Origin of the sequence: Paraburkholderia sp. J69-1, assembly GCF_905220255.1 — a bacterium.
Classification (GTDB): domain Bacteria; phylum Pseudomonadota; class Gammaproteobacteria; order Burkholderiales; family Burkholderiaceae; genus Paraburkholderia.
Genome location: NZ_CAJMZG010000001.1, coordinates 111278 through 167018, shown reverse-complemented (window position 1 = coordinate 167018; position 55741 = coordinate 111278). Strand labels below are relative to the sequence as shown.

Sequence of the window (55741 nt, the reverse complement as noted above, 5' to 3'; positions counted from 1 at the left end):
ACGCGGGCCTTCCCGTTACCGAAGTGGCCGACTACACCGGCTTCCCGGAAATGCTCGATGGGCGCGTGAAGACGCTGCACCCGAAGGTTCACGGCGGCATCCTCGCTCGCCGCGACCTGCCGGAACACATGGCAGCGCTCGAAAAGCACGACATCCCGACGATCGATCTGCTGGTCGTGAACCTCTACCCGTTCGTCCAGACGATCTCGAAGGAAGAGTGCTCGCTGGAAGACGCGATCGAGAACATCGACATCGGCGGCCCGACGATGCTGCGCTCGGCGGCAAAGAACCATCGTGACGTGACGGTCGTGGTCGACCCGACCGACTACGCGAAGGTGCTCGAAGAGATGCGCGCGAACGGCAACAACGTCGGCTACGCAACGAACTTCCGCCTGGCCACCAAGGTGTTCGCGCACACCGCGCAGTACGACGGCGCGATCACGAACTACCTGACGAGCCTGACCGAAGCGCTGGAGCACAAGTCGCGCAACGCCTTCCCGGCCACGCTGAACCTCGCGTTCGACAAGGTTCAGGATCTGCGTTACGGCGAAAACCCGCACCAGAGCGCCGCGTTCTACCGCGATCTGGCTTCGCCGGCCGGCGCGCTCGCGAACTACTCGCAGCTCCAGGGCAAGGAACTCTCGTACAACAACATCGCTGACTCCGACGCGGCGTGGGAATGCGTCAAGACCTTCGACGTGCCGGCCTGCGTGATCGTCAAGCACGCGAACCCGTGCGGCGTGGCAGTCGGCGCAGACGCGCTCGAAGCGTATTCGAAGGCGTTCCAGACCGATCCGACCTCGGCGTTCGGCGGCATCATCGCGTTCAACCGCGAAGTCGACGAAGCAGCGGCACAAGCCGTGTCGAAGCAGTTCGTCGAAGTGCTGATCGCGCCGTCGTTCTCGGACGCAGCCAAGGCCGTGTTCGCCGCGAAGCAGAACGTGCGTCTGCTCGAAATCGCGCTGGGCGAAGGCCACAACGCGTTCGACCTGAAGCGCGTGGGCGGCGGTCTGCTGGTGCAATCGCTCGACTCGAAGAACGTGCAGCCGCACGAACTGCGCGTCGTCACCAAGCGTCACCCCACCCCGAAGGAAATGGACGATCTGCTGTTCGCATGGCGCGTCGCGAAGTTCGTGAAGTCGAACGCCATCGTGTTCTGCGCGAACGGTATGACGATGGGCGTGGGCGCGGGCCAGATGAGCCGCGTGGATTCGGCGCGCATCGCCAGCATCAAGGCTGAGAACGCGGGCCTCAAGCTCGCGGGTTCGGCGGTGGCGTCGGATGCGTTCTTCCCGTTCCGTGACGGCCTCGACGTGGTGGTCAACGCAGGCGCAACCTGCGTGATCCAGCCGGGCGGCTCGATGCGCGACGACGAAGTGATCGCCGCCGCCGACGAGCACAACATCGCCATGGTGATGACGGGCATCCGCCACTTCCGTCACTGATCGATAGCCGATCGGCACGCTATAACGCTGTCAAAGCCCGCTGGACTTCACGGTCCAGCGGGCTTTTTCTTGGTGCTTGCGCGGCGCTTCATGGCTCGCGAGATCGTCATCGTTCGTTGTACCATCCCAAACACACTCGTTTTTCCCCGTATTTCATGAGAATTCTCGGCATCGACCCCGGCTTGCGCGTGACCGGCTTCGGCGTGATCGAACGTCACGGCCATCAGCTCACGTATGTCGCAAGCGGCGTCATCCGTACCGCCGATGCCGATCTGCCCACGCGTCTGGGCACCATCTTCGAAGGCATCAGCACGCTGGTCCGCCAGCACGCGCCCGATCAGGCCGCGATCGAAAAGGTCTTCGTCAACGTCAATCCGCAATCGACGCTGCTGCTCGGCCAGGCGCGCGGCGCGGCCATCTGCGGGCTGGTGTCCGGCGGCGTGCCGGTCGCCGAATACACGGCACTGCAACTGAAGCAGGCGGTGGTGGGCTACGGCCGCGCGACCAAAGAGCAGATGCAGCAGATGGTCGTGCGCCTGTTGTGCCTCACCGGCATGCCCGGCACCGACGCCGCCGACGCGCTCGGCATGGCGATCTGTCACGCGCACAGCGGCGACACGCTCGCGACGCTCGGCGGCATTGCACCCACGCTCGCGAAAAAGGGCGTACGCGTGCGGCGCGGGCGCCTGATCGGCTGATTACGCCTTTCGGCCGATTAGCCGTTCGGCAGCTTTGCGGCCCGGCATGCTGCGCTACACTCTCCGCTTTCTCCTATCGTTGAATCCGCCATGATCGGTCGCATTGCCGGCGTATTGCTGGAAAAGAACCCGCCGCACCTGCTTATCGACTGCAACGGCGTCGGCTACGAAGTCGATGTGCCGATGAGCACGTTCTACAACCTGCCCGGCTGCGGCGAACGCGTCGTGCTGCTCACGCAGATGATCGTGCGCGAAGATGCGCATCTGCTGTTCGGCTTCGCCACCATCGAGGAACGCGCGACGTTCCGCGAACTGCTCAAGATCACCGGCATCGGCGCGCGCATGGCGCTGGCGATTCTTTCGGGCATGAGCGTGAACGATCTTGCCCAGGCGATTTCCATGCAGGATTCGGCGCGGCTCACGCGCGTGCCGGGCATCGGCAAGAAGACGGCCGAGCGCCTGCTGCTCGAACTCAAGGGCAAGCTGGGCGCCGATCTGGGTGCGATGGCGGCGGCGGCTTCGCCTTCTGATCACGCGAACGACATTCTCAACGCGCTGCTCGCACTCGGTTATTCGGAAAAAGAAGCGCTGGCCGCGATCAAGAACGTGCCGGCCGGCACCGGTGTTTCCGACGGCATCAAGGCCGCGCTGAAGGCGCTTTCGAAGGGTTGATCGCAAGACGCCGGCGGTCAGGCGAGCGGCACGCGCGAAGTAATCGCGCGACGTGACCACGGGCGATGCGCGCGGCGCGTAACACCGCCGCCCAACACCGCGCGCACGGTCCTTCCGCCCACATCTGGCTGTTAGTTGCGAAGCGGCGGAAACGCCCGGATCCCTCCGGGAAACGCCGCTGCCACGCCTCAAACGCGGCGTTCCGCTCGCCAGGCGCGCGGTACAATCGCTGCATGATCGAAACCGACAAACTCGCCGCGAATCGCGCATCGGGCGCTGGCGCCGACCGCGTGATTGCGCCCACGCCCGTCTCCTCCGGCGAAGAAGCGTTCGAGCGCGCGCTGCGGCCGCGCCAGCTCGACGAATACGTCGGCCAGGAAAAAGTCCGCGGCCAGCTCGAGATTTTCATCGAAGCCGCCAAGCGCCGCTCCGAACCGCTCGACCACGTGCTGCTGTTCGGGCCGCCGGGTCTGGGCAAGACCACGCTCGCGCACATCATCGCGCGCGAAATGGGGGTCAGTCTGCGCCAGACCTCCGGTCCCGTGCTCGAACGCGCGGGCGACCTTGCCGCGCTGCTCACCAATCTCGAAGCCAACGACGTGCTGTTCATCGACGAAATCCACCGGCTCTCGCCGGTCGTCGAGGAGATTTTGTACCCGGCGCTCGAGGATTATCAGATCGACATCATGATCGGCGAAGGGCCGGCCGCGCGCAGCGTGAAGCTCGACCTGCAGCCGTTCACGCTGGTTGGCGCGACCACGCGCGCGGGCATGCTGACGAACCCGCTGCGCGACCGTTTCGGCATCGTGTCGCGACTGGAGTTTTATAACGCGGGCGAACTTTCGCGCATCGTGCAGCGCTCCGCCGCGCTGCTGGGCGCACAGATCGACCCGCAGGGCGCGCTCGAAATCGCACGCCGTTCGCGCGGCACGCCGCGTATCGCCAACCGTCTGCTGCGCCGCGTGCGCGATTACGCCGAGGTAAAAGCCGACGGCAATATCACCGCCCAGGTCGCCGATGCGGCGCTGCGCATGCTCGACGTCGATCCGGTCGGCTTCGACCTGATGGACCGCAAGCTGCTCGAAGCGATCCTGTACAAGTTCGACGGCGGCCCGGTGGGCGTCGATAACCTTGCCGCCGCAATCGGCGAAGAACGTGACACCATCGAAGACGTGCTGGAGCCGTATCTGATCCAGCAAGGCTTCCTGCAGCGCACGCCGCGCGGCCGCGTGGCCACGCAGATGACCTACCGCCACTTCGGCCTCACCGTTCCCGACGACGCCTCCAAAGGCGGCGACTGGGACCCGAACGAAGCGTAAGCCGCCGGGCTGCTTCCATGTCCGATCACGCCGGCCGCCGCCACGACGCTCCCGAGCCGAAAGGTTTCGCCGGCCAGCTCGCGCAGCGCCTGCGCATGGCGCTCGCCGAGAGCATCACGCACCTGACCACGGGCAGCGGCCCGAAGCTCGACTACTCGAATCCGCCGGGCGACCCCGGCCTGTTCGGCCCCGATTCGATCTGCTGGAAGGTCCACGCCGATTTCGCCGGGATGATGGCGGGCGGTATCAGCGCGCTGCTGCTTCAGGCGCTTCATCCGCTGGCACTGGCGGGCGTGTGGGATCACTCCACGTTTCGCACCGACATTCTCGGGCGCCTGCGCCGCACGGCCACCTTCATCGCGGGCACGACCTACGGCAGCCGCGCCGACGCCCTCAAGCTGATCGAGCGCGTAAAAACCATCCATGACAGCGTGACGGGCACCGCGCCCGATGGCCGGCCTTATCGCGCAAGCGACCCGGCGCTGCTCACCTGGGTTCATGTCGCCGAGGTATCGAGCTTTCTTGCGGCGTATCTGCGCTACGTGAATCCGGCGCTGCCGGGCGCCTTGCAGGATCAGTATTACGCCGAAGTCGCGACCATCGCCGAATTGCTCGGCGCCACCCACGTGCCGCATTCGCGTGCGGAAATTGCCGCGTATCTCGAAGCGATGCAAGCCGAACTGGTCGCCAGCGAGCGCACGCGCGAAGTCGTGCGCGTGCTGATGGAAGCGCCCGCGCCGCGCCCGGCCATGCGGCCCGCAGGCGCGCTGATGCGCCAGGCAGGCATCGACCTGCTGCCGCCGTTCGCGCAGACGCTGCTCGGCTTCGACCGCTATGCGCTCGCGCGTCGCACCGTCGTGCAGCCGGGCATGCGTGCGGTCGCGCCAGTGCTGCGCTGGGCGCTCGTGAACGGCGTATCGAAACGCGCGCGCCGCCGCGCCGCCATGCCGCCCGCCTCCTGAACGCCGTGCGATGAAAAACGGCCAGCCCGCTCACGCGGACTGACCGTTGTGTGCGCAACGTTCGTGCGATTTTACATCTTCACCACGTCGAGCAGCGTCTTCTTGCCTGCCTGGTAGTTGTAGAGCGAGATCACGCCATGCTTGAGATCGCCCTTCGAATCGAACACTGTTTCGCCGATCACGCCCTTGTAGTCGGTGCTCGGGATTTCCGCGAGGATCTTCGCGTGGTCGGTCGAGTTCGCGCGCTTCATCGCATCGACGACGATATACACCGCGTCATACGTGAACGGCGCATCGAATTCGATCGCGTGGCCAAAGCGCTTCTGATATTTCGCCGAGAACGCCGCGCCGCCGTCCATGCGCTCGAGCGCCATGCCGGCCTGCGAACAGACGATGTTGTCCGCCGCTGCGCCCGCGAGTTGCGCGAGGCTTTCCGTGCAGACGCCGTCGCCCGACAGCACCTTCGCGCGCAGGCCGAGCTGCTTGGCCTGCTTCGCGAACGGGCCGCCCGTGGCGTCCATGCCGCCGTACATGATCGCGTCCGGATTCTCGCCCTTGATCTTGGTGAGAATCGCGCGGAAATCGACGGCCTTGTCGTTGGTCGCATCGTGCGAAACCACGTTCAGACCGAGCGATTTCGCGGTCTTCTCGAACTCGTTCGCGAGACCCTGGCCGTAGGCCGTCGAATCGTCGACCACGGCCACCCGCTTCACTTTCAGGTTCGTTGCCGCATAGTTCGCGAGCGCCGGACCTTGCTGCGCATCGGTCGCGACGACGCGGAACGTGGTCTTGAAGTTCTGCTGCGTGTACGACGGATTCGTCGACGACGGCGAAATCTGCACGATGCCCGCATCGCTATAGATCTTCGAAGCCGGAATCGAGGCGCCCGAGTTCAGATGGCCGATCACCGCCACGACCTTATCGTCGACCAGCTTTTGCGCAACCTGGGTGGCCTGGCGCGGGTCGGCGGCGTCGTCCTGGGCGTCGAGCACGAGCGTGACCTTCTGCCCGCCGATGGTCAGGCCTTTGGCGTTGATCTCTTCGACCGCGAGGCGCGCGCCGTTTTCGTTGTCCTTGCCGAGGTGGGCCGAACCGCCCGTGAGCGGACCGACGTGACCGATCTTGACGACCTGGTCGGCGGACGCATTGGCGCACATCGCGCCGAACGCCAGCACAGCGGCGCTCACCGGCAACAGCTTGTGAAGCTTGAACGTCATTGCAAATCTCCTGCGTTTTTCTGGAACCCGTTCTGGGAACTGCGTTTCGTATGCAACCCAAGGCTTCGCCGCACCGCAAGCGCGTGGTGCGCGCGCGTCCCTCTTCAACGCACGGCCGGCACACGCAGACGTCGAGAGTCGCTGCGAGGCCCCACCGGCGCGGCAAAGCGCAAAGGTCCGATGAATGGTAGCAGGCACATCCGCGTTACGGTTGGCGGTCGTTGCGCACGCAACGCTCTGGAAAAACAGCAGGAAGGAGACTTGACGCGCGCGCCGCTTCCGGCTGGGAACGCGGCGCGCGGAAATAGAGGGTGTGGGAATTACAGCGGGCTGCGACGCTTGATGCTGTCGTCGTCGCTTTTGGCGGGCAGATGCGAGACATCGCCCCACGCAACGACACGCGCTTTCAGGCCCGCACTATCGCGCTCGACATCGACCACGTTCACGCTCGTGTTGAGCAACGGCCATGCGCGCGGCGCTTCGAGTTCGATCCCATTGGCGAATCGATAAATACAGTCGAGCACGCCGCCGTGCGCCACGCATGCAATGCGCCCTTCAGGATGCTTCGCGAGAATGGGCTCCAGCGCGTGCAGCACGCGGTGATACAGCTCGCGCTGCGACTCGCCCTCGGGCGGCGCAAAGCCGGGATCGCGCGTTTGCCAGTGCGCGTATTCATCGGGGAAACGCTCGGCGATCTGATCGCTGTCATGGCCCTGGAACGCACCGTAGTTGCGCTCGCGCAGGCCTTCGGTGAGTTGCACCGTGAGGCCGAACGCCTGCGCAACGGGCTGCGCAGTTTGTTGCGCGCGCATCAGATCGCTCGACCAGACTGCATCGAGCCGCGCACCTTCCTGCGCTTCGCGCGCGAACCGTGCGCCCAGCAATACCGCCTGATCGACGCCGCTCGTGGCGAGCGGAATGTCGATGTGCCCCTGGATGCGCTTGATGCGGTTCCAGTCGGTTTCGCCGTGGCGGATAAAGAGAATCTGCGTAGTCATGGATTCGCGCCCGGTTAATTCCGCACTTGCAGCCAGAACGTGACCGGCCCGTCGTTGACGAGCGACACCTGCATATCCGCGCCGAACTCGCCGGTTTCGACCGTGGGATGCTTTTCGCGCGCAGCAGCGACGAAGTAGTCGAACAGACGCCGCCCTTCATCGGGCGGCGCGGCCGGCGTGAAGCTCGGGCGCAGACCGCTGTTGGTGTCCGCCGCCAGCGTGAACTGCGACACCAGCAGCAGACCGCCCGCCGTGCCGTGGCCGTCGATGTTCTGCACCGGCAGGTTCATCTTGCCGGCCGCATCGCTGAACACGCGATAACCGAGCAGCTTCGCGAGCAGTTTGTCCGCGTTTGCCTCGGTATCGCCGCGCTCTGCGCAGACGAGTGCGAGCAGCCCCTGGCCGATCGCGCCCGTCACACGTTCGTCCACGCGCACATCGGCGCGCAGTACACGCTGGATCAGCGCGATCATGCGGTGAGCGTGACGCGCGCGAAGCGGCGCTTGCCAACCTGCACGGTGAACTCGCCGGCTTCGACCTTCAGGCCCTTGTCGGACACGGTCGCACCGTCGATCTTCACACCGCCCTGCTCGATATTGCGCAGCGCTTCGCTGGTCGACGGCACGAGGCCCGCCTGCTTGAGCAACTGGCCGATGGCGAGCGGCGCGCCCGCGAGCGTCACCGACGGGATATCGTCCGGCACGCCGCCCTTGGCGCGGTGGTTGAAGTCTTCGAGCGCGCGCTCGGCGTCGTTCTGCGAGTGGAAACGCGCGACGATTTCCTGCGCCAGCAGCACCTTGAAATCGCGCGGATTGCGGCCCGCTTCGATCTCACGCTTGAAGCCTTCGATCTCGTCCAGCGGACGGAACGACAGCAGCGTGAAGTAACGCCACATCAGCGTGTCCGAAATCGACATCAGCTTGCCGAACATGTCGTTGGGCTTTTCGCTGATACCGATGTAATTGTTCTTCGACTTCGACATCTTTTCGACGCCGTCGAGGCCTTCGAGCAGCGGCATCGTCAAGATGCACTGCTGTTCCTGGCCGTACTGCTTCTGCAGTTCGCGACCCACCAGCAGGTTGAACTTCTGGTCCGTGCCGCCGAGTTCCAGATCCGAATTGAGCGCGACCGAGTCGTAACCCTGCATCAGCGGATAGAGGAATTCGTGGATCGAAATCGGCACGCCGCCCTGGAAGCGCTTGGTGAAATCTTCGCGCTCCAGAATACGCGCGACGGTGTAGCGCGACGCGAGCTTGATCATGCCGTCGGCGCCGAGCGGCATCGACCATTCGCTGTTGTAGCGGATCTCAGTCTTTTCGCGGTCGAGCACGAGTGCGGCCTGCTCGAAATAGGTCTTCGCGTTCGATTCGATCTGCTCGCGCGTGAGCGGCGGGCGCGTGGCGTTACGGCCCGACGGATCGCCGATCAGCGAGGTGAAGTCGCCGATCAGGAAGATGACGTTGTGGCCGAGATCCTGCAGCTGGCGCATCTTGTTGAGCACGACCGTGTGGCCGATATGAATATCGGGCGCGGTCGGATCGAGGCCGAGCTTGATGCGCAGCGGCTTGCCGGTGGCGGCGCTGCGCGCGAGCTTTTGCTGGAATTCTTCTTCGATCAGCAGTTCGTCGACGCCGCGCTTCGTGACGGCGAGCGCGTGACGGACTTCGTCGGTGACCGGAAAGGCGTCTTTGGCGCCGCTGTTGGGTGTGGAGTCGCTCATGCTTCGATCGGTTCGATGTCGTTAAGTCTGGGTCTAGACCGGGATTTTACGTGATTCGACACGCAGGGCCGAGGTTTGGGGAAGCGTGAGCGCGGCCACGCTCATGCACGCACGGCCGGCGCCACCTGCGGCAACGCTTTCGAGCGCACCTGCCAGAGGTCGTAAGCCGCCTGCATCGCGAGCCAGAGATCGGCGCGGCCGCCGTTTTCCACGCCGAGCCACTGCTCGAGCCGCAGCGCCATTTCCGGCGAGATACCGGCGCGCCCATTGAGCACGCGCGAGAGCGCAACGCGCGTGACGCCCAGTTGGGCCGCGGCTTCGGTCACCGTTAGGCCAAGTTCGGGAAGGATGTCTTCGCGCAGCGTTTCACCGGGATGCGGCGGATTGTGCATGCGGATCGTACCCCGCGTTTCCTTCGAGTCGTTCATCGTTGCCGCCTCTTTTCAATGGTAGTCGTGGTAATCGACGAGCAGTGCATGCCCGCGCTCGAACAGGAACGTCAGCCGCCAGTTGGCGCTCACGCTGACCGCGTGATGGCCGTCCAGACTGCCCTCCAGCGCGTGGCAACGCCAGCCCACGACGTTCATGTCCTGCGGCGTCTGCGCTTCGTCGAGACGCGCCAGTTGACGCCGCAGACGCGGTACGTGATCGGGCCGAACACCCGCCTTGTTGCCTGAGAAGAAAAAATCCCGCAGACCTTTGTGTTTCCACGACTTGATCATGATTCCCCGGACGATGCGAATTGAAGAAAGCTCGCGGAGCGTTCGGAGTTGTGTAGTGTATAGCCTCACTATACGAATCGACGCGTTCAAGGTCAACCTGCTGCATGCCATCGATTGATCCTGCTCAAGCGCCGCGTCATCCCCAGCCCGCGAATCCTGCCCACCAGCGTCCCATTTCCCCCATCGCGCCACAACTAGCCTTCCGGCTTACGCCGAACGGCTATTGCCCCGATAATCATCGTCGGAATCCCTTCCTCGCACTCACGAAAGGAGCACAACGTGGCGGCACGCGACGCACAGAAAGATGACAGCGCCCACCCGGGCGACGGCGTGTATTTCGGCCTGATGTCCGGCACCAGCATGGACGGCGTGGACGGCATCGCCGTGCGTTTCGAGCATGGCCAGCGGCCGGTGGTGCTGGCCGAGGCCTTTGTCGGCTTCGCACAAGGCCTGCGCGAGGCGCTCTTTTCGCTGCAGCAACCGGGCGAAAACGAGATCGAACGCGCCTCGCTCGCGGGCAACGCTCTCGCCGCGCGTTATGCGGTCTGCTGTCATGAACTGCTGCGCGCGGGCAATCTGACGTCCGCCGAGGTGCGCGCGATCGGCGCGCATGGCCAGACCATCCGCCATCGGCCCGAAAAGGGCTTCACGGTGCAGATCCAGAATCCCGCCCTGCTCGCCGAACTCGCGCACATCGACGTGATCGCCGATTTCCGTAGCCGCGATGTGGCTTCCGGCGGCCAGGGCGCGCCGCTCGTGCCGGCGTTTCACGCAACGCTGTTCGGCTCGCAGGAAGAGACGCGCGTGGTCTGCAATCTTGGCGGCATCAGCAATATCACGGTGCTGAGCGCGACGGGCGCGGTGCGCGGTTTCGACTGCGGCCCGGCCAATGCGCTGCTCGACCTCTGGGCCGAGCGCCATCTGGGCAAGCCTTACGACGAAAACGGCCAGTTCGCGGCGAGCGGCAATCTGCATCAGCCGCTGCTGAACGCGCTGCTCGACGAACCGTTCTTCGAACAGCAGCCGCCCAAGAGCACCGGTCGCGATCTGTTCAATGCGCAGTGGCTCGACGAAAAGCTCAAAGGCTTCGAATCGCTGACGCCCGCCGATGTGCAGGCCACGCTCGTTGCGCTGACGGCGGTGAGCGTCGCGCGCGAGATCGAGCGTCATGCCGGCGATTGCCGTGCGGTGTACGTCTGCGGTGGCGGCGCGCGCAATCCGGCGCTGATGGCAGCGCTGCAGAAAGCGCTGGAGACAGGCGGCGTGGCGGGTGTGCCGGTCATGACGACCGAAGCGCTGGGCGTGCCGCCGCAACAGGTGGAACCGCTCGCCTTCGCGTGGCTGGCGATGCGCTGCGTGGCGCGCGAGCCGGGCAATCTGCCGGCGGTGACGGGCGCGGCGGGCGAACGCGTGCTGGGCGCGATCTATCCGCGCTAGACGCCTGCACGACGCTCAATAAAAAACGGGGCCGAAGCCCCGTTTTTCAATGCGACAGACCGGTTCGATCAGACCGAGAACGACGAGCCGCAACCGCAGGTGGTCGAGGCATTCGGGTTCTTGATGACGAACTGCGCGCCATTCAGATCGTCCTTGTAGTCGATCTCAGCGCCGACCAGATACTGGTAGCTCATCGAATCGATCAGCAGATCGACGCCGTTCTTGGTCATCACGGTGTCGTCTTCGTTAACGGTCTCGTCAAACGTGAATCCGTACTGGAAGCCCGAGCAGCCGCCGCCTTGCACGAACACGCGCAGCTTCAGCTCCGGGTTGCCTTCCTCGTCGATCAGTTGCTTGACCTTGTCAGCCGCTGCGTCGGTAAAAACGAAGGGACCGGGCATTTCAGTCACGGGGGTCTCAGTGACAGCGTTCATTCGAACTCTCCAAAAAAGCTTCTAGCCGCTATTGTAGGGCTGTTCCTGAGATCGTGCTTAAGCCCAGGAAATCAAGGGTTTCTCGCCACTTGTTTGATTCACATTCGTGACTCACATCTTGAATATGAGTCAAGCAAGTGGCGCGTGGTCATGCTTCTCATAAACGAAAAAACCGCCTGGCGCATTCCTGCGCGAGGCGGTTTTTTGCAGCAGCCATGCGCCTCCGCGAGGAGCGCATGGACCACGAAGCGGATTAACGCTTCGAGAACTGCTTGCGGCGACGTGCCTTGTGGAAACCGACCTTCTTACGTTCCACTTCACGTGCGTCACGCGTAACGTAGCCAGCCTTCGACAGTTCCGGCTTCAGCGTTGCGTCGTAGTCCATCAGAGCGCGCGTGATGCCGTGGCGAACTGCGCCGGCCTGGCCGGTTTCGCCGCCGCCCGTCACGTTCACCTTGATGTCGAACGTCGCGCCGTGGTTCGTGAGTTCCAGCGGTTGACGCACGATCATCAGCGACGTTTCGCGCGAGAAGTAGTCAGCGATAGGCTTGCCGTTGACGATGATGTCGCCCTTGCCAGCCTTGATGAAGACACGTGCGACTGCGCTCTTGCGGCGGCCCGTACCGTAGTTCCAGTTACCGATCATATGGGCTCCCTTAGATCTCGAGCGCCTTCGGCTGTTGAGCCGAGTGCGGATGCGTTGCGTCTGCGTAGACCTTGAGCTTCTTGATCATCGCGTAGCCCAGCGGGCCCTTCGGCAGCATGCCCTTGACCGCCTTCTCGAGCGCGCGGCCCGGGAAGCGTTCTTGCATCTTGCCAAACGTCGTTTCGTAGATACCGCCCGGGTAGCCCGAGTGACGGTAGTACTTCTTGTCGGTCGTCTTGTTGCCCGTGACCTTCAGCTTGCCGGCGTTGATGATGACGATGAAATCGCCAGTGTCGACGTGCGGGGTGAACTCAGGCTTGTGTTTGCCGCGAAGACGGCGCGCCACTTCGCTGGCGACACGGCCGAGAACCTTATCCGTCGCGTCAATCACGTACCATTCGCGCTGCACTTCATGTGCCTTGGCGGAAAAAGTCTTCATGATCGATCCAAAAAATAACTTGTGCCCTGATTCGGTCCTGCTTGTGTGATGGCACTCGTTGGCGCCGGCGCAGGCTCTCCCTGGTCCGGGCTTTCCGCAGTGATCCACGAAAAACCCAGTTTCCCCGCGGGCATGATGCGGGAAACCTTGGATTATAAAGGGAAATTTGAAGCGCCGTCAAAATATCTGCGGCGAGGCTGCCGGGAAGCGGCCGACGGGGCAAAAAACGCGGACGAAAAAAAGCCCAAGCGCGTTAGCTCGGGCTTAATCCACTCTTTGGAGGAGGGTGGAGGAGACATGCTGAGGTGTCGTGAAGCACGACAACCAATGAGATGAACTATACAGATCGACCTTGTGCGACGCAAGAGAATTTGCATTGTGAAAGTACAATTCATAATGTGAAACGATGGAATTTAGCGGTCGCGCTGGGATTTTTTATATAAATCAGTGCATTACGAAAGCCCCGCGAAAGCAGCCGTCCGTTTAGCTAGAGCGAAACCCCTAATTCCGACAGGGAAATCCTCTTGAGACCGCGCTTTCGCGCCGCAACATTCAAGCGAAGCGCATGATCGGCATGCGCCATGTCCCCCCGGACATACCAGTATGACGCGGGCTACAATGCCGGCTGAATCGAGATAATTTGCGCAGGGGCAAAGCATGGAAGTCAAAGTAAGCTGGATGGGTCAGGATGGCATGGCATTCGCAGCCGAAACGGGCAGCGGCCATCTGGTCAACATGGACGGCGCCCCGGAAGGCGGCGGTCACAACCTCGCGCCGCGTCCGATGGAAATGGTGCTGCTGGGCACCGGCGGCTGCACGGCCTATGACGTCGTGCTGATCCTGAAGAAGAGCCGTCAGGAAGTGAGCGGCTGCAACGTGACGCTCAAGGCCGAACGCGCGAGCGAAGATCCCAAGGTCTTCACGAAGATCCACTTCCACTTCACGGTGACGGGCAAGAATCTGAACCCGGCGACGGTCGAGCGCGCGATCAACCTGTCGCACGACAAGTACTGCTCGGCGTCGATCATGATCGGCAAGACTGCCGAGATCACGCATTCGTTCGAGATCGTCGCGGTCTAAAAACGCTGCGGGAAAAGAAAAAGCCGGCGCGGTTCTGATGAACCGCGCCGGCTTTTTGCATGAATGAGGCTGCAAAGCAGGCCGATAAGCCGGATTCTGTGCACACGCCGCGTCCGAAGACGCGCCGCGCGTGGCAGCCATTCCTCTAGGCGCGCCATTGCTGACGCGCTCAAGCTTCCTACCCGCAGACGAAATGGGGGCCCCATCCTGCATCCCGAAGATGCGCGCCTGCCTACTTGGAATTGCTCCGGGTGGAGGTTACCGTGCCGTCTACGTCACCGCAGACGCGGTGCGCTCTTACCGCACCGTTTCACCCTTACCTGATCCCGACCGAAATCGGGCCATCGGCGGTCTGTTCTCTGTTGCCCTGTTCCGCGTGTCGCCACGGATGGCCGTTAGCCATCACCCTGCCCTGTGGAGTCCGGACTTTCCTCGCCCCCTCGACCGAAATCTCGGGGCCGCGACTGCCTGGCCTGCTTTGCGAGGCGCGATCTTAGCACGCCTTCAACGTGGGCGCTGACGCCGGCCAGCACGAAACACCGAGGTGTCGTCGTAGAAAGACGGCGCTTCGTTCGCGCCCCACCAGCCCGGAATGCCCAGCACCGGCAGCGGCGCGAAGCTGCGGCCGTTCAGGTCGGCATTGGCGGCGAGCGTCGCGCTCACCGTTGCGTCGAGATGGGCGTTGCGCTCTGCGCGCGACCACGTGAAATACGTTTCGGGCACGTCGATCACCCACGCGTGCGCCGTGCACGCCGCATAGGGCGTGATCAACTTTTCGAGCAGCGCATGGCCGAACACGCGGACTTCGCAGGCCGATTCCCACTTCGCGCGCCCCTCGACAAACAGCGCGCGCCAGTCGAAGCCGCGCAACGCCTGCGTGAGCGCGGGATCGGCGCTCGCGAACAGCACGGCGTTTTCGTCGAACAGCGTGAGGGCGTCGCGGACATTGCCGCGCGTGGCGCCTACGCCCAGCACGTCGATCGCATCGGCCTGTCGCGCATTGAGCGCCGCCTTGATGCGCGGGAACGCGAACCAGTGCAGCGCGTTGAAGAAGTCGTGCAGGTTGTGGCGCGTGGGCACGCCGCCCGTCGCGGCGATGTGCCCTTCGTAGGACGCGCCTTCCGGCAGATCGTCCTGCGCGATGAAGTGCAGCGCCTGCCCGCGCCCCGTGCGATAGCCGGTTGCGCGCGCATCGGCATTCAGCTCTTCCAGATAGCACGCGTAGCCCGCCAGCGCTGCCTGCTGCCAGCGGCGTCCGCGCGCTTCGTGCTGGGCGAACCACGGATGCGCCCAGTCGATGTCGGCGAAACTGCCTTCGGGCAGGCTGCGGCGCGGCGGCTTCGGCGGCAATGCCGGGCGCATCGATGCGCCCGCATCGACCACGTCCGGCACCACGTCACCCGGCGCCGCGGCGGGCATGGCAACGCTCAAGCCAGCTTCCAGCCGATCGTCTCGCCGCCGCGCAGCGGCACGACAGGCACGCCGCCCGCTTCGATTTCCGTCGGCAGTTGCCAGTCTTCGCGGCGCAGCGTGACCGTTTCGGTCGCACGCGGCAGGCCGTAGAAGTCCGCGCCGAAAAAGCTCGCGAAGCCTTCGAGCTTGTCGAGCGCGCCGGCGTTGTCGAACGCTTCGGCGTACAGCTCGAGCGCGTGCAGCGCCGTGTAGCAACCCGCGCAGCCGCAGGCGTGCTCTTTCAGGCCCTTCGCGTGCGGCGCGCTATCGGTGCCGAGGAAGAAGCGCGCGTCGCCCGAGGTTGCCGCTTCGACCAGCGCGACGCGGTGCGTTTCGCGCTTCAGGACCGGCAGGCAGTAGTAATGCGGACGAATGCCGCCGAGGAAGATCGCGTTGCGGTTGTACAGCAGGTGATGCGCGGTGATGGTCGCGCCCAGCAGGCCGGGAGCCGCGGTATCGGCACGGATGTAATCGACGGCATCCTTGGTCGTGATGTGCTCGAACACCACCTTGAGGCCCGGGAAATCGCGGCGCAGCGGCGTCATCACTCGGTCGATAAAGACTTTTTCGCGATCGAACAGGTCGATGTCGGCGCTCGTGACTTCACCGTGCACCAGCAGCGGCATGCCCACTTCCTGCATCGCTTCCAGCGTCTTCGCGCACTTGCGGATGTCGGTCACGCCGGCGTCCGAGTTGGTGGTCGCGCCTGCCGGATACAGCTTCACGCCGTGCACGAAGCCGCTTGCCTTGGCGCGGCGGATTTCGTCGGCGGGCGTGTTGTCGGTCAGATAGAGCGTCATCAGCGGTTCGAACTTCATGCCGGCCGGCAGCGCCGCGAGAATGCGCTCGCGATAGGCGGCGGCCATTTCGGTCGTGGTGACCGGCGGCTTGAGGTTCGGCATGATGATCGCGCGGCCGAACTGGCGGGCGGTGTGCGGCAGGACCGCGGCGAGCATCTCGCCGTCGCGCACGTGCAGGTGCCAGTCGTCGGGGCGGGCGAGCGTAAGAGTCGTGGGGGTGGTGGCGTTCATGGCTACTCTGATCTGATACGTGATGCGCGGAAGGGACAGCAAACGACAACTACAAGCGTTTCCAGGCATGACACGCGAAGGCGGCGACCGTCAGCGACCATCAGCGGCCACGAACTGCCACAAGCGGCCGCGAGGCGTCGCGCGCACACGACAGCCGGATGGCCGCGCAATCCGGCGCACACGCTCTGGCGGCGGGCTTTCGCGCGAGGCGGGAAAGCATCCGACAAATTTCGTATTGGCGCGCCGCAGCCCGGTGATATGCTTGGAAAATCATCATTGTACCGGGTCACGAGGCCAGACCCGGGCCCGACCCGGACCGGCTTTGGCCCAGCTTCACAGCATCAGATACGCGCCATGTGCCAACTTCTCGGAATGAACTGCGCCGCGCCGACGGACGTCACGTTCTCCTTCACAGGATTCGCGGCGCGCGGCGGCGCCACCGATCACCACGCCGACGGCTGGGGCATCGCATTCTTCGAAGACAAGGCCTGCCGCCTGTTTATCGACAACGAAGCATCGGCCCGCTCGCCCATCGCCGAGATGGTCAAGCACTATCCGATCAAATCCCGCAACACCATCGCGCATATCCGCAAGGCCACCCAGGGCAGTTGCTCGCTGGAAAACAGCCATCCGTTCCAGCGCGAACTCTGGGGCCGCCATTGGATCTTCGCCCACAATGGCGACCTGCAGGATTTCAATCCGGTCTTGACGGGCCAGTATCAGCCCGTGGGCACGACCGATAGCGAGCGCGCGTTCTGCGTGCTGCTGCAAGGGTTGCGCAAGGCGTTTCCGGGCACGCAGCCGCCGCTCGACGAACTGTTCGCCGCGCTCGAAACGCTCACGCGCGAAATCACGCAGTTCGGCGTATTCAATTTCCTGATGTCGAACGGCCAGGCGCTGTTCGCGCACTGCTCGACGCATCTGCACTATCTGGTGCGGCGCTGGCCGTTCTCCACCGCGCATCTGGTGGACGCCGACGTGTCCATCGACTTCGCGAAATACACCACGCCGGAAGACCGCGTGGCCGTGATCGCCACCGCCCCGCTCACCGACAACGAAGTCTGGACCCGCTTCGCGCCCGGCGACCTGCTGATGTTCCAGCACGGCGAGGTGATCGCGCAGACCAGCGTACCGGTGCCGCAAAAGGTGCTCGACAAGCTGAAGAACCCATCGCTGGATGCGTCCGCGAGCGCGTCGCGCGTGTCGCCTTGCTCGAAGCAGCCGGGCGAAGTCGACCCGGAAGCGGTCGCCGCGTTGCAAAGCTGGGGCGAATAAGCGCTTTCCTGCATCGAATCCGCCGGATGAAAAAAGCCGCGCAAGCTCCACAGCTTGCGCGGCTTTTTCGTTGCGTGCGCCGCGGTTTGCAACCCGCGGCGCGCCACAGCATCGGTCAGTGCAGGATCTTGGCGAGGAAATCCTTCGCGCGATCCGACTTCGGATTGGCGAAGAAGTCTTCCTTGCGGTCGTCTTCGACGATGGCGCCCTTGTCCATGAAGATCACGCGATGCGCGACCTTCTTCGCAAAGCCCATTTCGTGCGTCACGCACATCATGGTCATGCCTTCCTGGGCCAGCTCCACCATCACGTCGAGCACTTCGTTGATCATCTCGGGATCGAGCGCCGAAGTGGGTTCGTCGAACAGCATCGCCACCGGGTCCATCGACAGCGCACGCGCGATCGCCACGCGCTGCTGCTGCCCGCCCGAAAGCTGGCCGGGGAATTTATCGGCGTGCGCGCGCAGACCCACGCGGTCGAGCAGCTTGAGGCCCTTCTGCGTGGCTTCGTCCTTGCCGCGGCCGAGCACCTTGATCTGCGCGAGCGTCAGATTCTGGGTGATCGACAGATGCGGAAACAGCTCGAAGTGCTGGAACACCATGCCCACCTTCGCGCGCAGCTTCGAGAGATTGGTGCGCTTGTCGCCCACCGACTGGCCGTTCACGAGGATCTCGCCCTGCTGGAACGGCTCGAGTCCGTTGACGGTCTTGATGAGCGTGGACTTGCCCGAGCCCGACGGCCCGCACACCACCACCACCTCGCCCTTCTTCACTTCCGTCGTGCAGTCGGTCAGCACCTGGAACTGGCCGTACCACTTCGAAACGTTCTTAATTGAAATCATCTTGCGACCTTTTTCTGAAGTCCTTTCACAAGGCTCGACGCGATCACGCAGATCACGAAATAGCATGCGCCCGCGAACAGTACCATCTCGACCATCGTTCCGTCACGATCGCCGATATTGGTGGCCGTGCGGAAAAAGTCGGCGAGACTGATGACATACACGAGCGACGTGTCCTGAAAGAGCACGATGGCCTGCGTGAGCAGCAGCGGCACCATCGCGCGAAACGCCTGCGGCAGCACCACATGCTGCATCGCCTGGCCGTAACGCATGCCGAGCGCAAACGACGCGTTGACCTGCCCGCGCGGCACCGCCTGAATGCCCGCGCGAATGATCTCCGAATAATACGCGGCCTCGAACAGCGAGAACGCGATCATCGCGGACGCAAGGCGAATGTCGATATCCGGCGACAGGCCCAGCAGATTCTGCAGCACCTGCGGCACGATCAGAAAGAACCACAGCAGCACCATCACCAGCGGGATCGAACGGAACACCGTCACGTAGCCCTTGGAGAACCATTCGAGCGGCTTCACGCCCGACAGGCGCATCAGCGCGAGCAGCGTGCCCCACAGAATCCCGACAACGATCGCGCAAACCGTGATCTTGAAGGTGACGATGGCGCCGGTCCACAACGTCGGCAGCGCGCCCGGAATACCGCTCCAGTCGAAATGATGCATCACTTGCCTCCGATATAGCCGGGCAGCCGGCTCTTCGCTTCGACCCAGCGCATCAGCGTCATGACGACCAGGTTGATCAGCACATAGGCGAGCGTGACCGAGATGAACGACTCATAGGTTTGCGCCGTGTAGTCGACGAGCTGGCGCGCCTGCGCGGACAGATCGAGCAGACCGATAGTCGACGCGACCGCCGAGTTCTTGAAGATGTTCAGGAATTCGGAGGTGAGCGGCGGCACGATGATGCGGTACGCAACCGGCAGGAGTACGTAGCGATACGTCTGCCATTGCGTAAAACCCATCGCCAGACCGGCAGCGCGCTGGCCGCGCGGCAAGGCGTTGATGCCCGAGCGCACCTGCTCGCACACGCGCGCAGCCGTGAAGAGGCCCAGACAGATCACCGATGCCGTGAAGAACTGCACACCCGGCGGCAACTGCTTGAACGCGTTGCCGAGCGACGGCGGCACGAGTTCCGGCAGCACGAAATACCAGATGAAGAACTGCGCGATCAGCGGGATATTGCGGAAGATCGCCACGTAGACCGTGCCGACAGCCGCGAGAAAACGATTCGGCACCGTGCGCAGCACGCCGAAGAACGAACCGACGATGAGCGCGATGACCCACGCGCACAGCGACACCGATACCGTCACCCAGAGGCCCGAAATGAGCCAGCCGAGGTAGGTGGTGGGTTCGCCCGTCGAGACCGGGCTGAGCAGAATGCCCCAGTTCCAGTGATAGGACATGAAGAGACTCCAACAAAAAGAACGGAAGAAGCGTGGCTTCTTCCGTTCTGTTTTATACGCTGATCAGGTTTTTAACCGGAATCAGTCGATAGCCTTGTCGTTCGGGCTCTTGTAGAGCGCCTTCATGTCGTCGCTTTCCGGGAAGTTCAGGTTGAGACCCTTCGGCGGAATCGGCGATTCGAACCACTTCTTGTAGATCGCGTTGGCGTCGCCCGAGGTTTCGACCTTGGCGATGGCGTCGTCGGCGACCTTCTTGAATTCGGGGTCGTTCTTGCGCAGCATGCAGCCGTACGCTTCACGCGATTGCGCCGTGCCGACGATCACGAAATCGCCCGGATTGTTCGACTTCGCGCGCTCGCCTGCGAGCAGTGCGTCGTCCATCATGAACGCCACGGCGCGGCCGGTGGAGAGCGTCATGAACGATTCGCCGTGGTCCTTCGCGCTGATGATGTTCATGCCCAGGTTCTTGTCCTGGTTCATCTTGCGCAGCAGACGCTCCGACGTCGTGCCAGCCGTCGTCACGACGGTCTTGCCCTTGAGGTCGGCGAAATCCTTGATGCCCGAATCCTTCTTCGTCATCAGGCGCGTGCCGATCACGAAGATCGTGTTCGTGAAGGCGGCCTGTTGCTGACGTTCGGCGTTGTTGGTCGTCGAGCCGCATTCGATGTCGATCGTGCCGTTCTGCACGAGCGGAATGCGGTTCTGCGAGGTGATCGGCACCATCTTGACCTTGAGGTTCGGCATGTTCAGCTTCTGCTTCACCGCCTCGACGATCTTGAGCGCGAAGTCCTGCGAGTAGCCGATCACATTCTGCTTGTCGTCATAGTACGAAAACGGGATCGACGATTCGCGGTGACCCAGCGAGATCACGCCGGTGTCCTTGATTTTTTTGAGCGTCCCCGAGTCCTGCGCGTGAGCACCGACGGCGACCAGTCCGAGGGTGGCGAGAACGAGCGCGGCCTTTTTGAATTTCATCTGTGATCTCCTTCTTGGCATGGATCGGGGGCAGTGTAGCAAAGTAATTTTATTGAAAGAATAAAGGCGATCCCTGGCGTTGCAAGCACGCACAACCGCCGTCGAATCGCGCTTGCGCGCTGCATCAACAGCGCCCCCGCGGCCGCTTTTTTCACATGTTTTTCACAGTACAAATGCAAAAACGGGCGGCCCCTTGTGGGGACCGCCCGCCAGTTGCCGGAGATAGCCGGCAACGCAATTTTTACCGCTTCGATCCGAAAGCCTTCCGAAGCGGCAAACCGTTATCGATCAGGGATACAGGCCGCGCATTTCGCGCGCCATCAGGATGCGCTTGCAGGCCACGATAAACGCTGCCGTACGCATCGACACGCCCTGCTCGCTCGACACTTGCCAGACCGCCGTGAACGCTTCGCGCATCACGCGTTCCAGACGCTCGTTGATCTCGCCTTCGGTCCAGAAGAAGCTCGAGAAGTCCTGCACCCACTCGAAGTACGAAACGGTCACGCCACCCGCGTTCGCAACGACGTCCGGGATCACGAGGATGCCCTTGTCGTGCAGGATGTCGTCGGCTGCCGTCGTGGTCGGGCCGTTTGCGCCTTCGACGATGATCTTCGTGCGGATCTTGCCGGCGTTCGCTTCCGTGATCTGGTTTTCCAGCGCGGCCGGAATCAGGATGTCGGTTTCGATGGTCCAGAATTCGTCGTTGCTGAGCATGTCGGCGCCGGCGAAACCTGCCACGCCGCCCGTCTTCGCCACGTGCTCGAGCAGCGCGTCAGCGTCGATACCGGTCGACTTGTGGATCGAACCCGTGTGGTCCTGCACCGTAACGAGCTTCGAGCCCGCTTCCTGGAACAGACGCGCAGCGATGCCGCCGACGTTACCAAAACCCTGCACGGCAATACGTGCGCCTTCGATCGACAGACCCTTGCGGCGAGCCGCTTCGCAACCGACCACGAACACGCCACGGCCGGTCGCTTCGCGACGGCCGAGCGAGCCGCCCAGCGAGATCGGCTTGCCGGTCACGACGCCCGTGGACGTCTGGCCCTGGTTCATGGAGTACGTGTCCATCATCCACGCCATGATCTGCTCGTTCGTGTTGACGTCCGGCGCAGGAATGTCGGTGTTCGGTCCGATGATGATGCCGATTTCGCTGGTGTAGCGGCGCGTCAGGCGCTCGAGCTCACCACGCGAGAGCGTGCGCGGATCGACGCGGATACCGCCCTTCGCGCCACCGTAAGGAACGTTCACAGCCGCGTTCTTCACCGACATCCACGCCGACAGCGCCATCACTTCGGACAACGTAACGTCCTGGTGATAACGCACGCCGCCCTTGCCGGGACCACGCGAAACGTTGTGCTGGACACGGTAGCCTTCGAAGTGCGCGACGGTACCGTTATCGAGTTCGATCGGGCAATCGACGATCAGAATGCGCTTCGGACGCTTGAGCGTTTCGAGCCAGCGCGACAGCGAACCGAGGTACGGCGCGACGCGATCCACCTGACGGAGATAGTTGCCCCACGGACCGAGCGACTCGGCGTTAAGGTAGGAAGGAACCGAAGACACAGCAGACTGCGATTGGGAAGACATGAACGCTCCAAGCGATCGAACAAGTGCTGCCATTGTCAGAAAAGCCCTTCGCCAGCGCCAATGCCGTTTGCTCATCACGTTATGCTTTTCGTGCATAACGTTGAAAAAGTCGAAAAAACGTGTCGCCGATGTCCTGCAACGGCGGGCGTTTTCGGGAATCGCGTTGGCGCGTCAACATGACGCAACGATTGTTTCGGAGCGCGCAAAACAGCAATGCGAAAGCGGGCACGGTGGCTTGCGCTACCGTGCCCGTTTTCGCATCGAGCTTGATTCTTTGGTGAAATTTGCTGGCAGTCACTGACTGCTCTACCTGCAACTACCCGCGCGCGATTTCCTGGCTGACCGCATCCCACAATGCCCGCACGAGCGATACGCGAGCGTCGTCGCCTTGAGCGGCGAGCTTGTCGCGATAGAGGCGGATTTCCATATCGAGCGTGAACTGGCCCTCAGGCGCGCCACGCGTGCCGCGATCGAGACGAATCAGCTTGCCCTGCGCGACCGCTTCCTCCACCGCGCTGTGCGGCAGAAAAGCGATGCCGTGGCCGGCCTGCGTCATCGCCTTGAGGCCTTCGGCCATATCGGTTTCGTAGACGCGGTCGAGATAAAGCCGTGTCGGCGCATTGGCGACGATCACCTCGGTCATGCGGCCAAGGTAGGCGTTCGGCGTGTAGGAGAGATACGGCGTGGGCGAGTCGGGCGTGCCCGGCAGCGTGTAGCGCGCGCGGCCCGCGCGTTGCGGCGCCGAGTACGGGCTGATCGATTCGATGCCGAGCGTGAGCGTGTCGTAGCGCGCCGGATCGAGCGTCACCGGATGACTCGGATGGTGATAACCCATCACCAGATCGCAACCGCCTTCGACCAGCGAGAGCACCGCGTCGTGCACGTTGAGTGCGCGCAGACGCGTGTGAATGCGGCCGAGTTTCGCCTCGATACGCTCGAGCCAGCGCGGAAAATACGTGAGCGAGAGCGTGTGCGGCACCGCGAATTCGATCGTCGCGGCGGGCGTGGCCGTGTGACCGCGCAGCACCGTGCGCGCCTCGTGAAACTGCGACAGCATCGCGAGCGCCTGCTCGTAGAACACCTGGCCCGCGGAAGTCAGACGCGTCGGATAAACCGAACGATCGATCAGTTCGGTGCCGAGCCACGCTTCGAGTGCCTGAATCCGGCGCGAGAACGCCGGCTGCGTGACGTGGCGCAGCTCGGCGGAGCGGCTGAAACTATGCGTTTCCGCGAGCGAAACGAAGTCTTCGAGCCATTTGAGTTCCATGCGGGACCGGGAAGCGAATGAGAAGTCCGCATTCTAGGCCCGCGCGCGCCGCTCTGGGGCGGCCATCGGGGAATTCCCAAGGCACCGCGTTACGGCGCGGTTTCGCCCAACGAGCCCTGCAATGGCGCCAGCACATCGCTCCAGTCGCCCAGCATGCTCTGCCGGAACACGCGCGCCAACGGATACCAGACGGAATCGTCGCGATTCTTGCCCCAGCGCCAGTCGGGCGGCGGCGCCGGCAGCACCCAGACCGGCTTGCCGAGCGCGCCCGCCAGATGCGCGACCGAAGTATCGACGGTAATGACCAGGTCCAGATTCTCGATCAGCGCGGCCGTGGCGGCGAAGTCCGACAGTTCGTCGCCGATTGCGTGCAGCGCCACATCGGCGAGCTGGGTCGCGCCGGGTCCCTTCTGGATGGCGAACCAGGCGTTGCCTTCACGTTCCGCGAGCGGTAGCAAGGTCGTGAGCGGCACGGAACGGAACGCATCGAAGTGATGACGCGGATTTCCGGCCCAGACCAGACCAATGCGGCGCAAGCATCTGCACACGCTCGTGCCACGCAGCCGCCTGAGCCGGTTGCGCGTACATGTAAGGCACCGGGGCGTAGATCGGCTCGCCGGGCAGACGTCCCGGCAGGCCCATCACGTCGCACCAGTAGTCGTAATCGCGCGCGATGGTTTCGTCGTCCGGTTTCTCGCTCAGGACGCGGAACGCTCGGCACAGAAGCCACGAGCGAAGCCAGTTCCGGCGCCACCTAGGCATCGAGTGCATCAGCGTGGGCGTGCCGTTCGCGCCCAATGCGCGCGCCGCGCGCAGTTCGGCGATGGTTGCGTCCTTGCGATCCGCCTTGTCCAGCGCGCGCCCCAGATTGAAGGCGAAATGCGCAAATTGCGGGTCGAGCGTACGTGCGCAGCGATAGTGTTGCTCGGCCGCGGCTGCCTGCCCAGTTCCATCAGCGCGTTGCCCAGTTTGTTGTCCGCGTTGGCGAAAGCTGGCGCGTGTTCGATGGCCTTGCGCTGGAATGCCACCGCGCCGGCGTGATCGCTCATGCGCGCGGCCGCCACGCCGCAGTTGCTCAGGCATTTGCTGTCGTGCGGCGCCAGTGCGAGCGCCTAGTCCATCAGCGTGACGGCGCCAACCAGTTCGTTGCGCCCCATGGCGAGCACGCCCAGATAGTGCAGCGCGCCGGCACAGCCGGCATCGCGCGCGAGGGCTCATTCGTAGAGCGCCTGCGCGGCGGGAAGCTGGCCCGCGCGATGTTCGGCAAGACCGGCGGCTACCAATTGAACGGATTCGGCGGCGGAGGAAAGCGCGGAAGAAGCAAGGTCGTGGTTCATGCGGATCGGGGAGCTTGAAGCAGCCAGTGCTGCCGACCCTTCAAAGGTATCGCCCGCGCTTCCCGAAGTCTGTCAGATGAGTCCGAAAACCGTGCCGGACGCCGCGCCGACACCCGGCGTTCCCCACGTCCGCATTGCCGCCCGGCCCCCGTCAGCGTGGTGATAAAATATGCGGCTCCCCCCGGTTCCTTTCTGATCGTAACGTCAGCCGTTACGTCCCCATCATGTCCGACACTCGTCCCGATACCCTCTTCGCGCTCAACGCGCTCTCCCCGCTCGACGGCCGTTACGCCTCGAAAACCGAAGCCCTGCGCGAATGGCTCTCGGAAGCCGCCTTCATGCGCAACCGCGTGACCGTGGAAATCCACTGGCTGATCGCCCTGTCGCAAGCCGGCTTCGCGGAAGTGCCGCGCTTCTCGGAAGCGTCGGAGCAGTTCCTGCTCAAGCTCGCCGAGAACTTCACGGCGCACGACGCCGCGCGCATCAAGGACATCGAGCGCGTGACGAACCACGACGTCAAGGCCGTCGAATACTGGCTCAAGGAATCGGTGAAGGGTCAGCCGGAACTGGAGCGCGCAAGTGAATTTATCCACTTCGCCTGCACCTCGGAAGACATCAACAACACCTCGCACGGCCTGATGATCGCCGGCGCGCGCGAACACGTGATCCTGCCGGCGCTGCGCTCGGTGTACGAGCGTCTCGTCAAGCTCGCGCACACGCACGCCGATCAGCCGATGCTCTCGCGCACGCACGGTCAGCCCGCCAGCCCGACCACGCTCGGCAAGGAAATCGCCAACGTCGCGGCGCGTCTCGCGCGTGCGATCCAGCGTATCGAGAAGGTCGAACTGCTCGGCAAGATGAACGGCGCGGTCGGCAACTTCAACGCGCACCTGTCGGCGTACCCGGAATTCGACTGGGAAGCGTTCTCGAAGGAAGTCGTCGAACAGCGTCTGAAGCTCGTGTTCAACCCGTACACGATCCAGATCGAACCGCACGACTACATGGCTGAACTGTTCGACGCCATCGCGCGCGCGAACACGATCCTGCTTGACCTCGACCGCGACGTCTGGGGCTACATCTCGCTCGGCTACTTCAAGCAGAAGCTGAAGGCCGGCGAAATCGGTTCGTCGACCATGCCGCACAAGGTCAATCCGATCGACTTCGAAAACTCGGAAGGCAATCTGGGTCTGGCCAACGCCACGCTGCGCCACCTCGCCGACAAGCTGCCGGTTTCGCGCTGGCAGCGCGACCTGACCGATTCGACGGTGCTGCGCAATATCGGCGTCGCGCTCGGTTACTCGCTGCTCTCGTACGACGCGCTGATCCGCGGTCTGGACAAGCTCGAAGTGAACCCGCAGCGCCTGAACGAGGACCTCGACGCCACGTGGGAAGTGCTGGCCGAGCCGGTGCAGACCGTCATGCGCCGTTACGGCATCGAAAATCCGTACGAGCAGTTGAAGGAACTCACGCGCGGCAAGGGCATCACACGCGAAGCGCTGCAAACCTTCGTCACGGGTCTCGCGATTCCTGAAGAAGCAAAGCAGCGCCTGATGGAAATGACGCCCGGCTCGTACACAGGCAAGGCTGCCGAGCTGGCAAAGCGCATCGCGTAAGCGTTCACGCTTTTACCGCGCCGCATGAAAAAGGCGCGCCGTTCGAGGTGAACGGCGCGCCTTTTGTCTATCTGGAGCGCGTGCTGCCTGCTGCGCTCTTTATGCCTTCCCGCCTTCTTCTTCCTCGTAGAAACAAAGCCGCTCGGAAAGATCCTTCGCCGCGGACTTCACGCGACCGACCAGCCCCGCATCGACCATGGTTTTTTCGAGGAACGGCCGCGCCACAGTCAGCGTCACCGCCGCCGCGATCAGACCGGAACTGTCGCGCACCGGCGCGCTGATCACCGAAATGCCCGGCTCGAACGACGACTCGCTCACCGCACAGCCTTCCGCCGCGTACTTCTGCGCGCGCTCGTAGACTTCCTTCGCGCTGCGCGGCGTGTACGGCGTGTAGGTGGGCAGCATCGACTCGGGGAACAGCTTGTCGATATCGACCTCGCTGAAGTCGCCCAGCAGCACGTGACCATGCACCGACGCATGCGCCGGAATGCGCGTGCCCACATTCACCTTGATCGTGCTGAGCGTGTTGTCGTGCGTCCACGCCTTGGCGACGAACACCACGTCGCGGCCATCGCGCACCACCAGATGACTCGCGAAACCTGTTTCGTCGCGCAGACGCTCGATCACGGGCGTGCCGATGTCGGTCAGCGCGAGCGAATTCAGATATTCGAAACCGAGCTTCATCACGCGCGGCCCGAGACGGAAGTCGCGGTCGCGGTTCGCGCGCTCCAGATAGCCGAGCGATTGCAGCGTCTGCACAAGGCGAATCGCCGTGGTGCGCGGCAGGTTCAGGCGCTGCGCGATCGCGTTGGGCGTGAGCACCGGATCCTGATGACGGAACAGTTCGAGAATGCGCAGCCCACGCTCCAGCGCGGGCACGAGGTAAGTGTCATCGCTGTCGGGGGCGCTCTCGTGAGTCTCGTTGTAGTCGGACATAAACCTGTGTGATGAGAAGCACGAACAAGCGCGCGGGCTCAATCCTGCGTGGAAGGCGCGGCTTCGCGCGGTTCGGCGGCAGCGCGGGAAGCCGCGCCTGGCACATCCGACGCCGTTTCATCGCCGATCTCGATGCGCTTTACTTCGCCGAGCAGGAAAGTGTAGGCCAGCGCCCCCATCACCGCGAACACGCTGATGAGCCCGAGCGCCCAGCCGAACGAACCGGTCTCGCGCAGGATGAAGCCAATCGCAATGGGCGTAACGATACCAGAGAGGTTGCCCGCGAAGTTCACCGCGCCGCCCGTGATGCCGATCATGCTTTTAGGCGCGATATCGCCGATCAGCGACCACGACGCCGACGCCACGCCCTGCGCGAAAAACGCGAACGACATGATGGCGATCACCACGGCGTTGCTGTCGGTGAGCAGGGAAAGCGTCATCGTGGGCACGAGCAGCAGGCCGGTGATGATCGGCGTCTTGCGCGCGGCGCCCACACTCGTGCCCCGGCGCAGCAGGAAATCGGACAGCGTGCCGCCCGCCACCACGCCAATCGACGCCGCGATAAACGGCACCGCCGTCATGCCGCCCGCCTTCAGCACTGTCATGTGGCGTTCGCTGATGAGGTAGCTCGGGAACCACGTCAGGAAAAAATACAGCGACGAGAGCGACGCGAACTTGCCCATGCAGATCGCGATGATCTGGCGGTTGCGGAACACGGTGGCGAGCTTGCGCCACGGAAACTTCTGCGGCTGCGCGTTCGCCGCGCCCGAATGGCTTGAGCCGACCAGAGCGCCGCCATTGCGGATGTGCGCAAGCTCGGCTTCGCTGACCCACGCGCATTGCTCGGGATCGCGATAAAGCAGATACCACACCCCCGCCCAGACGATGCCGACTGCGCCCGTCGCCCAGAAGATCGCGCGCCAGCCGAACGCGTGCGCGATCCAGAACAGCGCGGGCGTGAGCGCCGCCATGCCGATGTACTGGCCGACCAGATAAACGCAAGTGGCCGTGCCGCGCTCGCGCTGCGTGAACCAGATCGATACCACCCGATTGTTGACGGGGAAAGTCGGCGCTTCGGCCACGCCCACGCCCAGGCGCAGCCCGAAGATCGTCGCGAAGCGCCCGGCGAAACCCTGAGCAACCGTGAACGCCGACCAGACCAGCACGGCCAGTGCATACATCGCGCGCGAACCGAAGCGGTCGACAACCCAGCCGCCCGGGATATTGGCGATCACATAGGTCCACGCGTAGGCGGAAAACAGCACGCCGATCTCGACCGGCCCGAGACCGAACTCCTGTTTGAGCAGCGGCGCGGCCACCGACAGGTTGGCGCGATCCACGTAATTGATGACGGTTCCGACAAACACAAGGAACAGCATCAGGTATCGCACGCGGGTGGGTCGTGTGGCGGCCACGGTGTCTCTCTCCATGTAAAGGATTGGGCGATGAATTAACCATTAGTGGTTTTTTAGAACCATGGATGGAGATGCTATGACTCACAAAACCGACGGTCAAGTCCGGATTTTTTAATTTTTTAATTTTTTACTTGATAAAGCGCAAATCACGCTTTTATGATTTGACAGAAATAAGACCAAATAAAAACAAAATATCCACCTATGGTTAATTCAAGTTCAGCCGGCAGCGTTCGGCGGGCTGTGCTCGTGCCTCCACGGTCAACAACATGAAAAAACAGCTTCTTCTCGCAGGGTGTGGCTTGCTGGTCAGTTCGCTTGCACAGGCGCAGAGTTCGGTCACGCTTTGGGGACAGGTCGACTCCGGACTCACCTACATCAACAACAAGAAGGGCGGCTCGTCGTTCGGCACGGCGTCGGGGATCGGTTCGCCCACGCGCTGGGGCTTTACGGGCAAGGAGGATTTGGGCGGCGGCTACAAGGCCATCTTCATGCTCGAAAGCGGCTTCAACATCAACACCGGCAATCTGATCAAGTCGAACACGCTGTTCGACCGCAATGCCTATGTCGGCATGGAAACGCCCTATGGCACGCTCACGTTTGGCCGTCAGGCCGATCTGATGGACGACGTGGCGATCCGTTATTCGAACGCCTTTTGGAATCGCAATCTATATGCGTTCCACTCGGGCAATCTCGACAGCCTCACCAACGGCTATCAGATCGAAAACGCCGTGAAGTACCGCAGCCCCGACTTTTACGGCTTCCACGCGGGCGCGATGTACGGCTTCACGGGCTCGGACGCGACCGGCCACAGCAGCGGCGGCTATCTGACCTATGACAACGGGCCGCTCTCCGCCGGCGTGACCTACATGACGACGCAGCGACGCGTGCTCGACATGTACACCTACTTCGGCTTCACGAGTTTCCTTGGACAGACGCTCTCGGCCAGCAAGACGTTCCAGTCGAACGAGGTGAACAATCTGGGGATCGGCGCGACCTACAAGATCACCGACGCGCTGCTCGCCAACGCGCTCTACACGCGCACCGACATCAAGGGTGCGAGCGCCTCGACCCATATGCAGAATCAGGATGTGGGCCTGCTCTACCGCTTCACGGCAGCCGAAGCGGTCACGCTCAACTACACGTATTCGCGCATGGGTGGCGATCACTGGAACACGTTCGAGGCGGGCAATCTGTATTCGCTCTCGAAGCGCACGCAGGTGCAGATCACGCTTACGTACCAGAAGGCATCGGGCGAAGGCGCGACGGCGGCGACCTATCCGAACGGCAATTCGTCGACGCAGTCGCAGTTGCTTGCGCACGTCGGCATCACGCATTCGTTCTGAGGCGTCAGAAAACAAAAAGCCCCGGCACGGAGCCGGGGCTTTTCGACTTTGGCAGTCCACTGCGGGCGATCAGCCCACGCGGCGCGCTTCCAGTTGCTTGAGCACATCGTCGACGATCTGCTCAGGCGTGAGTTCGATGCTCACGACGATCGCTTCGTCCGCGCCCGGCGCTTCGAGCGTGTCGAGCTGGCTTTGCAGCAGCGACGGATCGAAGAAGTGACCGGTGCGCGCGCCAAGGCGCTCACGCAGCACTTCGAACGATCCGTTCAGATAGACGAAGCACACGTCATGGTCGCCGCCGCGCAGGATGTCGCGGTACGAGCGCTTGAGCGACGAGCACGTGAACACGGCCGTCTCGTGCGCGTGCTGCTTTTCCTCGATCGCCACGCGGATCGTGCGCAGCCAGGGCCAACGGTCGTCGTCGGTCAGGGGAATACCGTCGTGCATCTTCTTCTTGTTGGCTTCGCTGTGGAAAGCATCGCCGTCGGTGAAGGTGCACTTGAGGCGCTCGGCCAGCATCTCGCCGATGCGCGTCTTGCCGGCGCCCGACACGCCCATTGCAATCAGAATCATCTCTACTGCTCCTCATTCAGCGGAACGCGGCGCCCATGCCCCGCTCCGCCTCACGCAAAATTTCCTGTTACACCACTGCAGAGAGCGCGAACGTCAGTCCGAGGCCCAGCAGCGAAATGATGGTTTCCAGCAGCGACCAGGTCTTGAACGTCTGACCCACGGTCATGCCGAAATATTCCTTGATCAGCCAGAAGCCGCCATCGTTGACGTGCGAGAAGATCAGCGAGCCCGAACCCGTGGCCAGCACGAGCAGTTCGGGCTTGACGGTCACGCCCGCCGCCGAGGCGATCGGCGCGACGATGCCGCAGGCCGTTGTCATCGCCACCGTCGCCGAACCCGTCGCGAGGCGAATCAGCGCCGCCACCAGCCAGCCCAGCAACAGCGGGGACAGATGCGCGGTCTGCGCCAAGTCGACGATCTGCTTCGACACGCCGCTATCCATCAGCACGCGGCCAAAGCCGCCGCCTGCACCGACGATCAGCGTGATCCCGGCGATCGGCGCGAGACATTCGCCGCAGAACTTCTGGATCTGCTCGCGGTTGAAGCCGCGCGACGCACCGAAGGTCCAGAAGCTTACCAGCACCGCGATCAGCAGCGCGACATCCGAAGTGCCGATGAAGTGCAACAGACTGTTAGGCAGCGTCTTCGGCGTGAAGACGAGGTCGGCCCACGAGCCGATCAGCATCAGGATCACCGGCAGCAGGATCGTGAAGAGCGTCACGCCGAAGCTCGGCAGTTCGCTATCCGGCTTCGGTTCCGCCTTGCTCACGAATTGCGCGGACAGCGGATTGTTTTCCGGCAGCTTGATGTGGCGATGAATAAAGAGCGCGAACAGCGGACCGGCGACGATCGCCGTCGGAATGCCGACGATCAGACCATAGGCGATGGTGCGGCCGATATCGGCGTGATACGCCTGCACGGCCAGCAGCGCGGCCGGGTGCGGCGGAATCAGGCCGTGCACGACCGACAGACCCGCGACCATCGGCAGGCCGATCAGCAGCAGCGACTTGCCGGTGCGTTTGGCGACGTTGAACGCGATCGGAATCAGCAGCACGAAGCCCACTTCGAAGAACACCGGCAAGCCGACGATCACGGCGACGCACATCATCGCCCAGTGAATGTTCTTCTCGCCGAACCAGCGGATCAGCGTGGTGGCAATGCGCTCGGCGCCGCCGGATTCGGCCATCATCTTGCCGAGCATCGTGCCCAGACCCACCACGATCGCGATGTGGCCGAGCGTGTTGCCGTTGCCGGTCTCGAACGACTTGACGATCTGATCCATCGGCATGCCGCTGGCAAGACCCAGGAGCAGAGACACGATGATCAGGACGAGAAACGGATAAACCTTCAAACGCGTGATCATGAAGATCAGCGCAGCAATCGCGACGAGCGCGTAAATCAGCAGCGAACTGCCGTGGGCCACTCCCATGAGGCTCCTCTCCAGGTAGTTGTTCATTCCCTTCCGCGGCCACGCGGCGACGCTCAGTGCGTTCCGGGCGGAAGGGGTCGGCCGTCGCCGGGCCGAGATTGTAGAGGTTATAACGGCTTTCGGCGTTATCTGCTCGAAAGACGAGCGAGCCGCGCAAGCCTGACGCCCGGTGGGCGCGGCCTGCGCGGCTCGTATCGAGTATCGGCGCTAAAGCGCTGATTCGGCGCGTTAAATTCGGGGCACGAACGATTGCCGAATCAAGATGCCACGAGCGATGCTTAACGCACCGGGCGCGACAGTTCGCTCGCGGCGCACGCGAGGCGCGTCACTTCGGCCCAGTCCTGGTTGGCAAGCGCGGCCTTCGGCGTGAGCCACGAACCGCCCACGCAGACCACGTTCGGCAGCGCGAGGAAGTTCGTTGCGGTTTCGGCGCTGATGCCGCCCGTCGGGCAGAACTTGAGCGTCGGGAACGGGCCGTGGAACGCCTGAAGCATGTTCAGGCCGCCGGCCGGAACCGCCGGGAAGAACTTGACGATCTCGTAGCCGAGTTCCATCGCGACGATGATGTCGGTCGGCGTCATCACGCCCGGCAGCAGCGGCAGGCCCGCGTCGAGCGAAGCCTGATGGATCTCGCGCGTCAGGCCCGGCGAGACGCCGAACTGGGCGCCGGCCTTCTTCGCCAGCGCGCAGTGCTCGGGCTTCGTGATCGTGCCCACGCCGACGACGATATCCTCTGCGATCTGCGCGGCGCGCTCGATCGCTTCGAGCCCCGCCGCCGTGCGCAGCGTGATTTCCAGCACCTTGACGCCGCCCGCGTGCAGCGCGCGCGAGACGTGCTCACCCTGTTCGGACGTTTCGAATGCCAGCACCGGGATCACCGGGCCGAGGCGGACGATGTCGGCCACCGAGTTTGTTGCCATGTTCAGGCTCCTTGATGATGAATTCAGTTCGTCGCGTGGGCAGCGTGGGTTGCGGAGACGGCGCTCGAAGCCGGCGCATTGACCTCGCCGACCAGCGGGCCGAACACCGTGGCGCCCAGCTCCGCTGGCGCCGCCGTGGCGCGGAACACGCCAAACAGCTCGCGGCCGAAGCCCACCTCATTGCTTTCCTGATGCGCGGGCAGCGCGACCGGACGCGCGTCCCATTCGGCGTCGTCCACTTCGACATCGAGCACACCGGCGACCGCATCGATCACGATCGTATCGCCATCGCGCACTTTGCCGATCGGGCCGTGCAGCAGCGTTTCCGGCGAGACGTGGATCACGGCGGGCACCTTGCCCGACGCGCCTGACATGCGTCCGTCCGTCACCAGCGCCACATGGAAGCCCTTGTCCTGCATCACGCCGAGCAGCGGCGTGAGGCGGTGCAGTTCCGGCATGCCGTTGGCGCGCGCACCCTGGAAGCGCACGACGGCCACGAAATCTCGTTCGAGTTCGCCGCGATCGAAGGCTTCCTGCACGGCTTCCTGCGAGTCGAACACGATCGCGGGCGCGCGCACGGTGCGGTGATTGGGCGCGACCGCCGAAATCTTGATGACGCCGCGGCCCAGACGGCCCTGCATGAGGCGCAGTCCGCCGTCCGGCTGGAACGGCTCGGGCAACGGACGCAGCACGGCGGGGTCGGCGCTCTTCTCCACCGCCGGGACCCACGTGAGCTTGCCGTCGAGCAGCTTCGGTTCCTGCGCGTAGTGGCGCAGACCGTCGCCCGCCACGGTCTTGACGTCTTCGTGCAGCAAGCCGCCATCGAGCAGTTCGCGCACGAGGAAGGCGATACCGCCCGCCGCATGGAAGTGATTCACATCGGCCTTGCCGTTCGGATAGACGCGCGCAAGCAGCGGCACCGACGCCGAGAGTTCGTCGAAATCGTTCCAGTCGATCAGGATGCCCGCCGCACGGGCCATCGCCACGAGATGCAGCGTGTGATTGGTCGAGCCGCCCGTCGCCATCAGCGCGACGATGCCGTTGATCACGGCCTTTTCGTCGACCACATGGCCAATCGGAGTGTAATTGCCGCGCTCGACCGTCAGTTCGAGCACGCGGCGCGCAGCAGCGGCGGTGAGTTCATCGCGCAGCGGCGTATGCGGATGGATGAACGCCGAACCCGGCAGATGCAGGCCCATCACTTCCATCAGCATCTGGTTGCTGTTGGCCGTGCCGTAGAACGTGCAGGTGCCGTGACCGTGATAAGCCGCGGCTTCGGATTCGAGCAGCGCCTCGCGGCCGCACTGGCCGGTCGCGAACTGCTGGCGCACCTTGGCCTTGTCGTCATTCGAGATGCCCGTGGTCATCGGGCCCGCGGGCACGAAGATGGTCGGCAGATGGCCGAACTGAAGCGCGCCGATTAACAGGCCCGGCACGATCTTGTCGCACACGCCGAGACACAGCGCCGCGTCGAACATATTGTGCGTGAGCGCAACGGCCGTGCTCATCGCGATCACTTCGCGCGAGAACAGCGACAGCTCCATGCCGGCATTACCCTGCGTAACGCCATCGCACATCGCCGGCACGCCGCCCGCGAATTGCGCGACGCCGCCGCCTTCGCGGGCCGCCTTCTTGATGATTTCGGGGAAATCCTTGTAGGGCGCGTGCGCCGAGAGCATCTCGTTATAGGACGAGACGATGCCGATGTTCGGTTCGCGGATCGACTTGATAGCGATCTTGTCGCGCCCTTCGAGACCGGCGAAACCGTGAGCGAGGTTCGCGCACGAGAGCGCGCCGCGTGCCGGGAAACGGTCCTGCGCCGCGACGATACGCGCGAGATAGGCCTCACGCGTCGGCTTGCTGCGCTCGATCACGCGCCGCGTGACCTTCATCAACTGAGAATGCGGGGAAACCATCGAATCTCCTTCCTTTTTATCTCACGGGGACGCTCGGGGACACATCACGCGGTCCGGTCAGCGATGGCGCGATGTTAGTAGAAAAACTACATGCTCGCAATCCCGGTTTTGCCCTGGATTCGAATCCTGCAAACGCTGAAAAACTTCCTATAAACCTTTCCCACCAATGATTCAGTGAAACGAGCATTGCTTTGCACAATCCATTCTTGTAGTTTTTGTACATAGGCAACGATCCGCTATAGTCCACGGATCTTTCAGCATAGTGCGAGTTTCCTGATGCTGCTGTCCCAGGTGAAAGCCATTCGCGAGCAATTGCGCCCATCCGAGCGCAAACTCGCCGATTACATCGTCGAAGCGCCGCGCGAACTGCTCGACCTTTCGATGACCGAAGTCGCGCACCGTGCCGGCGTGAGCCAGCCGACGATTGCGCGCTTCTGCCATGCGCTCGGGTTCTCGGGCTTCCGCGAATTCAAGATCCGGCTCGCGCAAGCGGTAGCGAGCGATCTGCCGACCGAACTGCCCGCCGTCTACCGCGACGTGCGCCCCGACGAACCCGTGCCCGGCGTTGCCGCCAAGGTGCTCGACCGCACCATCGGCGCGCTCGTGCAAGTGCGTAACAACCTGTCCACGGATGCGCTCGGCGCGGCTATCGCACTGCTCGCGAACGCTTCGCGTATCGAGTTCTACGGTGCGGGCGGTTCCGGCATCGCGGCGCAGGACATGCAGCACAAGTTTTTCCGGCTGGGCATGCCGAGCGTGGCGTATGCCGATCCGCACACCTTCCTGATGTCTGCAGCACTACTCGGGCCCGGCGACGTCGTCGTCGCGATCTCGAATACGGGACGCACGCGCGACGTAGTGGACGCGGCGCGCACGGCGCTCAATCGCGGCGCCAAGGTGATCGCCATCACGCACGGCACCTCGCCGCTCGCCCGCCTCGCGAGCGTGGGCCTCCACGCGAACGTCGACGAAGACACCGACGTCTTCTCGCCGATGACATCGCGCACCTCGCATCTGGCGATCGGCGACATTCTTGCGGTTGGTGTGGCGCTGCAGCGCGGCCCCGAACTGGCCGAAAAGCTCGCCGATGCCAAAGAGATCATCGCGAAGCGTCGGCTTGATCCTCATGGTTGAGATGGCGGCGCAGACTGACGCTTAGTGCGCACGCAAATAAAAATGCGGACTTCCTAAGGAGTCCGCTTTGCATTTCGGCATGAACTACGTCGCCGACTATCGAAGTTGAGGCATGGCTCACCGGAAGCGACTGCCCTGCGCCGCTACCGGTTGCCATCAGACACTTACCACTGGTACGACATACCGCCGCCGACCGTAGCACCGCCACCCGACGCGTAGCTGCCGCCCGCGTTCGCGCTCGCGCCGAGCGCAACGCTGCGGTCGCCCACTGCCGATACCACATTGCCGATCGCCGTCGTATAGGACGCGTCCGCAGGCGATCGTTCAATGCTCAACAATCTTCTTGACGATAAGTTTTTTGAAGTATTCCCCGGCGAAATCCGCCGCGACAAACGTGACATGCTTGCGGCCACGGCAATGCCCTCGGGCGGCACGCAGCAACTGGAAGACATGCGCGTACAGGTGCTTGACAACGTCGCGGTCGAGACCGGCATCAATCGCTAGACGCCTGCGTCGGGCTACAAGGCAATGGAATATCGCTTCACCGATGTGTTCGTGAAGCGTGAGGATGGCTGGCGCATCGCGGCATCGCGCATGCGCAGGAAGGAAACGGGCAGCATCTGAGCGGCCCGCAGAGAACGGGAAGCGGCGGGAGCGAACCGCCAGAAAGGCTTGGAAGGGTTTAAAGTTACTTAAAAGGGCTTGATCACCGCCAACGCCACGGCGGCCAGCATGCCCAGAACCGGCAGTTCGTTGAACATGCGATACCACTTGTCCGAGCGGCGGTTCTCGCCGCGTTCGAAGGTCTTCAGCAGACGGCCGCAGTACGCGTGATAGCCGATCAGCAGCACCACCACGCCGACTTTCGCATGAATCCAGCCCTGTCCGCGTCCAATCCCCACCACGAGCCACAACCACAGCCCGCACAGCAGCGCGGGCACGGCGATCATCGTCATGAAGCGATAGAGCTTGCGCGCCATGATGAGCAGGCGCTTGACTGCCGCAGGCTCGGTTTCCATCGCCAGATTCACGAAAATCCGCGGCAGGTAGAACAGGCCCGCGAACCACGAAGCGATCAGTACGATGTGAAACGTCTTGACCCAGAGCATCGACATATTTTTCTTCTTGGAAGATTAAGCGCAGCGGCAGCGAGCGATTCGCCGCCGCTGTGGCCAGGTTAGCCGCGAACGCTTATTCGCGGCCTTCGCCGTGACCGAGCACCACGTACTTCAGCGAGGTCAGTCCTTCCAGGCCAACCGGGCCGCGTGCGTGCAGCTTGTCGTTCGAGATGCCGATTTCCGCGCCCAGACCGAACTCGAAGCCGTCGGCGAAACGCGTCGAAGCGTTCACCATCACGCTCGCCGAATCCACTTCGCGCAGGAAGCGCATCGCGCGGTCGTGGTCTTCGGTCACGATCGCATCCGTGTGGTGCGAGCCGTAGGTGTTGATGTGCTCGACCGCATCGTCGAGGCTGTCGACGATCTTCACCGCCAGCACCGGCGCGAGGTATTCAGTGCGCCAGTCTTCTTCGGTGGCGTCGACGAGCGGGCTCACGCCGGCGTCGGCGAGAATCGAACGTGCGGCGGGGTCCACCCGCAGTTCGACGTCTTTATCGCGATAGAGGCGGCCAAGCGGCGGCAGCACTTCGTGCGCAATGCCGCGCGCAACCAGCAGCGTTTCCATCGTGTTGCAGGTGCCGTAGCGGTGCGTCTTGGCGTTGTCGCACACCGTCAGCGCCTTGGCGATATCGGCGCGATCGTCCACATAGACGTGGCAGATGCCGTCGAGGTGCTTGATCATCGGCACGCGCGCTTCGGCCATCAGACGCTCGATCAGGCTCTTGCCGCCGCGCGGCACGATCACGTCGACGAATTCCGTCATGGTGATGAGCTTGCCCACCGCTGCGCGGTCGGCAGTCTCGACCACCTGCACCGCATCCTGCGGCAGACCCGCCGCCGCCAGCCCTTCGCCGATCAGCTTCGCCAGCGCCGTGTTGCATTCGAGCGCCTCGGAGCCGCCGCGCAGAATCGTGGCGTTGCCCGACTTCAAGCACAGCGCCGCCGCGTCGATCGTCACGTTCGGGCGCGATTCGTAGATGATGCCGATCACGCCGAGCGGCACGCGCATCTGGCCCACCTGAATACCGCTCGGGCGGAACTTCAGGTTGCTGATTTCACCGATCGGATCGGACAGCCCCGCGACCTGGCGCAGACCTTCCACCATGGTCTTGAGCGCCTTGTCCGAAAGAGTGAGACGGTCGAGGAACGCGGCGTCGTGGCCCTTCTCCTTCGCGCGCGCGAGGTCGCGGGCGTTAGCGTCCTTGAGCTGCTGCGTCTCGCGCTCGATGGCTTGCGCCACCGCTTCGAGCGCAGCGTTCTTCGCGGCCGTCGAGGCCCGGGCCATCGCGCGCGAAGCCTTGCGGGCGCGGCGGCCGAGGTCGGTCATGTACTGGTCGATATCCATGGTCTCTATTGTGATGCGATGCGGCGTGCCCGGCGCACGGCTGGCGATCCTGCTGCCAGCCCGGCGAGGCGGCTCGGTTCAGATTAGATCGATTTTAAGGCCAGCGGCGCGGCTTTGCTGGGCGCGCTCTGACAGATCGGGCGTGGCACATGCCGTAAAAGGCATGACGCTCACAAGCGGAAGCAGGTGCCGGGAAGTGGCTCCGGCCAACCTGGACGGTCAGCCTGGCCTGCGCCCCGGCCCTGCGGTGCGCGGTCGTGCCGCAGCAGCGGCAGCCGCGGCGGCGGCGGCTGGGCTTGCCCCTGGCCCGCCCGGCCGGGCACGTGCTGGAGCCGATGCCGCACCAGCGCGAGCGCCCGCAGCGGGACACGCAGCCGCACCGGCATCGCGCGGCGAAGCCACGGTCATCGCCAGTTCGAACAGGCCGTCCCAGGCATCGGGCGGCAGCGCATTGCGCCAATCGCCGCGCGCTTGCCCCGACAGGCCCTTGACCTGCCGGTCCAGACGCGCCGCCAGCGCAAGCCCACGCTCCAGCGTCGCCTCGGTCAGACGCGCAAGCGCCGGTCCGATCAGGCGCTCGCGCGGCCCCCAGACCCGGTTTTCGCGCAGCAGCACGGCCAGCGGCTTGCCCGCCGCCACGCCACGCTTGATGCGCAGCAGCGTGCGGACTTCTTCGACGACCGCCCACAACACCAGCACCGCGGCCTCGCCCTCCCCTTCCAGCCCGTCAAGCATGCGCGTGAGACGGCCGACATCGCCGGTCAGCATGGCTTCGTTGAGCTTGAAAACGTCGTAGCGCGCCACGTTGAGCACGGCATCGTGAATCTGTTCGAAGCTCAGCACCCCTTGCGGATACAACAGACCAAGCTTCTGGATTTCCTGATGCGCTGCGAGCAGATTGCCCTCCACGCGTTCAGCGACGAATTGCAGCGCGCGCCGGCCATCTTCGCCCGGCGCCACGCGCTGGCCTTGCTGACCAAGGCGCTGGCCGATCCAGTTCGGCAGCGCAGTGCGCTCGACCGGATCGATCTTGATCGCCACGCCGCCATCGGCGAGTGCCGTGAACCACGCGGATTTTTGCGTGGCGGCGTCGAGGCGCGGCAGCGTAACGAGCGTCAGCACGTCAGGATTCGCCGATGCCTTAGCCGACGCAGCGAGCGTCTTCAACGCGTCCGCGCCTTCCTTGCCTGGCTTGCCCGACGGAATGCGCAACTCCACCAATTGGCGGTCGCCGAACAGCGACATCGACTGGCTCGCGCCCAACAGCGCGCTCCAGTCGAAACCGCGCTCGACGGTGAACACCGAACGGTCGGTGAAGCCGGCCGCCCGCGCGCTCGCGCGAATGCGGTCGCACGCCTCCTGGGCGAGCAAATGCTCGTCGCCGTAGACGACGTACAGGCCGGCCATCCCTCTGGCGAGATGCTGCTCGAGTCCGTCCAGTCGCAATTGCATGGCGTGTGCTTCAGATAAAAGTCGAGCCGCGCATTACAGCGGCGGCGGCGGCAGCGGCGCGCCCGGCGAGACGCCCGGCACCACCTGATCCGGCGTGGGATTCAGCGTCTTGAGCACGGCCAGACGGCGCGTGAGCTGGTCCACCGCATCGTTCTGCATATCTGCGAACAACAGGGCGGATTCGCTCACCTTCGCGGTCGAGTACTGGTCGCTATAGGTCATCGCGCGGTTCAGCGCGATCGTGCTCGGCTGGATCAGCGGCGATCCATCCTTCGCGGTGAGCGCGTAGTTCAGCGAATAGTTGACCTGATATTCCTCGACCACGCCGAGCGAGCTCAGCGTGAGCGTGCTGAAGCTGCGCGACTCGCTCACGTGCAGGACGGCGTCAGCATTGGCGGCGGATTCGACCACCACCGAATCGCTGCCGCCTTCGATCATGCGCGTAAGGCGTGCGTTCACGGGCGGCGGCGCACCGACGATGGCGAGCCGTTTGAACGCGTAGTTCTGCTCCCCACGCAGCTGGAAGCCGCACGCCGAAAGCATCAGCGCGCTGCTGGCCAGTAACAGAAACGATCTGCGAATCACATGGACTCCCTGGTTCGCGACAGATTCGGAACGACGGCGCTGCGCGATCTTTCCGACCTCGCAGCACCGCCCATACATCACATCTTCAAGCTCAGACCACCACGTTCACGAGGCGGCCCGGCACGACGATGATCTTCTTCGGCGCGCGGCCTTCCGCGAACTTGACGGTCATTTCGTGCGCCATTGCCGCGGCTTCGATCACGTCCTTCGCAGCGTCCTTCGCAACCGTCACGGCGCCACGCACCTTGCCGTTCACCTGCAGCACGAGTTCGATCTCGGCCTGTTCGAGCGCCTTTTCGTCGACCTTCGGCCACGGCGCGTCGAGCAGCGTGCCATATTCGTCGGCGTAACCGAGTTCCTTCCACAGTTCGAACGTCAAATGCGGCACGACCGGATACAGCACGCGCAGCAGCACGCCGAAGGTTTCGCGCTGTACGCCTGCGCCCGCTTCCTTCGCGCTGTCGATGGCGTTGAGCATCTTCATCGCCGCCGACACAACCGTGTTGTACTGCAGACGCTGATAATCGAAATCGGCCTGCTTGAGCACGTTATAGACTTCGCGGCGCAGGGTTTTTTCGCCTTCCGTGACCGTGGCTGCGTCGAACGTTGCGCGCGACTTGATTGCTTCGGCGTTCGTCACGCCGAACGACCAGACGCGGCGCAGGAAGCGGCTCGCGCCTTCCACGCCCGCGCCGGACCATTCGAGCTGCTGCTCGGGCGGCGCGGCGAACATCGTGAACAGACGCGCGGTATCGGCCCCGTACTGGTCGATCAGCACCTGCGGATCGACGCCGTTGTTCTTCGACTTCGACATCTTTTCGACGCCACCGAGCACCACCGGCTGGCCGTCGCTATTGAGCGTCGCGCCGACCGGGCGGCCCTTGTCGTCGTGCGTCACGGTCACGTCGGCCGGGTTGTACCAGCTCTTCTTGCCCGACGGATCTTCGCGGTAGAAGGTTTCGTTGAGCACCATGCCCTGCGTGAGCAGGTTCTTGGCCGGTTCGCCGAACTTCACGATGCCGAGGTCGCGCGAGACCTTCGCCCAGAAACGCGAGTACAGCAGGTGAAGAATCGCGTGTTCGATACCGCCGATGTACTGGTCCATCGGCATCCAGTAGTCGGTGCGCTCGTCGACCATCGCCTGTGCGTCCGGCGCGGCGTAGCGGTAGAAGTACCACGACGAGTCCACGAAGGTGTCCATCGTGTCGGTTTCGCGCTTTGCATCGGCGCCGCAAGTCGGGCACTTGCAGTTCAGGAACGCTTCCGACTTCGCCAGTGGGTTGCCCGTGCCGTCCGGCACGAGGTCTTCTGGCAGCACGACCGGAAGGTCTTTCTCCGGCACCGGCACGTCGCCGCAGCTCGGGCAGTGGATGATCGGGATCGGCGTGCCCCAGTAGCGCTGGCGCGAGATACCCCAGTCGCGCAGACGCCACGTGACCTGCTTGTCGCCGAAGCCTTGCGCCTTGAGGTCGGCCGCGACGGCGTCGACCGCCGCCATGTAGCCCAGACCGTCGTACTTGCCGCTGTTCACGGTGACGGCGCGTTCCTTGTCGCCGTACCACTCCTGCCAGCCGTCGAGCGAGTAGGTCTCGCCTTCGACCGCGATCACCTGCTTGATCGGCAGATCGTATTTCTTCGCGAACGCGAAATCGCGCTCGTCATGGCCCGGCACGCCCATCACGGCGCCTTCGCCATAGCTCATCAGCACGTAGTTGCCGATCCACACCGGCACCTGCTCGCCCGTGACCGGATGCGTGACGGTGAAGCCCGTGGGCATGCCCTTCTTTTCCATCGTCGCGACGTCGGCTTCGGCGACGCTACCGCTCTTGCATTCTTCGATGAACGCCTGCAGTTCCGGCTTGTCCTGAGCGATGCGCGTGGCGAGCGGGTGCTCGGCGGCGACCGCGCAGAAGGTCACGCCCATGATGGTGTCGGCGCGCGTGGTGAATACGCGCAGCAGCTTCTTCTCGCCATCGAGTTCGTACGGGAAACCGAAGTTCACACCGAAGCTCTTGCCGATCCAGTTCTGCTGCATGATCTTGACGCGCTCGGGCCAGCCGAGGCCGTCAAGGTCGTTCAGCAGTTCATCGGCGTACTGGGTGATGCGCAGGTAGTACATCGGGATTTCGCGCTTTTCCACCAGCGCGCCCGAACGCCAGCCGCGCCCGTCGATCACCTGCTCGTTGGCGAGCACGGTCTGGTCGACCGGGTCCCAGTTCACCGTGCCGGTCTTCTTGTAGGCGATGCCCTTTTCGAGCATCTTCAGGAAGAACCACTGGTTCCACTTGTAGTAGTCGGGCTTGCAGGTGGCGATTTCGCGCGACCAGTCGATGGCGAGACCCATCGCCTTCATCTGGCCCTTCATGTACTCGATGTTGTCGTACGTCCACTGCGCCGGCGGCACGCCGTTGGCCATCGCCGCGTTTTCGGCGGGCATGCCGAACGCATCCCAGCCCATCGGCATGAGCGTGTTGTAGCCGTTCATGCGCAGATAGCGGTACATCACGTCATTGATCGTGTAGTTCCGCACGTGGCCCATGTGCAGCTTGCCCGACGGGTACGGCAGCATCGAGACGCAATAGAACTTGGGCTTGTCGGCCTTTTCGGCCGTCCGGTAAGCGTCGCTGGCACGCCATTCGCCTTGCGCGGCGGATTCGACGTCGGAGGGAACGTATTTTTCGAGCATGGTGTGGATGGGAAAACGCAGATTCGGCTGAAACGGGCCTGCGGCGGCATGCGAATGCGCCTGAAGGCGTCTGGCGCACTGCACCGGCCGGCGCGACCGTCTGACGATGGTCGGGCGCGACGTGGGCAGGGCCCCGTTTTTACAGGGAAACGCTGATTATACCGTTGACTTGGCCGCGCTCTCCGCTGGCTTTTCGAATGGCGCGAATTGGGGAAATTCGGCGGCTGGAAAGGCGCAGGCGACGATCAGTGGCCGCTCGGTGCCCGCTCAATGCTGAGCGGCGGGCGGCGGCGGTTCGGTCACGAAGCCGATGCGCGCAAGACCGGCCTGCTGCGCCGCGCTCATCACCTGGGCGATGACGTCGTAGCGCGTATCGCGCGCGGCGCGCAGTTGCAGTTCGGGCTGCTGCGCCTCGGGCTGCTTGCCGGCCTCGGTAAAGCGCTGGCGCATCTCGTTGAGGGACACGGGCTGGGCATTCCAGAACACCTTGCCGGCGGCGTCAATCGAAAGCGTGACGGTCTGCGGCGTCTGCTGCACGGCGTCGGCGGCGACCCTCGGCAGATCGAGCCGGATCGCATGCGTGAAAAGCGGCGCGGTAATAATGAAGATGACGAGCAGCACGAGCATGACGTCGATCAGCGGCGTCATGTTGATCTCGGCCATCGGTGCCGAATCGCGCTTCTTTTCGAGTCCGCCGAATGCCATTGCGTCGCTCCTCGCGGCTTTTGCGCGTTCAGTACGAACCGGCGCGCGCAGGATCGCGCGGTGCAACCTCGCGCCGCGGCGCGCCGCTGTCGGGTGCGCAGGCGTAGGCGTGGAGATCGTGTGCGAAGCCATCGAGATCGTCGCCGATCTGGCGCGCAAGACGGCCGAGGATGTTATAGGCCAGCACCGCCGGAATCGCGACGACCAGACCGAACGCGGTCATGATGAGCGCCTCGCCCACCGGCCCGGCGACGTTTTCGATCATCGCCTGGCCGCTCGCGGCGATACTGCCGAGCGCGTGATAGATCCCCCAGACCGTGCCGAGCAGGCCGACGAACGGCGCCGTGCTGCCCACCGAAGCCAGCAGCACCTGGCCGAATTCGAGCCGTCGCTGTGAAGCCTGGAGCGCGCCGCGCAAGGCGCGCAGCACGCGCTCGCTGCAATCGACGCGGGCCAGCAAGACACCCGCCGGATCGGTTTCCGTCACGGCCAGCGCGGCTTGCGCGAGCGGCAGAAAAACACGCTCGCGATCGAGCACACGCATCGCGCTCACGCCGTCCGTGAGCGAATGCGCCTGCCAGAACCGCGCCACGGCGCGCGGGCCTTGACGCTTCGCGCGCACGAGCACCCAGCTTTTCACGATCAGGAAGCACCAGCTCGCGATCGACATCGCCAGCAGCACCCACGCCACGGCATGCGTGACGGCGTCGCTGGTCTGCAGATAGTGGATGACTCCGTTGCTCGCTGCCATCGGACCTCGCGTGTGATGTCGCGGCGTGCGCCGCACGGCCGGCCCGGCGCGGCTGGCCGGGTCCGAATACTACAAAAGCGGCTACTGAAGCGCTTGCAAATACGCTTGCCGAAGCGCCGCCTGACGCTTTTAGCGCAGGCTGAGCACGTCCTGCATATCGTACAGGCCGCTCGCCTTGTCCTGCAGGAACAGCGCCGCACGCACGCTGCCTTGCGCGTACGACAGACGGCTCGACGACTTGTGCGTGATCTCGATACGCTCGCCGATACCCGCGAACAGCACCGTATGGTCGCCCACGATATCGCCGCCACGGATCGCCGCAAAACCGATTGTCGACGGATCGCGCTCGCCGGTCACGCCTTCGCGGCCATAGACAGCGCATTCGTCGAGGTTGCGGCCGAGCGCGTTCGCCACCGCTTCGCCCATCGCCAGCGCCGTGCCCGAAGGCGCGTCGACCTTGTGGCGATGGTGCGCTTCGATGATCTCGATGTCGTAACCTTTGTCGAAAAACTGCGCGGCGTATTCCAGCAGCTTGAGCGTGACGTTCACGCCCACGCTCATATTGGCCGCAAACACGACGCCCACCTTCTGCGCGGCGGCGCCAAGCTGCGCCTTCTGCTGCGCGTCGAAGCCGGTCGTGCCGATCACCATCTTCACGCCATGGCGCTGGGCGGCTTCGAGATGCACGAGCGTGCCTTCCGGACGCGTAAAGTCGATCAGGCAGTCGCTTTGCGAGAAAACCTGCTCGATGTCGTCGGTGATGCGCACGCCGGTGTCTTTGCCGAGGAACGCGCCCGCGTCCTGGCCCACAGCGGCCGAACCCCTGCGCACGAGCGCACCCGAAAGCGTGGCGTCAGGCGTATTCAGAACGGTTTCGATCAGCATCCGGCCCATGCGGCCCGACGCTCCGGCGATTGCGATTTTCATGACTGTTCCTGCGATGGTGTGACCGGCAGCCCGGCTCGTGCCCGATTCTTGGCTGTTTCGTGCCCGATTCGTGCTCAATGACCGCGCCCCGCTGACGGTTCGCCGGACATTTTTCGAGATAGTTGCTGCCAAGGATAGCCGCTCTGGACGGCTAAAAGCGAAACGGCGGCCCGAGAGCCGCCGATGGAACGGGCCCGGCGCGCAGCGCCAGGCCTGAAGCGAGTGAAGCTCACCCATTTTCGCCGATCCGGTTCAATCCGCCCGAAGCCCAACTGGCGCTTCATCGCGGATCAAGCCGGCCGGGCGACGATCAGTTGCCCGTCGTGTCCGAAGCCGGCACCTGCGGCGGCGCGGTCAGCGGCGAGTTGTGCGACGGCGGCAGCACGGCGGCGTTGGAGTCGCCGGTACCCTGCGCACCCGTGGTCGGGCCCACCGGATTCGGCTGCGGCACGCCCTGGATCTGCGGCGGCGGCGAGCGGTGCAGCTGGACCTGCGCGGGCATGGTGCCCACGTTCGGCGGCAGCGCCGACGAGGTAGGCGTACCTGCGCGCACCGAAGGCGTCAGACCCGATGGCGTCTGCACGGCATCCGTTGCGCGGTTCGCGGCGGCGGCGGCCTGAGCATTCGCGTCCTGCGGCAGTTGCGAGGTCGCAGTGCCCAGTTCCGACGAAGGCGTGCGCGCTGTATCCGGCACGGTCGGGCCGCCGGCGCTTGTGCCGCTGGCCTGAGCCGCTGAAGCTGCCGACGCGCCGGAAGCACCCGCAGCCATCGCCGCCTTGTACTTCTTGCCCATCTTGTCGCCATCGATTTCGGCGAGCAGCTCGAGGTTGGACGGCAGATCTTCGCCGCCCGACCAGCTCGACACGCGATCGCCGTCGAACATCACGACGAAGTCGCGCTGCTGGACCACGGCGGTCGAGCCGCGCTTGAAGTAGAAGACGTAGTCCCAACGATTCGAGTGGAACATGTCGGTCAGGAGCGGCGTGCCAAGCAGTTGCTTGACGTCCGCGCGCGACATGCCCACCTTCATCTGCGCCGCGGCTTCCGCCGAAACGAAGTTACCCTGAACGATCGTGATGCGGTACGGCGTGATGCTCTGGGCGACGCGTTGCGTCAGGCTGTCATAAGTGGAACAACCGGCGAGCGCCGCGAACGCGGCCGCAGCCAGCAGGGTGCACGCCAGGCGGCCGCCATTCAGACGTCGGCCGATCATAGTGAATTCTGGAATCATTTCCCTCACCGTGCGGGCTTTTCGCTAAGCCGCGCGTGTTCTGTAGAAGTTCGTTCGAAGTTCTGCCGAAGATGCCCGTAACGGCAAAAACGCATTAACATAAGAACCCAGCATTGTACTCCAGGGACTTATCGTCATGACCAATCCAACCGATCTCAAGAACATCGGCCTCAAGGCGACCTTACCGCGCCTCAAGATCCTGGAGATTTTTCAGCACAGCCCGGTGCGTCACCTCACCGCCGAAGACGTCTATCGGAACCTGCTGAACGAGGAGCTGGACATCGGCCTCGCCACGGTTTACCGGGTTCTCACGCAGTTCGAGCAGGCTGGCCTGCTCACCCGCAGCAACTTCGAATCGGGCAAAGCCGTCTTCGAACTCAACGAAGGCAGCCACCACGATCACCTCGTATGCCTCGATTGCGGACTGGTCGAAGAATTCTTCGACCCCGAAATCGAAAAGCGCCAGCAGATAATCGCCAACGAGCGCGGCTTCAAGCTTCAGGAGCACGCGCTCGCGCTGTACGGTGCGTGCACCAAGGAAAACTGCCCGCACCGCAAGCATTGAAGCATGCACGGCGGCGGCAGGAAAATGCCTTTCCTGTAAGTTGCAGCAAGAAAAAACCGCCCCTCGGGGCGGTTTTTTTGTACTTCGAGCTAGGCGATGCCAGCTTACTTCGCGTTTGCGAGTGCCACAGCCGTGTCCAGCATGCGGTTCGAGAAGCCCCACTCGTTGTCGTACCAGCTCGACACCTTGACCAGACGGCCCGAGACCTTGGTCAGCGTGGCGTCGAACGTCGACGATGCCGGGTTGTGGTTGAAGTCGATCGAAACCAGCGGTGCGGTGTTGTAGCCCAAGATGCCCTTGAGCGCGCCTTCCGAAGCTTCCTTCATGATCGCGTTGACTTCTTCGACCGTCGTGTCGCGCTTGGCGATGAACGACAGGTCGACGATCGACACATTGATCGTCGGGACGCGGATCGCGTAACCGTCCAGCTTGCCGTTCAGTTCCGGCAGCACGAGGCCGACAGCCGATGCCGCACCCGTCTTCGCCGGGATCTGGCTGTGCGTGGCCGAGCGAGCGCGGCGCAGGTCTTCGTGGTACACGTCCGTCAGGACCTGGTCGTTCGTGTAAGCGTGGATCGTGGTCATCAGACCCGTTTCCAGACCGATCTTGTCGTTCAGCGGCTTGACGAGCGGTGCCAGGCAGTTGGTCGTGCACGATGCGTTCGAGATGACCGTGTCCGTAGCCTTCAGCACTTCGTGGTTCACGCCGTAGACGATGGTCGCGTCGACGTCCTTACCGCCCGGCGCCGAGATGATGACCTTCTTCGCGCCGCCCTTCAGGTGGGCGCTGGCCTTTTCCTTGGTGGTGAAAAAGCCCGTGCATTCGAACACGATGTCGACGCCCAGCTCGCCCCACGGCAGTTCTGCCGGGTTGCGGTTGGCCAGCACGCGGATACGGTCGCCGTTGACGACGAGGTAATCGCCGTCCACCGACACTTCGCCCGGGAACTTGCCGTGTGCCGTGTCGTACTGCGTCAGGTGCGCGTTGGTCTTCGCGTCACCCAGGTCGTTGATCGCGACGATCTGGATGTCGTGCTTCTTGCCGTTCTCGTAGAACGCACGAAGCGTGTTGCGGCCGATGCGGCCGTAGCCGTTGATTGCGACGCGAATCGTCATGGTTTATCTCCTGATGGTAAAAAATTCTGTTACTGCGCCGTGTGCCGGGCTCTCTGGCGGCTCGTGGCAGCCTGCGCCGGGAGCACACAGCAAACGGGCCCGCCAAAAGGCGAGCCCGTTTGAAGGGATGCTTAGTTGTCCAGCGCGGCCTTGGCCGTCGCCACGACGTTTTCGACCGTGAAGCCGAAGTGCTTGAACAGCACGCCAGCCGGGGCCGATTCGCCGAACGTGTCGATGCTGACCACGCCGCCTTCCAGGCCTACGTACTTGCGCCAGAAGTCGCCTTGCGCAGCTTCGATCGCCACGCGGCGCACGCCCTTGGGCAGCACGCGTTCCTTGTATTCCGCGTCCTGACGGTCGTACACGTTGGTCGACGGCATGGACACCACCCGGGCGCCGATGCCTTCGCGCTGCAGCGCTTCGACGGCCTTCATCGCCAGTTCGACTTCCGAACCCGTTGCGATCAGGATGATCTTGCGGCTCGGGATGTCGTCGTTCCAGTCCTTCAGAACGTAGCCGCCCTTGGCGATGTTGGCAATCTGCGCGTCAGTACGCTCGTTGAACGCGAGGTTCTGACGGCTGAAGATCAGCGACGACGGGCCTTGATGCGCGATCGACTCGGTCCAGGCCACGGCCGTTTCAACCGTGTCGGCAGGACGCCAGAGCGTCATGTTCGGGATCAGGCGCAGGCTCGGCACCTGTTCGATCGACTGGTGGGTCGGACCGTCTTCGCCCAGACCGATCGAGTCGTGCGTGAACACGAAGATCGACGGGCACTTCATCAGCGCGGCCACGCGCAGGGCGTTGCGGCTGTAGTCCGAGAACGTCAGGAAGGTGCCGCCGAAGGCCTTGTAGCCGCCGTGCAGCACAATGCCGTTGAGCGCCGCGCTCATGCCGAACTCGCGCACGCCGTAGTTGATGTGGTTGCCCCACTCGATGCCTGCCTCGCCGGCCTTGGCCGCACGGACGGGCTTCGAAGCCTTCCAGTTGGTCAGGTTCGAGCCGGTCAGGTCGGCCGAGCCGCCCAGCAGTTCCGGCAGCGCTGCCGCCAGACCTTCGATGGCCAGTTGCGATGCCTTGCGAGTCGCAACGGTTTCCTTGCGCGAATCAGCGCCAGCGATGATTTCAGCGGCCTTCTGCGCCCAGTCGGCGGGCAGCTTGCCTGCCATGCGGCGCTCGAACTGCTCGGCTTCGGCCGGGTATTTCGACTTGTAGGCTGCGAATGCTTCGTTCCATTCGCCTTCGAGCTTTGCGCCCGGGGCCTTCGAATCCCAGTCTGCGTAGACTTCCTGCGGCACGACGAAGGGCTCCCACTTCCAGCCCGCTGCTTCGCGCCACTTGGCGATTTCTTCCGCGCCCAACGGCGCGCCGTGCACGTCGTGACCGCCTGCCTTGGTCGGCGCACCGTGACCGATCTGCGTCTTGCAGCAGATCAGCGTGGGCTTGTCCGAGGCCTTGGCCTTGGCGATGGCTGCGTCGATAGCGTCGACGTCATGGCCGTTCACGCCCGGGATCACGTTCCAGCCGTAGGCTTCGAAACGCTTCGGGGTGTCGTCGTGGAACCAGTTCACGACGTCGCCGTCGATCGAGATGCCGTTGTCGTCGTATAGCGCGATCAGCTTGTTCAGCTTGAGCGTGCCGGCCAGCGAGCAGGCTTCGTGCGAGATGCCTTCCATCAGGCAGCCGTCGCCGACGAACACGTAGGTGTGGTGATCGACGATCTGTGCGTCGGCCTTGTTGAATTCGGCGGCGAGCAGCGCTTCAGCCAGCGCCATGCCGACCGCGTTCGCCAGACCCTGGCCGAGCGGGCCCGTGGTGGTCTCGACGCCCGGCGTGATGCCGAATTCCGGGTGACCCGGCGTCTTCGAGTGCATCTGGCGGAAGTTCTTCAGCTCGCCGATCGGCAGGTCGTAGCCGGTCAGGTGCAGCAGTGAGTACAGCAGCATCGAGCCGTGGCCGTTCGACAGCACGAAGCGATCGCGGTCGCTCCAGTGCGGGTTCGTCGGGTTATGGCGCAGATGGCGCGCCCACAGCGCAACAGCGATTTCAGCCATGCCCATGGGCATGCCGGGGTGGCCGGAATTGGCTTGCTGAACGGCGTCCATGGACAGCGCGCGGATCGCGTTGGCCATCAACGTGGTGGTTGCGGGGGAGGCGGAAGACGAAGTCGTCATGTCGAGTCCGGAGGAACGAGTGCAAAAAGCGGCGTGGGCGGGCGGCATTGGTCTGACCAGAAACGCAGATCAAGACGGCGCGCGCACAGCAGCGAACGGTTCCGGAAGCTCGGCAAACACGTGCTCCGGCGCGCGATGCGGCGCCAAGGAAGACGCGAAACGGCCAGAGCAAACGGACAGGGCTGCAAAGGGCGACATTCTAACAGAATGTGCGGCTTGCCCCTGGCTTGAGGCAGGTCCCGCGCAGGAAAAGGCGCGTGGCGGGCTGCTGACGGGCCGGCGGCGGCGGCGCACGGAAAGCCGTCCGTATAATGCCGCTATTGCCCCGTTTTTCGCGCCGATCTGCCTCCATTTCGCATCAAGGCATTGGAACGCGAACGCCATGACGCGGCCGCGCCGGCCGCTTCCGCTCCCTCAACCCATCGAACTACCGTGACCGCCCCGCTTCTCTTTCAGCCTTGCGCCGACGCCCTCTACGGCTTTCCTGGCGCACGCCTGCTGGCCGCTGTCGATTCGGCGTGGCAGCGCATCGAAGTCTGGAACACGCCGCAGCTCGGCTGCCTGTTCACGCTGGACGGCCGCCCGATGACCTCGGCCGGCGACGAATTCGTCTATCACGAGTGCATGACGCATGTGGCCGCGCTGTCGCATCCTGCGCCGCGCGCGGCGCTCGTGCTGGGTGGCGGCGATGGCGGCGCAGCGCGCCAGTTGCTGCGCCATCCCGGCATGGAACGCATCGTGGTCGCCGAACTGGACCCCGACGTGGTGCGCCTGACCGGCGACTATCTGCCCGAAGTGCGCGGCGGCGCGTTCGACGATCCGCGCGTGGAACTGGTGATCGGCGATGCCGCGGATTTCGTTGCCCGGGCGGCGCAGGACAACAATGCGTCTCCCTTCGATCTGGTCGTGTTCGATCTCACGCCGCCCGATTCGCCCGCCGCCGGCCTTTACACGCCGCAGTTCTACCGCGCGCTCAAAGACATCATGAGCGAGGACGCGCTGATCTCGCTGCATCTGGGCTCGCCCGAACACCACACGGTGCGCATCGGCACCCTGCTCGACGGCCTGCGCACGACATTTGCGATCATCCGGCCGATGGCGGCATGGGTGCCGCTTTACGGTTCGCCCTGGCTGATGGCGGTAGCTAGCGACCAGCTCGACCCCGCCGCGCAATCCGAACTCATGTTGACGGTCCGCATGGGCGAGCGCCAGCTGGAGGGCCTGCGCTTTTACGACGCGCGGCTGCATGCGACACTCCTCGCTGCGCCGCGAATGTTCCGCGATAAATTAGGTCAATTCCTACAGCTTTAGGAAGCGCAACATTGCAAAATCGTCGGGTTCGTTACATTTGTTTGAGAACCCGACGCTTCAGAGCTCGCTAAAAGCCATCTTGCCCGCAACCGAATCTGGAGACCCTGATGACCCCACCCCGCCCCGCTGGCGTGCCGTGGCTGACGCCCTATCTCACGGTGCGCGATGCGCGCGCCGCGATCGCCTTCTTCGAGGCAGCCTTTGGCTTTGCGGTGCGTGATTGCGTGGAGGACGACGGCGCGGTGATGCATGTGGAGATGACCTATCACGATCAACTGATCGTAATGTTCGCGCCGGAGGGCGCATTCGGTTCGACGGCCCGCACGCCGAAGAGCTCGGACGCGATTGCCCCCCAGTCCTTTTATCTTTACGTCGACAATGTCGACTCGGTATATGCGCGGGCGCTTGACGCCGGCGCAAAATCGTTGAGCGAGCCGCAGGACCAGTTCTGGGGTGACCGTTTCGCTCAGGTCGAAGACCTCGACGGTTACCGCTGGGCGCTTGCTCGCCATCTGTCATGAAGCAATGAGAACCTGTCTTATGCCCCGCTTTTTCGTCGGCAACTCCCTACAGTCCGGCGACGTCATCACCCTCCCCGACGAAGTCTCGCGACACGTTCAGGTGCTGCGCCTGCAGCCCGGCGACACGGTCGTGCTGTTCAACGGCGTGGGCGGTGAATTCAGCGCCGAAATCATTTCGATGGAACGCCGCGATACGCAGGTGCGCGTCGGCCCGTTCCGCGACATCGAAACCGAACCGCCGTACCGTCTCACGCTCGCGCAAGGTATCGCCGGCAGCGACAAGATGGACTGGCTGATCGAAAAGGCTGTCGAGCTTGGCGCGACCAATTTCGTGCCGCTCACCACGTCGCGCAGCGTCGTGCGTCTGTCGGGCGATCGTGCGATCCGTCGCCAGGCGCACTGGCAGCGCATCGTGCAGGCGTCGTGCGAACAGTGCGGACGCAACCGTATGCCCGAAGTCGCGGCTACGCGCGAAATCGGCACCTGGCTGGGCTCGCTGCCCAAGACGCCAGGCGACGGCGAATTGCGCGTGCTGCTCTCGCCGCGCGCGAATGTGTCGTTCGCTACGTTGCCGAACAACCCGCCGCTTGGCGAAATCATCGTCCTGGTCGGCCCGGAAGGCGGTCTTTCGTCGCCGGAAGAAGCGGCCGCGCTCGATCACGGCTTTATCGCAGTGGGTCTCGGGCCGCGCGTGCTGCGTACAGAAACCGCGGGCATCGCCGTGCTCGCGGCCCTGGCCGCGCGCTGGGGCGGCTGGTAAGTCGCTGGTCGGGCTGCTGCGCACACACCGCGCAGCGAGCCTCGCAGGTAAAAATGACAAGGCCCGCCGGTCGTCGCGACCGGCGGGCCTGTGCATTTTTGTCGCACGAATGCGACGCTATACGGATTTTTCCGACCTTTGCCGACTACGGCGCGATTCAGGCGCTTGCCGCAACCGTTCAGGCGAACGAATAAAAGACGCGGAACGGCACCTTGCGCTCGGCCCAGTATTCCGTTGCTTCGCGGAACACGTCGAGCAGCGTCTCGCGGCCATCCTTGTCGAACTTCTGCGCGATCGGCAGGCCTTCGAGCACGATCACGAAACCGGGCTGTTCGCCGGCCTTCTGCACGAGATCGGTCAGGCAGTCATACAAACCGTCGTAGTTCTTGCCGAAATGCTTCGGAAACAGAAATGATGTGGCGATCGTTTCCAGCACTTCCTGCTTGGTCTGGGCATTGGCGCAGAACGCGTAGAGGAAATGCTCCTGCAGACGCTGCGCTTCGTCGGCCAGATCCTGCACGCGGAACGCGCGGATCGACTGGACGATATTCGGCCTGACGGTCGAAAAAAGGCTCATGGCCTCCTCGTTCGATGAATGCGCGTCGTCCCCGTGCGCAGCGTCGCGCTGCTGGTCGTCATGCTTCATCTGCATAACGCGCTGGAACAGGTTGCCCTCGCCGGACGCGAACAGATCGCTCGCGACCCGAGGGCCGTGCGCGTAAGTGTTATCGCTCATGCCGCTCTTCCCGGTGTCATTCAACAATTCGCCTGAAACTGGCGTAGTGGTCGTCGGTGTAATAGCAATTGTCGGTATGCCTGAGCGAACCGCCGCAGACAATGCGCCGTGCGCCCCGATTGCGCGCCGCGGGCGTCGGCACAGTGTATTCGTGATAGTAGCCGCGCCGATGTCTGGGCAACTGACGTTCATAGTTGCCGAACACCACGCCATCTTTCTCGAACGGGTAAGGACCGCCCACACTGATCAGGCCCAGCGTATCAACCGCTTCGCGCGGCATTTCCGCCCTGCTAACTGTACCCAGCGATGCGCCGCCATCGTCCGGCGCCTGCGTGCGCGCCATGGAAAACGGCGAAACCGCTAACGCCGCCACAAGAAAAAAACCCGACGCGACACGCCTCAGGCATTTCGCCCGACGGCCAAAAAGATCGCTGGAACAAGGACTTCCGAGTAGCGCGCCGCAGGTTTGGTGCCCTGTCTGCGCGGCTGTCTCCCCAGTCGTTTCGTCAGGCAGTCCTATCTGTACCATCTACGGATTCCCGGTTCCCGGATCACGCGTTCGACGACCAATAAAGGTGTAAGGGTATCGCTAATAGCCCCCGGAAGCAATCACAGCCCGGCGGCGGCGCTGTGTGCTTGAGCATGCGCGAGTCGCAATCGGGTAATTTTTACAACCGACGAAAAGGACAAAAGCAGGAGAGAAGCGGGAGAAAACCGGCGGCAGCGCGATGGCCGCCGGTCTGGGTGAAACGAGGTACTTAACGCGTGGCGTTCACATCGGCGACCAGCAGCGCCGTCATGTTGACAATGCGGCGCACCGTTGCCGAAGCGGTCAGCACATGCACCGGCTTGGCCGCGCCCAGCAGCATTGGCCCGATGGCGATGTTATTGCCCGCCGCCGTCTTCAGCAGGTTGTACGAGATGTTGGCGGCATCGATATTCGGCATCACCAGCAGGTTCGCTTCGCCTTCGAGCGTCGATTCCGGCAGGATTTCGCGGCGCAGATTGGCGTCGAGCGCGACGTCGCCGTGCATTTCGCCGTCCACGTGCAGGTCCGGCGCGCGTTCCTGCAGGATCACCAGCAGATCGCGCATCTTCTGCGCCGAAGGCGCGTTGCTCGAACCGAAGTTCGAGTGCGAGCACAGCGCAACCTTCGGCTCGATGCCGAAGCGGCGCACTTCTTCGGCCGCCATGATGGTGATTTCGGCGAGCTGCTCGGGCGTCGGATCGACGTTCACGTGGGTATCGACCACGAAAATCTGGCGATTCGGCAGCACTAGCGCGTTCATCGCGCCGTACACATTGCAGCCTTCCTTCTTGCCGATCACCTGATCGATAAAGTGCAGATGGCGATGCGTCGTGCTGACCGTGCCGCAGATCATGCCGTCAGCGAGGCCCTTTTCCACCAGCATCGCGCCGATCAGCGTGGTGCGGCGGCGCATTTCGAGCTTGGCCATCTGCGGCGTGATGCCCTTGCGCGCCATCAACTTGGCATAGGTCTGCCAAAAGTCG

The 55741-nt window shown here is 63.7% G+C and carries 57 protein-coding genes and 1 other RNA gene (2 of these 58 cut by a window edge); 18 read left to right on the top strand and 40 right to left on the bottom strand.

Annotated elements, in window-relative coordinates; translation table 11 throughout:
* The 5 genes from purH to U5A67_RS00845 all read left to right on the top strand — a co-directional run.
* A protein-coding gene (purH, locus tag U5A67_RS00865) for a bifunctional phosphoribosylaminoimidazolecarboxamide formyltransferase/IMP cyclohydrolase (RefSeq protein WP_321815956.1) crosses the window boundary here: on the top strand, window positions 1-1445 show its 3' portion. Its footprint begins 121 nt before the window's first position; only the last 1445 of its 1566 coding nucleotides appear in the window; its start codon lies off the left edge, out of view; it ends in the stop codon at window positions 1443-1445.
* Window positions 1446-1600: 155 nt separating this feature from the next.
* A complete protein-coding gene (ruvC, locus tag U5A67_RS00860) occupies window positions 1601-2143 on the top strand; it encodes a crossover junction endodeoxyribonuclease RuvC (protein WP_205981418.1) in 543 nt (180 codons plus the stop codon).
* 90 nt (window positions 2144-2233) lie between these two features.
* On the top strand, window positions 2234-2815 hold the full coding sequence (gene ruvA / locus U5A67_RS00855; RefSeq protein WP_205981419.1) for a Holliday junction branch migration protein RuvA: 582 nt from the start codon (window positions 2234-2236) through the stop codon (window positions 2813-2815).
* 233 nt (window positions 2816-3048) lie between these two features.
* On the top strand, window positions 3049-4134 hold the full coding sequence (gene ruvB, locus U5A67_RS00850) for a Holliday junction branch migration DNA helicase RuvB (protein WP_205981420.1): 1086 nt from the start codon (window positions 3049-3051) through the stop codon (window positions 4132-4134).
* A 95-nt stretch (window positions 4135-4229) separates the two neighbouring features.
* The gene (locus U5A67_RS00845; RefSeq protein ID WP_321816002.1) at window positions 4230-5096 is read left to right on the top strand and encodes an oxygenase MpaB family protein; all 867 of its coding nucleotides are present in this window, start codon (window positions 4230-4232) and stop codon (window positions 5094-5096) included.
* Between the two features lie 71 nt (window positions 5097-5167).
* Here the strand turns inward: U5A67_RS00845 and U5A67_RS00840 are convergent, their stop codons facing one another.
* From U5A67_RS00840 to U5A67_RS00815, 6 genes are all read right to left on the bottom strand, one after another.
* Entirely contained in the window at window positions 5168-6313 is a 1146-nt protein-coding gene (locus tag U5A67_RS00840) for a branched-chain amino acid ABC transporter substrate-binding protein (RefSeq protein WP_205981422.1), read from the bottom strand.
* A gap of 320 nt (window positions 6314-6633) precedes the next feature.
* On the bottom strand, window positions 6634-7311 hold the full coding sequence (locus U5A67_RS00835; RefSeq protein ID WP_321815955.1) for a histidine phosphatase family protein: 678 nt from the start codon (window positions 7309-7311) through the stop codon (window positions 6634-6636).
* Window positions 7312-7325: 14 nt separating this feature from the next.
* A complete protein-coding gene (dtd, locus tag U5A67_RS00830) occupies window positions 7326-7784 on the bottom strand; it encodes a D-aminoacyl-tRNA deacylase (RefSeq protein WP_321815954.1) in 459 nt (152 codons plus the stop codon).
* Window positions 7781-9031: a tyrosine--tRNA ligase gene (tyrS, locus tag U5A67_RS00825; RefSeq protein WP_205981425.1), complete on the bottom strand. Its 1251-nt coding sequence runs from the start codon at window positions 9029-9031 to the stop codon at window positions 7781-7783. Before tyrS ends, dtd begins: the two co-directional genes overlap by 4 nt.
* Window positions 9032-9132: 101 nt before the next feature.
* Window positions 9133-9459 (bottom strand): HigA family addiction module antitoxin, encoded by a 327-nt coding sequence (locus tag U5A67_RS00820; RefSeq protein WP_205981426.1) that lies wholly within the window; start codon window positions 9457-9459, stop codon window positions 9133-9135.
* Window positions 9460-9474: 15 nt separating this feature from the next.
* Window positions 9475-9753 (bottom strand): type II toxin-antitoxin system RelE/ParE family toxin, encoded by a 279-nt coding sequence (locus U5A67_RS00815; protein ID WP_205981427.1) that lies wholly within the window; start codon window positions 9751-9753, stop codon window positions 9475-9477.
* 279 nt (window positions 9754-10032) lie between these two features.
* On the opposite strand from U5A67_RS00815, the gene U5A67_RS00810 reads away from it, so the two are divergent.
* Window positions 10033-11190: an anhydro-N-acetylmuramic acid kinase gene (locus tag U5A67_RS00810; protein ID WP_205981428.1), complete on the top strand. Its 1158-nt coding sequence runs from the start codon at window positions 10033-10035 to the stop codon at window positions 11188-11190.
* Window positions 11191-11258: 68 nt separating this feature from the next.
* Here U5A67_RS00810 and erpA read toward each other — a convergent pair whose 3' ends face one another.
* The 3 genes from erpA to rplM form a co-directional block, all read right to left on the bottom strand.
* Window positions 11259-11624 (bottom strand): iron-sulfur cluster insertion protein ErpA, encoded by a 366-nt coding sequence (erpA, locus tag U5A67_RS00805; RefSeq protein WP_027816867.1) that lies wholly within the window; start codon window positions 11622-11624, stop codon window positions 11259-11261.
* Between the two features lie 253 nt (window positions 11625-11877).
* On the bottom strand, window positions 11878-12270 hold the full coding sequence (rpsI, locus tag U5A67_RS00800; RefSeq protein ID WP_027816868.1) for a 30S ribosomal protein S9: 393 nt from the start codon (window positions 12268-12270) through the stop codon (window positions 11878-11880).
* Between the two features lie 10 nt (window positions 12271-12280).
* On the bottom strand, window positions 12281-12709 hold the full coding sequence (gene rplM, locus U5A67_RS00795; RefSeq protein WP_065065130.1) for a 50S ribosomal protein L13: 429 nt from the start codon (window positions 12707-12709) through the stop codon (window positions 12281-12283).
* Between the two features lie 657 nt (window positions 12710-13366).
* Between rplM and U5A67_RS00790 the strand changes: the two genes are divergently transcribed.
* Window positions 13367-13789 (top strand): OsmC family protein, encoded by a 423-nt coding sequence (locus U5A67_RS00790; RefSeq protein WP_167061121.1) that lies wholly within the window; start codon window positions 13367-13369, stop codon window positions 13787-13789.
* A gap of 69 nt (window positions 13790-13858) precedes the next feature.
* Here the strand turns inward: U5A67_RS00790 and rnpB are convergent.
* From rnpB to pyrC, 3 genes are all read right to left on the bottom strand, one after another.
* Window positions 13859-14269: RNase P RNA component class A (rnpB, locus tag U5A67_RS00785), an RNA gene on the bottom strand.
* 24 nt (window positions 14270-14293) lie between these two features.
* Window positions 14294-15151, bottom strand: coding sequence for a DUF3025 domain-containing protein (locus tag U5A67_RS00780; protein WP_321816001.1), 858 nt, complete (start codon window positions 15149-15151; stop codon window positions 14294-14296).
* A 65-nt stretch (window positions 15152-15216) separates the two neighbouring features.
* Window positions 15217-16272, bottom strand: coding sequence for a dihydroorotase (pyrC, locus tag U5A67_RS00775; protein ID WP_205981429.1), 1056 nt, complete (start codon window positions 16270-16272; stop codon window positions 15217-15219).
* A gap of 354 nt (window positions 16273-16626) precedes the next feature.
* On the opposite strand from pyrC, the gene U5A67_RS00770 reads away from it, so the two are divergent.
* Window positions 16627-17547 (top strand): class II glutamine amidotransferase, encoded by a 921-nt coding sequence (locus tag U5A67_RS00770; RefSeq protein ID WP_321815953.1) that lies wholly within the window; start codon window positions 16627-16629, stop codon window positions 17545-17547.
* Between the two features lie 115 nt (window positions 17548-17662).
* Here U5A67_RS00770 and U5A67_RS00765 read toward each other — a convergent pair whose 3' ends face one another.
* The 5 genes from U5A67_RS00765 to U5A67_RS00745 all read right to left on the bottom strand — a co-directional run bounded on the left by U5A67_RS00765 (window position 17663) and on the right by U5A67_RS00745 (window position 22364).
* On the bottom strand, window positions 17663-18388 hold the full coding sequence (locus tag U5A67_RS00765; protein ID WP_205981431.1) for an amino acid ABC transporter ATP-binding protein: 726 nt from the start codon (window positions 18386-18388) through the stop codon (window positions 17663-17665).
* The gene (gltK, locus tag U5A67_RS00760) at window positions 18385-19062 is read right to left on the bottom strand and encodes a glutamate/aspartate ABC transporter permease GltK (RefSeq protein WP_205981432.1); all 678 of its coding nucleotides are present in this window, start codon (window positions 19060-19062) and stop codon (window positions 18385-18387) included. The genes U5A67_RS00765 and gltK overlap by 4 nt, the downstream gene beginning before the upstream one ends.
* A complete protein-coding gene (locus tag U5A67_RS00755; protein ID WP_205981433.1) occupies window positions 19062-19802 on the bottom strand; it encodes an amino acid ABC transporter permease in 741 nt (246 codons plus the stop codon). The genes gltK and U5A67_RS00755 overlap by 1 nt, the downstream gene beginning before the upstream one ends.
* 81 nt (window positions 19803-19883) lie before the next feature.
* Window positions 19884-20777: a glutamate/aspartate ABC transporter substrate-binding protein gene (locus U5A67_RS00750; protein ID WP_321815952.1), complete on the bottom strand. Its 894-nt coding sequence runs from the start codon at window positions 20775-20777 to the stop codon at window positions 19884-19886.
* A gap of 288 nt (window positions 20778-21065) precedes the next feature.
* The gene (locus tag U5A67_RS00745) at window positions 21066-22364 is read right to left on the bottom strand and encodes a Glu/Leu/Phe/Val dehydrogenase (protein WP_321815951.1); all 1299 of its coding nucleotides are present in this window, start codon (window positions 22362-22364) and stop codon (window positions 21066-21068) included.
* On the opposite strand from U5A67_RS00745, the gene U5A67_RS00740 reads away from it, so the two are divergent.
* Window positions 22363-22665: a hypothetical protein gene (locus U5A67_RS00740; protein ID WP_321815950.1), complete on the top strand. Its 303-nt coding sequence runs from the start codon at window positions 22363-22365 to the stop codon at window positions 22663-22665. The two genes, U5A67_RS00745 and U5A67_RS00740, sit on opposite strands and share 2 nt — an antisense overlap.
* A 15-nt stretch (window positions 22666-22680) precedes the next feature.
* Here U5A67_RS00740 and U5A67_RS00735 read toward each other — a convergent pair whose 3' ends face one another.
* Complete coding sequence (locus tag U5A67_RS00735) at window positions 22681-23631, bottom strand: LysR family transcriptional regulator (protein ID WP_321815949.1); 951 nt, start codon at window positions 23629-23631, stop codon at window positions 22681-22683.
* Window positions 23632-23720: 89 nt separating this feature from the next.
* Window positions 23721-24167, bottom strand: coding sequence for a glycosyltransferase family 9 protein (locus U5A67_RS00730; protein WP_321815948.1), 447 nt, complete (start codon window positions 24165-24167; stop codon window positions 23721-23723).
* A 369-nt stretch (window positions 24168-24536) separates the two neighbouring features.
* Between U5A67_RS00730 and U5A67_RS00725 the strand changes: the two genes are divergently transcribed.
* Together U5A67_RS00725 and purB are read left to right on the top strand one after the other, a co-directional pair.
* Window positions 24537-24986 (top strand): hypothetical protein, encoded by a 450-nt coding sequence (locus U5A67_RS00725; RefSeq protein WP_321815947.1) that lies wholly within the window; start codon window positions 24537-24539, stop codon window positions 24984-24986.
* A gap of 206 nt (window positions 24987-25192) precedes the next feature.
* Window positions 25193-26581 carry an adenylosuccinate lyase gene (gene purB / locus U5A67_RS00720; RefSeq protein WP_321815946.1) on the top strand — a complete coding sequence of 463 codons (1389 nt, stop codon included), beginning with the start codon at window positions 25193-25195 and terminating at the stop codon, window positions 26579-26581.
* A gap of 99 nt (window positions 26582-26680) precedes the next feature.
* Here purB and U5A67_RS00715 read toward each other — a convergent pair whose 3' ends face one another.
* Together U5A67_RS00715 and U5A67_RS00710 are read right to left on the bottom strand one after the other, a co-directional pair.
* On the bottom strand, window positions 26681-27517 hold the full coding sequence (locus U5A67_RS00715) for an IclR family transcriptional regulator (RefSeq protein WP_321815945.1): 837 nt from the start codon (window positions 27515-27517) through the stop codon (window positions 26681-26683).
* 38 nt (window positions 27518-27555) lie between these two features.
* Complete coding sequence (locus U5A67_RS00710; RefSeq protein ID WP_415767522.1) at window positions 27556-28947, bottom strand: MFS transporter; 1392 nt, start codon at window positions 28945-28947, stop codon at window positions 27556-27558.
* Window positions 28948-29198: 251 nt separating this feature from the next.
* Between U5A67_RS00710 and U5A67_RS00705 the strand changes: the two genes are divergently transcribed.
* Window positions 29199-30275 carry a porin gene (locus tag U5A67_RS00705; RefSeq protein WP_321815944.1) on the top strand — a complete coding sequence of 359 codons (1077 nt, stop codon included), beginning with the start codon at window positions 29199-29201 and terminating at the stop codon, window positions 30273-30275.
* A gap of 69 nt (window positions 30276-30344) precedes the next feature.
* Here U5A67_RS00705 and U5A67_RS00700 read toward each other — a convergent pair whose 3' ends face one another.
* The 4 genes from U5A67_RS00700 to edd form a co-directional block, all read right to left on the bottom strand.
* Complete coding sequence (locus tag U5A67_RS00700; RefSeq protein WP_321815943.1) at window positions 30345-30848, bottom strand: gluconokinase; 504 nt, start codon at window positions 30846-30848, stop codon at window positions 30345-30347.
* A 67-nt stretch (window positions 30849-30915) separates the two neighbouring features.
* Entirely contained in the window at window positions 30916-32277 is a 1362-nt protein-coding gene (locus U5A67_RS00695) for a GntP family permease (protein WP_321815942.1), read from the bottom strand.
* Between the two features lie 278 nt (window positions 32278-32555).
* Window positions 32556-33197, bottom strand: coding sequence for a bifunctional 4-hydroxy-2-oxoglutarate aldolase/2-dehydro-3-deoxy-phosphogluconate aldolase (gene eda, locus U5A67_RS00690; protein ID WP_321815941.1), 642 nt, complete (start codon window positions 33195-33197; stop codon window positions 32556-32558).
* A gap of 23 nt (window positions 33198-33220) precedes the next feature.
* The gene (gene edd, locus U5A67_RS00685) at window positions 33221-35113 is read right to left on the bottom strand and encodes a phosphogluconate dehydratase (protein WP_321815940.1); all 1893 of its coding nucleotides are present in this window, start codon (window positions 35111-35113) and stop codon (window positions 33221-33223) included.
* A gap of 276 nt (window positions 35114-35389) precedes the next feature.
* On the opposite strand from edd, the gene U5A67_RS00680 reads away from it, so the two are divergent.
* A complete protein-coding gene (locus U5A67_RS00680) occupies window positions 35390-36247 on the top strand; it encodes a MurR/RpiR family transcriptional regulator (protein WP_321815939.1) in 858 nt (285 codons plus the stop codon).
* 164 nt (window positions 36248-36411) lie between these two features.
* On the opposite strand, the gene U5A67_RS00675 is transcribed toward U5A67_RS00680, so the two are convergent.
* Window positions 36412-36582 (bottom strand): hypothetical protein, encoded by a 171-nt coding sequence (locus tag U5A67_RS00675; RefSeq protein WP_321815938.1) that lies wholly within the window; start codon window positions 36580-36582, stop codon window positions 36412-36414.
* Between U5A67_RS00675 and U5A67_RS00670 the strand changes: the two genes are divergently transcribed.
* A complete protein-coding gene (locus tag U5A67_RS00670; protein ID WP_321815937.1) occupies window positions 36575-36751 on the top strand; it encodes a DUF4440 domain-containing protein in 177 nt (58 codons plus the stop codon). The genes U5A67_RS00675 and U5A67_RS00670 overlap by 8 nt on opposite strands.
* A gap of 188 nt (window positions 36752-36939) precedes the next feature.
* Here U5A67_RS00670 and U5A67_RS00665 read toward each other — a convergent pair whose 3' ends face one another.
* From U5A67_RS00665 to U5A67_RS00625, 9 genes are all read right to left on the bottom strand, one after another.
* On the bottom strand, window positions 36940-37362 hold the full coding sequence (locus U5A67_RS00665; RefSeq protein ID WP_205981447.1) for a CopD family protein: 423 nt from the start codon (window positions 37360-37362) through the stop codon (window positions 36940-36942).
* A 76-nt stretch (window positions 37363-37438) separates the two neighbouring features.
* The gene (locus U5A67_RS00660) at window positions 37439-38710 is read right to left on the bottom strand and encodes a glutamate-5-semialdehyde dehydrogenase (RefSeq protein WP_321815936.1); all 1272 of its coding nucleotides are present in this window, start codon (window positions 38708-38710) and stop codon (window positions 37439-37441) included.
* Between the two features lie 219 nt (window positions 38711-38929).
* Complete coding sequence (gene holA / locus U5A67_RS00655) at window positions 38930-40162, bottom strand: DNA polymerase III subunit delta (RefSeq protein WP_321815935.1); 1233 nt, start codon at window positions 40160-40162, stop codon at window positions 38930-38932.
* Window positions 40163-40195: 33 nt separating this feature from the next.
* On the bottom strand, window positions 40196-40747 hold the full coding sequence (lptE, locus tag U5A67_RS00650; RefSeq protein WP_205981450.1) for an LPS assembly lipoprotein LptE: 552 nt from the start codon (window positions 40745-40747) through the stop codon (window positions 40196-40198).
* 91 nt (window positions 40748-40838) lie between these two features.
* Complete coding sequence (gene leuS / locus U5A67_RS00645) at window positions 40839-43433, bottom strand: leucine--tRNA ligase (RefSeq protein ID WP_321815934.1); 2595 nt, start codon at window positions 43431-43433, stop codon at window positions 40839-40841.
* Between the two features lie 267 nt (window positions 43434-43700).
* On the bottom strand, window positions 43701-44138 hold the full coding sequence (locus U5A67_RS00640) for a biopolymer transporter ExbD (protein WP_321815933.1): 438 nt from the start codon (window positions 44136-44138) through the stop codon (window positions 43701-43703).
* Between the two features lie 28 nt (window positions 44139-44166).
* Complete coding sequence (locus U5A67_RS00635) at window positions 44167-44889, bottom strand: MotA/TolQ/ExbB proton channel family protein (RefSeq protein ID WP_321815932.1); 723 nt, start codon at window positions 44887-44889, stop codon at window positions 44167-44169.
* A 129-nt stretch (window positions 44890-45018) separates the two neighbouring features.
* Window positions 45019-45816, bottom strand: a complete 798-nt coding sequence (gene dapB, locus U5A67_RS00630; protein WP_321815931.1) for a 4-hydroxy-tetrahydrodipicolinate reductase — start codon at window positions 45814-45816, stop codon at window positions 45019-45021.
* A gap of 310 nt (window positions 45817-46126) precedes the next feature.
* Window positions 46127-47029, bottom strand: a complete 903-nt coding sequence (locus tag U5A67_RS00625) for an outer membrane protein assembly factor BamE (RefSeq protein ID WP_321959665.1) — start codon at window positions 47027-47029, stop codon at window positions 46127-46129.
* Between the two features lie 154 nt (window positions 47030-47183).
* Between U5A67_RS00625 and fur the strand changes: the two genes are divergently transcribed.
* Window positions 47184-47612 (top strand): ferric iron uptake transcriptional regulator, encoded by a 429-nt coding sequence (fur, locus tag U5A67_RS00620; RefSeq protein WP_205981456.1) that lies wholly within the window; start codon window positions 47184-47186, stop codon window positions 47610-47612.
* 104 nt (window positions 47613-47716) lie between these two features.
* On the opposite strand, the gene gap is transcribed toward fur, so the two are convergent.
* Together gap and tkt are read right to left on the bottom strand one after the other, a co-directional pair.
* A complete protein-coding gene (gene gap / locus U5A67_RS00615) occupies window positions 47717-48727 on the bottom strand; it encodes a type I glyceraldehyde-3-phosphate dehydrogenase (protein WP_205981457.1) in 1011 nt (336 codons plus the stop codon).
* Window positions 48728-48858: 131 nt separating this feature from the next.
* Window positions 48859-50901 carry a transketolase gene (tkt, locus tag U5A67_RS00610; protein WP_321815929.1) on the bottom strand — a complete coding sequence of 681 codons (2043 nt, stop codon included), beginning with the start codon at window positions 50899-50901 and terminating at the stop codon, window positions 48859-48861.
* Window positions 50902-51333: 432 nt separating this feature from the next.
* On the opposite strand from tkt, the gene speE reads away from it, so the two are divergent.
* The 3 genes from speE to U5A67_RS00595 all read left to right on the top strand — a co-directional run bounded on the left by speE (window position 51334) and on the right by U5A67_RS00595 (window position 53493).
* A complete protein-coding gene (gene speE / locus U5A67_RS00605; protein ID WP_321815928.1) occupies window positions 51334-52212 on the top strand; it encodes a polyamine aminopropyltransferase in 879 nt (292 codons plus the stop codon).
* Between the two features lie 107 nt (window positions 52213-52319).
* Window positions 52320-52733, top strand: a complete 414-nt coding sequence (locus U5A67_RS00600) for a VOC family protein (RefSeq protein WP_205981460.1) — start codon at window positions 52320-52322, stop codon at window positions 52731-52733.
* Window positions 52734-52752: 19 nt separating this feature from the next.
* Entirely contained in the window at window positions 52753-53493 is a 741-nt protein-coding gene (locus U5A67_RS00595) for a 16S rRNA (uracil(1498)-N(3))-methyltransferase (RefSeq protein WP_321815927.1), read from the top strand.
* A gap of 178 nt (window positions 53494-53671) precedes the next feature.
* Here the strand turns inward: U5A67_RS00595 and U5A67_RS00590 are convergent, their stop codons facing one another.
* The 3 genes from U5A67_RS00590 to U5A67_RS00580 form a co-directional block, all read right to left on the bottom strand.
* On the bottom strand, window positions 53672-54229 hold the full coding sequence (locus tag U5A67_RS00590) for a barstar family protein (protein ID WP_321815926.1): 558 nt from the start codon (window positions 54227-54229) through the stop codon (window positions 53672-53674).
* 16 nt (window positions 54230-54245) lie between these two features.
* Window positions 54246-54632 (bottom strand): ribonuclease, encoded by a 387-nt coding sequence (locus U5A67_RS00585; protein ID WP_415767672.1) that lies wholly within the window; start codon window positions 54630-54632, stop codon window positions 54246-54248.
* Window positions 54633-54987: 355 nt separating this feature from the next.
* On the bottom strand, window positions 54988-55741 hold the 3' end of the coding sequence (locus tag U5A67_RS00580; protein ID WP_321815925.1) for an NADP-dependent malic enzyme. Its footprint extends 1541 nt past the window's final position; the window shows 754 of its 2295 coding nt (coding positions 1542-2295); its start codon lies beyond the right edge, outside the window; its stop codon occupies window positions 54988-54990.

Bases quoted from the DNA above. Each gene is read 5' to 3' on its own strand.
- U5A67_RS00680 (WP_321815939.1), top strand. From the start codon at position 35,390: ATGCTGCTGTCCCAGGTGAAAGCCATTCGCGAGCAATTGCGCCCATCC.
- U5A67_RS00715 (WP_321815945.1), bottom strand. From the start codon at position 27,517: ATGTCCGACTACAACGAGACTCACGAGAGCGCCCCCGACAGCGATGAC.
- dtd (WP_321815954.1), bottom strand. From the start codon at position 7,784: ATGATCGCGCTGATCCAGCGTGTACTGCGCGCCGATGTGCGCGTGGAC.
- U5A67_RS00820 (WP_205981426.1), bottom strand. From the start codon at position 9,459: ATGAACGACTCGAAGGAAACGCGGGGTACGATCCGCATGCACAATCCG.
- U5A67_RS00815 (WP_205981427.1), bottom strand. From the start codon at position 9,753: ATGATCAAGTCGTGGAAACACAAAGGTCTGCGGGATTTTTTCTTCTCA.
- ruvA (WP_205981419.1), top strand. From the start codon at position 2,234: ATGATCGGTCGCATTGCCGGCGTATTGCTGGAAAAGAACCCGCCGCAC.
- fur (WP_205981456.1), top strand. From the start codon at position 47,184: ATGACCAATCCAACCGATCTCAAGAACATCGGCCTCAAGGCGACCTTA.
- ruvC (WP_205981418.1), top strand. From the start codon at position 1,601: ATGAGAATTCTCGGCATCGACCCCGGCTTGCGCGTGACCGGCTTCGGC.
- erpA (WP_027816867.1), bottom strand. From the start codon at position 11,624: ATGAACGCTGTCACTGAGACCCCCGTGACTGAAATGCCCGGTCCCTTC.
- U5A67_RS00745 (WP_321815951.1), bottom strand. From the start codon at position 22,364: ATGTCTTCCCAATCGCAGTCTGCTGTGTCTTCGGTTCCTTCCTACCTT.
- U5A67_RS00735 (WP_321815949.1), bottom strand. From the start codon at position 23,631: ATGGAACTCAAATGGCTCGAAGACTTCGTTTCGCTCGCGGAAACGCAT.
- U5A67_RS00600 (WP_205981460.1), top strand. From the start codon at position 52,320: ATGACCCCACCCCGCCCCGCTGGCGTGCCGTGGCTGACGCCCTATCTC.
- gltK (WP_205981432.1), bottom strand. From the start codon at position 19,062: ATGCATCATTTCGACTGGAGCGGTATTCCGGGCGCGCTGCCGACGTTG.
- U5A67_RS00765 (WP_205981431.1), bottom strand. From the start codon at position 18,388: ATGATTTCAATTAAGAACGTTTCGAAGTGGTACGGCCAGTTCCAGGTG.
- tkt (WP_321815929.1), bottom strand. From the start codon at position 50,901: ATGACGACTTCGTCTTCCGCCTCCCCCGCAACCACCACGTTGATGGCC.
- U5A67_RS00625 (WP_321959665.1), bottom strand. From the start codon at position 47,029: ATGATCGGCCGACGTCTGAATGGCGGCCGCCTGGCGTGCACCCTGCTG.
- leuS (WP_321815934.1), bottom strand. From the start codon at position 43,433: ATGCTCGAAAAATACGTTCCCTCCGACGTCGAATCCGCCGCGCAAGGC.
- edd (WP_321815940.1), bottom strand. From the start codon at position 35,113: ATGGTTTCCCCGCATTCTCAGTTGATGAAGGTCACGCGGCGCGTGATC.
- U5A67_RS00670 (WP_321815937.1), top strand. From the start codon at position 36,575: ATGCTCAACAATCTTCTTGACGATAAGTTTTTTGAAGTATTCCCCGGC.
- U5A67_RS00705 (WP_321815944.1), top strand. From the start codon at position 29,199: ATGAAAAAACAGCTTCTTCTCGCAGGGTGTGGCTTGCTGGTCAGTTCG.
- U5A67_RS00710 (WP_415767522.1), bottom strand. From the start codon at position 28,947: ATGGAGAGAGACACCGTGGCCGCCACACGACCCACCCGCGTGCGATAC.
- tyrS (WP_205981425.1), bottom strand. From the start codon at position 9,031: ATGAGCGACTCCACACCCAACAGCGGCGCCAAAGACGCCTTTCCGGTC.
- rpsI (WP_027816868.1), bottom strand. From the start codon at position 12,270: ATGATCGGTAACTGGAACTACGGTACGGGCCGCCGCAAGAGCGCAGTC.
- rplM (WP_065065130.1), bottom strand. From the start codon at position 12,709: ATGAAGACTTTTTCCGCCAAGGCACATGAAGTGCAGCGCGAATGGTAC.
- U5A67_RS00635 (WP_321815932.1), bottom strand. From the start codon at position 44,889: ATGGCAGCGAGCAACGGAGTCATCCACTATCTGCAGACCAGCGACGCC.
- U5A67_RS00780 (WP_321816001.1), bottom strand. From the start codon at position 15,151: ATGCGCCCGGCATTGCCGCCGAAGCCGCCGCGCCGCAGCCTGCCCGAA.
- eda (WP_321815941.1), bottom strand. From the start codon at position 33,197: ATGGCAACAAACTCGGTGGCCGACATCGTCCGCCTCGGCCCGGTGATC.
- U5A67_RS00755 (WP_205981433.1), bottom strand. From the start codon at position 19,802: ATGTCCTATCACTGGAACTGGGGCATTCTGCTCAGCCCGGTCTCGACG.
- U5A67_RS00665 (WP_205981447.1), bottom strand. From the start codon at position 37,362: ATGTCGATGCTCTGGGTCAAGACGTTTCACATCGTACTGATCGCTTCG.
- U5A67_RS00845 (WP_321816002.1), top strand. From the start codon at position 4,230: ATGGCGCTCGCCGAGAGCATCACGCACCTGACCACGGGCAGCGGCCCG.
- U5A67_RS00750 (WP_321815952.1), bottom strand. From the start codon at position 20,777: ATGAAATTCAAAAAGGCCGCGCTCGTTCTCGCCACCCTCGGACTGGTC.
- U5A67_RS00790 (WP_167061121.1), top strand. From the start codon at position 13,367: ATGGAAGTCAAAGTAAGCTGGATGGGTCAGGATGGCATGGCATTCGCA.
- U5A67_RS00595 (WP_321815927.1), top strand. From the start codon at position 52,753: ATGCCCCGCTTTTTCGTCGGCAACTCCCTACAGTCCGGCGACGTCATC.
- purB (WP_321815946.1), top strand. From the start codon at position 25,193: ATGTCCGACACTCGTCCCGATACCCTCTTCGCGCTCAACGCGCTCTCC.
- pyrC (WP_205981429.1), bottom strand. From the start codon at position 16,272: ATGAACGCCACCACCCCCACGACTCTTACGCTCGCCCGCCCCGACGAC.
- U5A67_RS00840 (WP_205981422.1), bottom strand. From the start codon at position 6,313: ATGACGTTCAAGCTTCACAAGCTGTTGCCGGTGAGCGCCGCTGTGCTG.
- U5A67_RS00770 (WP_321815953.1), top strand. From the start codon at position 16,627: ATGTGCCAACTTCTCGGAATGAACTGCGCCGCGCCGACGGACGTCACG.
- U5A67_RS00640 (WP_321815933.1), bottom strand. From the start codon at position 44,138: ATGGCATTCGGCGGACTCGAAAAGAAGCGCGATTCGGCACCGATGGCC.
- U5A67_RS00590 (WP_321815926.1), bottom strand. From the start codon at position 54,229: ATGAGCGATAACACTTACGCGCACGGCCCTCGGGTCGCGAGCGATCTG.
- gap (WP_205981457.1), bottom strand. From the start codon at position 48,727: ATGACGATTCGCGTCGCAATCAACGGCTACGGCCGCATCGGCCGCAAC.
- U5A67_RS00835 (WP_321815955.1), bottom strand. From the start codon at position 7,311: ATGACTACGCAGATTCTCTTTATCCGCCACGGCGAAACCGACTGGAAC.
- holA (WP_321815935.1), bottom strand. From the start codon at position 40,162: ATGCAATTGCGACTGGACGGACTCGAGCAGCATCTCGCCAGAGGGATG.
- dapB (WP_321815931.1), bottom strand. From the start codon at position 45,816: ATGAAAATCGCAATCGCCGGAGCGTCGGGCCGCATGGGCCGGATGCTG.
- ruvB (WP_205981420.1), top strand. From the start codon at position 3,049: ATGATCGAAACCGACAAACTCGCCGCGAATCGCGCATCGGGCGCTGGC.
- U5A67_RS00700 (WP_321815943.1), bottom strand. From the start codon at position 30,848: ATGATTCTGATTGCAATGGGCGTGTCGGGCGCCGGCAAGACGCGCATC.
- U5A67_RS00660 (WP_321815936.1), bottom strand. From the start codon at position 38,710: ATGGATATCGACCAGTACATGACCGACCTCGGCCGCCGCGCCCGCAAG.
- U5A67_RS00695 (WP_321815942.1), bottom strand. From the start codon at position 32,277: ATGGGAGTGGCCCACGGCAGTTCGCTGCTGATTTACGCGCTCGTCGCG.
- U5A67_RS00740 (WP_321815950.1), top strand. From the start codon at position 22,363: ATGAACGCTCCAAGCGATCGAACAAGTGCTGCCATTGTCAGAAAAGCC.